Here is a 57,671-nt window from a genome sequence, read left to right on the forward strand (position 1 = left end):
CGGGGTGGGGTTCTTCGAGTTTAATAAGCAATCAAGCGGAGATGATATTAGGTCATTTTCCCCATAAGGTGAGAGGCTAAGTCATCATGCAGTTGACGGCTAAACCCGATCGCACTTTTGGCTTAATTGTGGGTATTGAAAAGTACCACGAAACTGCTTGGAACGTCACGGGTGGGGGGCCAGCCGATGACGCGCTGAAATTTGCTCATTGGCTGCATCGGCGCGGTGTGCCGAGGGAGAATATTCGGTTATGTTTATCAGCACTAGAAGAAAATCATCAGTTAATTGGGGAATGTGGGTTAACTGTAGAGTTTGCAACTGAGCAAAATATCTCCGACATTGTGACTAACTTTTTATCCCCAAAGTCGGGAGATTTACTCTACATTTTTTGGGCGGGACATGGTTTGATTACCTCAGAACGAGAGCGTCGGTTGCTTTGTGCTGATGCAAATAAACAGAATTGGCAGAATTTAGATTTAAATTCTTTATTAGTTTTGTTGGGTTCCGATAATTTTCAGATTCGTAATCATATTTGTATTATTGATGCCTGTGCCAATTATGTTTTAGAGTCGAAGGGAAGACCAACTAACTTAGGTGGCAAAGCTTTTTTGAGTGGACAGCCAAAGCAAGATAGTCAACAATTTGTGTTACTGGCTGCGCGGGAAGGAGAAAAAGCTCAGGTAAATTCTCAAAATAAAACAGGATACTTTTCTCAAGCTGTGCGGGAGGCTTTTGCAGCAGCTAATGGGACTTTTCCCCCGAATATGAGGGAAGTTACTGAGGCAGTTAAGCAGCGATTTAAGGGTTTAGATAACAAACAACTGCCGACTTATTTTTATTCTCGTAGTTGGGATGGAGATATTGAAAAATCTCATTTCAACCCGTTTGATATCCCGCATAATATCCCACAGAGTCAAGCTCGTAAGTTTGTTGGCAGGGATGAGCAAATAGAACAATTGCATCAGCTATTGCAAGCAAATGATGTTGTGTCAATTAGCGATGTGACTAGACAAGGTGGCGTGGGTAAAACAGAGTTAGCTATTCAATACTCATGGCAATATCTAGAAGATTATTCTGGCGGCTGTTGTTGGTTAAATCCCCAAGGTATTGATTTGGGAACCCAGTTAGTAGAGTTTGGAGTTGTGAATTTACCTAACTTTAATCCACCGGATGGATTAAGCCTAGCAGGTAAAGTTGCTTATTGCTGGAAGAAGTGGCAAGCTGGCAAAGTTTTATTGATATTTGATGATGTCAAAGACTGGAAGCAAATTCAACCCTATCTACCACCGAAAGGTTCTCGGTTTAAGGTGTTAATTACCACTCGTCAAAACACAGGATTAACATATCCATCACTACCGCTAGGTGAATTGTCACCAGATGGAGCCTTAGAATTATTAACAACTCTGCTGGGAAAAGATAGGGTTGAGAAGGAATTAGAATTTGCTAAAGGTCTTTGCCGATTTGTGAATTATGTACCAATTGGACTTTACCAAATAGCAGCACAGTGCCGAGAGCCAGGAAGAGTATTATGCTAGCAGACATTCTCGCACGGCTACAAAAGCAAGCATCAGCAGGTGAGTCTGGTGTTGCAGCAGCTTTTGAGTTGAATTGGCAAAGCTTGGAACCAGAGGCGCAAAAATTGGCTTGTCTGTTGAGTTTGTTTGCTTTGGCTCCTATCCCTTGGTCTTTGGTAGAATCAACAGCAAGTGCTAGCCATTTGGAATTTGACTTTAAAGCTAACTGCACTATTTTAGTTAAGCGTTATCTGCTGCAAGAATTGGCAGAGGACACTTACCAAATCCATGATCGCATTCGGGAATTCTTGCAGCAGAAGTTAGAAGATTTGGCTGAAGCAAACGAACTTAAGCGCGGCTATTGTCAAGCAATGGTAGCTGTAGCCGACGATATTCCTCAGATACCCACATTGAGAGACATTGCACAAGCAACCCCGGTTATCCCACACATTGAAGAAACTGCTACAGTTTACCAAGCTTGGTTAAGGGATAAGGATTTAATCTCGCCTTCTGTAGGCTTGGGTAGATTTTACCAAGGTCAAGGAGCCTACGAGCAAGCTTTACCTTGGTATAAACAAAGTTTATTAGCCGCTAAAGAGCGTTTTGGTGAAGAACACTGGGATGTGGCAATTAGCTTAACCTATTTGGCACTCCTTTACAAATCACAGGGAAGGTACAGCGAAGCCGAACCTTTGTTAATCGAAACTTTGGCGATGACAAAACGTCTCCTGGGGGATGAACACCCCGATGTGGCAACTAGCCTGAACAATTTGGCAGGACTCTATAATTCACAGGGAAGGTACAGCGATGCCGAACCTTTGTTAATCGAAGCTTTGGCGATGAGAAAACGTTTCCTGGGGGATAAACACCCCGATTTGGCAACTAGCCTGAACAATTTGGCATTGCTCTACAAATCACAGGGAAGGTACAGCGAAGCCGAACCTTTGTTAATCGAAGCTTTGGTGATGAAAAAACGTCTCCTGGGGGATAAACACCCCGATTTGGCAACTAGCCTGAACAATTTGGCATTGCTCTACAATTCACAGGGAAGGTACAGCGATGCCGAACCTTTGTTAATCGAAGCTTTGGCAATGAAAAAACGTCTCCTGGGGGATAAACACCCCGATTTAGCAACTAGCCTGAACAATTTGGCAGGACTATATGATTCACAGGGAAGGTACAGCAATGCCGAACCTTTGTATATCGAAGCTTTGGAGATCGCTGAACAACGGTTGGGGGCAAATCATCCCAATACAATAACCTATCGTGAAAATCTGGAAGACTTGCGGCGGAATCGTCAGCCTTTATTCAGGAGAATGGTTGCTTTTGTCTCCCGTTGGTTTCAGTCTTTTAGGTAATCTGCACCGGCTGCATTACCTGCCTGGAATTCAAATCCTAGCCTAATAAGTAGGCAATATAATTAATTACAGAATGTCATTGCAAATACAGTGAAGCAAAATAGTGCGATCGCAACCCCTAAAACTACTTCTCTACGATATGCTTTGCGAAGGGAGCGATCGTAATAACTGTAAATATTTTTATTTCTCTACTTAATGAGCCTCTGAACTCCGTCAACGAGTATTTTATCTCCGTCAACGAGGCTTTTATCTCCGTCAACGAGTATTTTATCTCCGTCAACGAGTATTTTATCTCCGTCAACGAGTATTTTAGCTCCGTTGACGAGTCTGTTTTCATTGATCAAATCCCCGACTTCTTCAAGAAATCGGGGATCTAAATCTAGCTTAAGTAAGTAACTCACCATTCAGGTTTTCGGTGCGTTAGCCTACGGCATAACACACCCTACGAAACTACAAGGCTACCAGTTACCTACAGGTTGAGCTTCATGAGAAAACATTGAAGGATCGATTGAAATGCCCAATCCTTCAGCTACACGACGACCATAAGAAATATCTGCGCGGAAGAAGTGGCAAAGTTGGCGCATTTGGATGTCTTCCCTTGCTTGAGAGAGACTACCGACAATATTTTTAGCCAGACGCTCCTGCTGTTCAGGAGTTAGTAACCGATACAGATTACCTGCTTGGGTATAATCGTCGTTTCCTTCACGATGACTGTAGCGATCGACTGTGACATCGCCCAAATGACTAGGTGGTTCTGCATAAGCTGGATTTTCTTTGGGCGTACCCTCAGCACTATTCGGTTCATAGTTAGGAACGCTACCGCCGTTGTTCCCCGATGCCATAAAGCCATCTCGCTGATAATGCATCACTGGACATTTGGGCTGATTGACAGGTAGTTGCTGATAGTTACCACCCAAGCGATACCGTTGAGCATCTGGGTAAGAAAAGATGCGAGCTTGCAGCATTTTGTCTGGAGAGAAACTAATGCCAGGAACCACTGCACTAGGGCTAAAAGCGGCTTGCTCAACTTCGGCGAAATAATTCTCAGGGTTACGATTTAACTCTAATATCCCGACTTCAATTAAAGGATATTCCCCTTGTTTCCAAACTTTGGTCAAGTCAAAAGGATTATCTGGATGTTTTTCCGCTTGCTCTTCAGTCATCACCTGAATACACATCCGCCACTTAGGATAATCTTTATTAGCGATCGCTTCAAACAAATCGTGAGTCGCATGATCGGGATCTTCGCCCTTAATCTTGGCTGATTCTTCCTCAGTCAAAGTTTGATGCCCTTGCAGAGTCTTAAAGTGAAATTTACACCAAACGCGATCGCCTTCAGCATTAATTAAACTAAAAGTATGGCTACCAAAACCGTCCATGTGGCGATGGGTTTTGGGAATTCCCCGATCTGAAAACAGGATCGTCACCTGGTGAAGCGATTCTGGACTGAGTGACCAAAAATCCCACTTTGCATTCTGATCTTTGCAATTAGTTTGGGGATTGCGCTTTTGGGTATGGATAAAATCAGGAAACTTGAGGGGGTCGCGGATAAAGAAAATAGGGGTATTGTTACCTACAAGATCCCAGTTACCTTCCTCAGTATAAAACTTGAGGGAAAAACCTCTAGGGTCACGCTCGGCATCTGCTGAACCTTTTTCTCCTCCGACTGTAGAGAAACGCAAGAGAAGTTCCGTTTTCTTGCCAACTTCAGAAAAAAGTTTGGCTTTACTGTAGCGGGTAATGTCATTGGTAATAGTCAAAGTACCGTGAGCAGCCGCACCTTTAGCATGAACAACTCTTTCAGGAATACGTTCTCTGTTGAAATGAGCCAGCTTTTCTATGAGGTGGAAATCCTGCATTAATACAGGGCCACGCGCTCCAGCCGTGAGTGAGTTCTGATTATCGCTAACTGGAATACCGTCAGCAGTTGTTAAGTTTTGGGGTTCAGTCATGGTTAAAGAAGCTCTCCATGTAAGTTACTCAGATTGCCCACAGTACATTTTAGTCAGTAGATCGATACCTACTGATAGAACAATCTAATTCATAGTCATAACGAGTTTATATATAAAGCATACTCGATATGATTATGAATTACAAGGAATTTTTTTTGTATTTTACTAAGATGTAAAGATGATATATCGCCTCTATACTGCCTTTCAGGTATTTAAATGTTTGAGAATCAACGAACAAACATCTGTCGCCTCAATTTGATTTTCATTAACTAGGTGAGTTTGATGGGTGATAAATAGAGGCCCTTCAGCAACAGAAGTGGTGATGTTACCGTGAGAGCCACGCACCAGGGAAGCATCCAGAGGAATCACATCCATTAAGTAGCGAAAACCTAGTTGTTTCTTAAGTAACTTGAGAGCAATTTTTCCTTGAGGAAACTTAATTTGTGGATCGAGGAAAAGTTCTACAGGATCGTAACCAGGTTTGCGGTGGATATCTACAGTTCTAGCAAAATCAGGCGCTTTGGCATCATCGAGCCAATAATAATAGGTAAACCAAGCGTCAGATTGTGCGATCGCTACCAACTCTCCCGATCTAGGATGAGCAAGGTGGTAGGCTTGTTTACCCTCTTCATCCAATACCTCCGCTACGCCTTCAGTCGCTTCTAAAAGCGATCGCACTTTCGGGATATACGCCGGATCGTTCACATATACATGAGCAATTTGATGATCGGCGACAGCAAAGGCAATGCTAGCCCCAAAATCGAGCAGTTCTCGCCCTAATTCTTCTCGTATAGTAATTAGACCATTTTCTCGTAGTACGCGGTTTAAATCCACAGCTTTAGAAACTGGCGTAATACCATACTCAGAAAGAATAATTACCTGAGTATTACGTGCTTCAAAATATTTAATTAGATCGCCACAAACAGCATCAATTTCTCGTAAATCTGCTTGAATCTGTGTTTGATTGTTACCAAATTTTTGCAGACAGTAATCTAAATGTGGTAGATAAACTAGTGATAATGTCGGGCTGTAGCGTTCCTCAATCCACTTTGCGGAATTGGCGATCCATTGGCTAGAACTAATGGAAGTTTTGGGGCCCCAGAAATCGAACAGAGGGAAATTTCCTAAATCAGATTGAATTTGCGATCGCACATCACTAGGATGGGTATAAATATCAGGTAATTTTCTCCCATCTGCCGGATACATTGGGCGCGGCGTAATCGCATAATCTGCTGTAGAGTACATATTGTACCACCAAAAAAGGTTGGCACAAGTGAAGCTTGGATCGATTGATTTAGCTATTTCCCAAACTTTGGGAGCCTGGACTAGTTTATTAGATTGTCGCCAAAACTTCACTTCACATTCATCGCGAAAGTACCAACCATTCGCGACAATTCCATGTTCGTTAGGCAATTTTCCTGTTAAATAAGTAGCTTGAACCGAACAAGTCACCGCAGGTAACACTTTTTTGATAGGAACCACTTGCCCCTTCGCAGCCCAAGAAGATAAAAACGGTGTATTTTCTCCTAGCAAACTAGGCGTTAATCCCACGACATTTAGAACAACCGTTTTCTGCATAAATTTAATCCTTTCTTATACCAATTAAAAAACTAAGTAGATCGGCGTGAATAATTGAAGGTTTGTAGTGAGGACTTTAGTCCTCTTTTGAGGGCTGAAGCCCTCACTACGAACTCATCTTAATGTGTTTTATATTACTTAATCTACTTTGATTTATTCTCGCCTACTTACTTGACTAAAAAAGCACAATAACGCATCTCTACAGATTTAAACCAGAAAACCCAGCTTAAATCTTAATTTATTAATTACGAATTACGAATTACGAATTACGAATTAATTTTAATACCCACTCATATTCTCGCTGAATAGAAGTCAACAAATCTATCTTCATTTCTGATGGCAATACATCCCAAGTGTAAGTTTCAATTTCTAAATGCGAACAAGCATTATTTGTTTGAAGTAGATGCAAAACGGTGGCGATGTCATCTTGCGTAGACTGCAAAATTTGATAGTCATGAATAAAAATCGGAACGTGAAAATGAGTCCGCCATTCTTCAGCTAGAGATTGCTCTAAATGTGGTAAGGCAGTTATTAAATCAGGATAGTGATGGAGTGTACCATCATTGCGACGTTCTATTACCTGGTGAAGATAAGTAGATTCAGCAAAAGGACGTAAGCGCTCAACTATCAAATTACGCTTTTCAACCTCAGCAGGTATTTTTAATTTAATTGCAGCGCTGATTTGAATTTTGCCAATCCTAATTCCTGCCGATTGCAAACGCACAAATACAGATTGCGGTTCCTCATATTCAACTGAAAAATGGCATGTATCATAACAAACCCGGACATGTTCTAGCAATTTCATCTCTGCTAGATGCTGTTCAATATTTAATTTTTCTGATAAGTAGTTACCACCAATTGGCAACAACCAATTTTGGTAGAAATCAATTACTTCTGATGTATTTTCAATTAATCCATCAGGTTCAGGTTCTAAATCAATATGTAATATCTTTCCTGTTTCCTCGTGGATGCGAATCATCTCTATAACAACTGATGCTATATTCAAACAACTCTGTTTCAGAACTATTTCAAAAGTTATATGGTCTTTTACCCACCAAGGTTTATAGGATAATGGTAGTGTAGAAATTCCGCCATCTAGTCCTTCTGGTAACAGAGTAGCTAAAATTTCTGCCAAGTTTAATGTATAATTTACCCGTTCTTGTGTAGACCAATCTGGTGCATAAACTTGGTCTTTTACCACCTGTCGATGAAATCCGCCATAAGGGAATCCATTTAAGGTGAAAACATATAAATCTTGTTGAGTTAGCCAAGCTTGGAATTGAGCTAAGTTATTACTTTCTAAAAGTTCTTTTGCAGCAATATCTGCTAACCTCAAGCCAATCCCAAAAGGTTCTGTAGGTGATAAACGTGATTTGAGTTTAGGAATATAGTTTTCTAAATTAGCGAAAACCTCTAGCCAACTTTCACCAGGATGAATATTGCTGCAATAAGTTAAGTGAAAATTATTATTTTTTGTAATTTTCATTTTCTCGCTCTATCCCTTGTATATGTAATCTGTTTTCTTTGGCTTAAACTATTTCACAAAATACTTGCTACATATTCATGGTTAGGGGCGCATAGATGTGCGCCCCTATAGCCAATTTATGGTATTACTGGATGTACACATTCAAATTTAAGTAACAGCAAATACTTTTGCTAACTTCATCGAAATGGGTAGCAAGATTAGAACTAATAAACCGTAATATAAACCAGCAAAACCAGATGCAATAGTTGCATCTAAGACTATTAGAGATAAAACGCCTATTCTCACAGCATTTCGGATATTTTCGGCTATCGGTTCTCGCGCCGCTTTGATAAAGTTAGGCAAGATTCTGATAGCTAAGAAAACAGCGAATGGTAGGGCTGCGATCGCTGTATACTCTCCTAATAATCCTAAAGCTAAAACTGCCGTCAAAACTATTGCAATCAGTAGTAGTGCAACTACTCCCGTAATCTTCTTACCTCCGTGAACTTCACCCTGACTAATTGCGGTGATAGCAGCAATATAAATAACAGGAATTAATGCTAAATACCAGCGTTCTCCGATAATTGCTGGTACAGCACTTACGCCTAATAATAAATTACTACCACGACATAAACCCATATTAAGCGGGCCGAAAAAAGGATGATGTTTGGCGAGTGAATCATACAGGAGGCATGAAAAAATGATGAATGTAGCGATCGCAGCACTCAACAACGATACTTGAAAAGCAGCTATAATGCCGATGGCAAAAAGTATACTCCCCAATAAAGTAGCATTTTGACGAGATACGCGACCGCTGGGAATTGCTCTATTTGGTCGCTCTTTTGCATCTAATTCAGCATCGAAAACATCGTTAAAAACTATACCGCCGCCGTATAAACCAGTTGTAGCTAATAACAACCAAGCTAATGGAATTAGTATGGTAAAACTTGCTTCTCCATTGATTAATTGAGCAAAAATCATCCCAGAGCCGGAAGCAGCAAAACCAACAAGAATATCCGCCCAAGCAGTAACAATATTAGCAGGACGCATCAATTCCAGATAACCCCGCCAGCTTTGAAAATTTAAGCTTGCAACATTCACTTATCTGCCTCCATGCCTACTAATTTCTTAAAATTAAGATATGAATATCTTTTACAATCCCCCATACCCCAATCCCAATTTCTTATTCAATCAACACATAATCTGAAACTGATTTGATTCCTGGTTCCTGTCCCCGCAGCACAGAATTACCACTAAATAATTGACGCTGATCGACAGATTGCGGATTGAGCCAGTCTGACGCTTTCATCTGCCCAGTTTGACTGTAAGCAGCTAGAGCATTTTCATAACAAACTGCTCGCACGTGTTCTTCAGGAATGCCTCTATCTAACATCAATTGAGCCGTTTTCGGGACAGCCAAAGGATCGCTGATACCCCAATCAGCGCTACTATCCACAATGATGCGATCGCGTCCATACTTACGGACAACTTCTACCATCCTGGCGTTACCCATCTTCGTCTGTGGATAAATTGTGAAAGCTGCCCAAAAACCCCGTCCTAATACTTCTTCAACAGTTTCTTCGTTGTTGTGATCGATAACTACTTGTGAGGGATCTAAACCATATTCAATACAACGATCCATACTCCGACTAGCACCCGCCTTTTTATTGCGATGAGGAGTATGAATTAGTACCAACATATCGAGTTCTTTGGCTAATTCTAACTGTTGACAAAAGTACTTATCTTCTGCTTCTGTCATGTCGTCATAGCCAATTTCACCAATGGCAACAACTCCTTCTTTACAAGCATAAAGTGGTAGCAGTTCCATAACTTCAGTGGCTAGCGCTTCATTGTTAGCTTCCTTCGGGTTTAGTCCGATTGTACAATAGTGTTGGATGCCAAACTGACTAGCACGAAAGCGTTCCCAGCCTACAAGACTACTAAAATAGTCTTTAAATGAGCCAGCATTGGTTCGGGGTTGTCCTAACCAAAAAGCTGGTTCAATAACGGCGACAATGCCATATTCCCGCATTACTAAGTAATCATAAGTAGTACGGGAACACATGTGAATGTGAGGATCGATATACATCATACTGTGGTTTAATAATTGGGCATTGGGAACTTGTACTGACCGCAGTCGTTGGCGCAGCCTCTCGTAGAGAAGTATTGGGAATTGCGGATGGGAAGGAGAATAATAACCCCTAACTATTTTACAGACGCGATTAATCGCGTCTCTCCTAACTCAGCACTCAGAAATCATTTGCAGCTAAAACTGCTCCAAGTCAGATTACCTTGTTGAATGGATGACTGTAAATCTGGATAACGGGAGAGTAATGCTTGGGCTTGGGGTAAAGGAGACTCAGCACAAGCTAACGCTGCTGCTTGTTGCTCGTCTGTATCTCCATTAGCTAGGACTTTTTCCAAATCTGTGATGATGGCGCTATCTGCAAACCGCCCTACAGGTCGCCAAAGTTCTGGCGTAACTGAGCGTTTAGCTGCCCAACGTTCATGAGCATAGTCTGCCAACATCCTCGCTAATTCTGGGTTAGCACGCCGATCTAGACCCCAAATTAGATGCAACGGACTGCCGACAAACACAGCCTTTAGCACCATCTGATTCCAAGCAGCATTATCTAAGTAATTTGCTGGATAAGGGTTACGTAGTGCTATAGCTTGAAATACATTACTCATATTGCTGCGAATTCCCTCAGCAGTACGATGGCGATGTAACTCTGGATGTGGTAATAAGGGCAAACTTTGATAAAGGGCAACTAACTCCCCCATATCGGCAGTAGAAAAGACTCGATCGAGCGATCGCACGTACCCCTCAGCATCATCGTGGGGCAAAGCTAGAAGCAAAAGTGTGCGACCTGCTCGATCTACACTCCAATTACCAGGATACCAACCTGGAATCGCGTCCTGTGCTGATTCCAAGTCCTGGAATGTTAGCTGCAAATCCTGTTTACCTAGATAACGCGGCACAGCACTAAATGCCGTGAAAAAAACTCTCTCAGCAGCGCCGCTAGCAATCTGTGTCTGCTTCTGTTCCAGCCAAGCAAAAGCTTTCTCTGAAACAGACTTTAACAGCCAGTGATGCAGTAACTTGTTTACTTTACTCATGATGAATTTCAGGAGAAGTTGCCCAACTTTTTTGTGACAACTAAGTATAAAATTTACCACTAAACTTGATAGTTTGTGATTAAAGCAGCTAGATAATATACTACTAATATCAGAACTTCACCGAATCTATAAAAATATCCTAACTTTAAACAAGATATTGTAAAGATATAATTTTGATTAGATAAATCTGAAATTTATCTTACGTAAAAACTTTAGAATTTTTATGTGATGATGATATTTATTGCCAACCTCAGATAAAAAATCTAGGGATCAATCAAATTAGGAATTAATGTTATTTTGAACTTTATCCTACTAGGTAAAAGCAGTTAAAAAACATATTTTTTTAGTGCTTATACTTGTCTAGGGAATTATTTATGTATTGAAGCTCTCAATTTAATTATTGTGCTAATTCTGCTGCCAAATTTAATTTTATTACCTCTATTTCCAGTTAGTTAAAAACTTCTAATATCCCAATGACTATTCAACAAAAAACTGCTCTGACTCTGCAACCAATTAACCAACGTGTCCGCGTCACGTTTAATTATGATGTTCACTTCACTAAAGGTCTGTTTGAGTTAGATAATCCTTTACTAGCACAAGTGATTGCTACAGAAGGAGAGACAACTCCAAAACAAGTGCTAGCAGTGGTAGATGGAGGATTTTTACAGTATCAGGATAGGTTGCTAGAAAAATTATCAGTTTACGCCCAGTGTTATGGAGATGCGATCGCTTTGGTTGGTAAACCGATGGTAGTTCTGGGTGGAGAAGCAGTCAAAAACGATTCTAGATTTATAGAGCAAATTCATCAGCAAATCAATGCATCTGGATTGTGTCGTCACTCCTACGTCTTAGCAATTGGAGGTGGAGCCGTGCTAGACATGGTAGGATATGCAGCAGCAACGGCTCACCGAGGAATTCGGCTGCTACGAGTACCAACAACAGTATTAGGGCAAAACGATTCGGGCGTAGGAGTAAAGAACGGAATCAATGCCTTTGGCAAGAAAAACTTTTTGGGTACATTCATGCCACCTTATGCTGTATTGAATGACTTTGATTTTCTTACTAGCCTTGACGATCGAGATTGGCGATCGGGTATTGCAGAAGCGGTAAAAGTAGCGCTGATTAAAGATGCAGACTTCTTCGATTTCATTATGACTAATGCCAAAAATTTGGCTAATCGAGACATGGACATAATGGAAAGGCTGATCTATCGCTGTTCGCAGTTACATTTAGAGCATATTGCTGGAAGCGGCGATCCCTTTGAAATGGGTTCATCGCGTCCTTTGGACTTTGGACACTGGGCTGCTCACAAACTAGAGCATTTAACTAATTACAGCTTACGTCACGGTGAAGCTGTAGCGATCGGCATTGCTTTAGATACAACCTATTCATATTTAACAGGGCAACTATTGCAATCTGAGTGGCAAAGGGTTATAACTACACTCAGTAAATTGGGCTTTACCTTATATATATCAGCACTGACAGAACAATTAGATCGACTTGACCATCCCCATTGTCTATTTAGGGGGCTTACGGAGTTCCGCGAACACTTGGGAGGAAAATTGACAATCACTCTTCTACAAGGAATCGGACAAGGAATAGAAGTTCACCAGGTGGATTTGTCTTTATATAGAGATGCTATTTTGATGCTGCAAGATTGGGAACTTTCGCATTAACTCTCCTTATCTCCTCAACCCCCCTTGGTGTTCGCAATGAAAACCTTTATGCTCCCAAGCTTGCATATCTACTTCGGTAAGTCTTGTCACATTTGAGCATTGTGGTTGAATAATTTGACTTAAAATAGCCCACAACAGGCTGCGGGTTAAATCTAATCCAGTTTTGCGCCAAGATTCATTATTACCAGGAACACCCAACTCCTCAACAATCTGTGGCTCTACCCAAATACCATGAGCGCCCAAGAGAATCTGTGCCATCCATAAGGCTCTGGGTAAGTGACTTGGCGAAGTAATCAACATGACTTTATGCACTCCCCAACGCCGGAGAATCGGGATACCATAATAAAAATTTTCAAAAGTAGAATTCGCGCACTTTTCTAACCAAACGTTTTGTAACTCTGCTGATTCCGGCTGAAAAATTAACCATATACAAGGATCTGGGGAACCATGAGAAATTAAAATTGGGGTTTGCGGGTATTGTTTGGCTAATTGGGCAACATAAGTTTCTCGACGAATACTGCCACCAAGCACAAAGAAGGCATCTACTGGCTGTGAAGAAGCAAAAACTAAGGTTATAGTAGTAAAAATCAGCCAACTGCCCAAAACAAAGTACAATACGCCAGTTAGTTTTCGTAACAATTGCCACAGATTAGCAATTTTTTTTTTAATAGAAATTAACGATTTGATGGTAAATTTACGTTTCATGACTTTGGTAAGAAAACCTGATTTAATAGCTGTCTAACAGTCCTGCAATTAAGCGATCAAAGTGCTATCTTATAAAAGTAATGAATCAGTACAAACATGACGCTAATCAAAGTGTCACATGTTAAGTATAGCCTTCCGGAGACGGCTAACAAACTGAGAAATGGTTGTTAATAATGCAGTATTTTCGGCATCATTACAACAATAAAAATGATGAAGAGAGCATAGCTTAGTTTGGGGTATAAAAACTTAAAAATTTCTGGAAAGCCTGATTGCTAAACTGTCAACAACACAATTATTCCAGCTAATATACATGAACCAATCTGCGAAAAGTTACTCACCGCTCCAAGTAGCCTTGATTGGTGGAGCGATCGCCACAACTGCTACGATGTCTGTGTTCGGCCCTGCTTGGACTCGTGATGTCCGTGCCGCTCTAGCCCTACAAGACAGCCCGAAAGTGATAGTTGACCAAGTGTGGCAACTGGTGAATCATGAGTATGTTGATGGCAAATTTAATCAACAAGATTGGCAAGCAACCAGGCAAAGCCTGTTGAGCAAAGACTATTCTTCGCGGGAAGAAGCATACACTGCCATCCGCGAAGCTTTACAAAAGTTGGGAGATCCTTACACTCGATTCATGGATCCCAAACAGTTTGAAGCCTTAACTAGCCAAACATCTGGTGAAGTCTCTGGTATTGGCGTTCGGATGGAAGTCAACGAAAAAACTCAGCGCCTCACTGTCGTTGAAGCCATAGAAAATTCTCCAGCACTGAAAGCTGGGATCAAAGCAGGCGATGAAATTTTGGCAATTGACGGCAAATCCACTCTCAAGATGAAAGTGGATGACGCTTCCAAGTTAATTCGCGGAAAAGCGGGTAGTCCCATCAAGCTAAAGCTGGGACGAGCCGGACAAAATGCCTTTGAATTGAAGCTAACGAGAGCAAGTATTGAAGTACCAACGGTACGTTATACCCTTAGACAAGAAGGAAATCGCCGCGTTGGTTATATCCGTTTGCGAGAATTTAGCGCCCACGCCGCAGATCAAATGCAACGAGCTATCCGCGATTTGAACAGTAAGAAAGTTGATTCTTATGTCTTAGATTTGCGGGGAAATCCTGGCGGGTTGTTACAAGCGAGCATTGAAATTGCTCGCATGTGGTACGATAACGGCGGAATTGTCAAGACAGTAGACCGTGTAGGCGGCACTGAAGAAACTAAAGCCAATCGCACTGCTTTAACAAATCGTCCCTTAGCAGTCTTAGTAGATGGGAATTCAGCTAGTGCTAGCGAAATCCTCACAGGGGCACTCAAGGATAATAAGCGGGCAGTAGTCGTAGGTGGTCAAACTTTTGGTAAAGCACTAGTGCAGTCAGTTCACGAACTTGCAGATGGTTCCGGCTTGGCTGTCACCATTGCCCATTACTACACCCCGGCGGGAACAGATATTAACCATAAAGGGATTGCCCCAGATATCAAGCTAGACTTGACAGAGGCACAAGAGCGGCAATTAGCTTCTAATCCAGATTTAATCGGAACTAAGAGCGATCCGCAATATGCTCGAGCGATCGCAATTTTATCAAATAATAACTTTGCCCAGCCGCCAGCAAATCAGCCCACTCGCCCTATGAGCCGCGCCGATAGCTTGAAATTTTAGATTGACGCAAATGATTTCTTACCAGGTGTTTATATAGTAGTATTCCCAAATCCAAATTTATGGAGTTACGAAAACTGCTCAATATACCGTTCTAAGATTTTGGTTTGGGAATACTAGCTAGTAATCCCATCTCCCAAATCTCAGATTTATGAATCATCAGCCAGTTGATGCAACCACCGCCACCAGTTTTTTACCAATGGTGTCGGTGGTTGTTCCTATTTATAACGGTGAGGCAGATTTACCAGAATTAATCAATTGTCTGTTGTCTCAAACTTACCCAAAAGAGCGGGTAGAGTACTTGTTGGTGGACAATAACAGTAGCGATCGCACTCTCAGTATCCTCGAAACATCTGCCGAAAACTGCCCAATTAAAATTCGCCCCTTGAGCGAAAACCAAATTCAAAGCTCTTATGCTGCTCGAAATACTGGAATTCGCGCCGCTACGGGTGAAATTATCGTTTTTACCGATGCAGATTGTCGCCCACAACCGCAATGGCTAGATGCATTAATTCAGCCTTTTGTCAACAAAGAAGTGGTAATTGTCGCTGGGGAAATTTTGGCATTACCAGGCAAAACTCTGCTAGAACAACACGCAGACCGTGAAGAAACTTTGTCGCAAAAGCATACCCTTAACCATGCCTTTCGTCCCTATGGACAAACGGCTAATTTGGCGATTCGACGCACTGCTTTAGAAAAAGCGGGTTTATTTCGTCCTTATCTTACCACTGGTGGCGATGCCGATATTTGCTGGCGGATTTTGGGGGAAAACATCGGGCGTTTAGAATTTGCCCCAAATGCGATCGTTCAGCACCGCCATCGCGCCACACTCAAAGAAATGCAAAGTCAATGGCGGCGTTATGGACGCTCAAATCGCTATCTGCACGAATTACACGGTGTAGATTTGATGCGAGATATGACACCCAAAGAATACGGCTATCGTTTGGTACGTTGGTTATTGAAGGAAGTACCAAGGGATATTAAAAAGGCGTTGGCACAGCCCACCGCAGGCATCGCAGGTCAAGCCACCCTTGTAGATTTATTAAATACCCCCATTGGTTTGTTCACAGCGAGGGCGCGGACAGCTGGGCAAAGAGATGCCAAGCTGCCAGAGAATGCCAAGATAATCGATCGGCTGTAACAATACTAAGTAGAACAGGGTAAATAATTAAAGGTTTGTAGTGAGAACTTTAGTTCTCAAATCAGGACTAAAGTCCTTACTACGAACTGATTTTCGCTAAAGTTACATTACTTTACATAGTTTGTTTTTTTCAAGTCGTTCTACTTAGTGGTTTATCAAGCTAACTTTGCCGATTGAGGGTGGGGAATAATAAGTGGGAAATCAAAGTTATGGTTCATTAGCTACAATCACTAATGAATAAAGAGGCAGGCGGCTATCCCAGACACCCCTCTTATTGGGATCGGATTTCTGCCGATTTTCTTTGAAATCATGCAAAATCATTTTCATCCTTGAATTCAACAACCCCTAAGAAAAAACAAACGCTCTTGTCAAGCCCAAAGGCATTGGCTAAAACGATTTTAATTACTTATCAGCAACCTTGTCTTTAATTGTTTCTACGGCTTTCTTAGCCACGCTATCTGTTACAAGAATAGGGGTTTGTGAAATTCCAATCATGTACACCTCATTGAGGTTATGATGCTTCTCTAAAGCAGCCTCATGAATGGTAAAGTAAGTGGGCGTACCAGTATGCACATAATCCGGCATCCTTCTTTTATTGCGATCGTACATTGCTTTAAAGAAGCCAAAAACTGGATTTGGATTTTTGTCTACTCCAGCTACTCCACCAATTCCAAGTTCAGCTTCTGGCGCTTCATTAGATGGTGCTGGTTTTATAACATTTCCCGTTGGAAATGGCAGCATAGTTACAAAATCTTCCGTGTTTGCAATTCGCCAGTGCTGAACCTTTAAAGCTTCAAAACTAGCTGCAAATTGTCTATCCCCGCATCGAGGACTAGCAAAGGTGTACAGTACAACGTTTTCAGGATTTGTAAATTGGGTGTTTTTCAGAATATCTGGAATTGCTAATGTTGCTAATGCTCCACCTAAACTGTGTCCTGTGACAAATACTTTAGCATTCTGCGACTTCTTCCACTTTTCATTAAGTGCATCAATAAGTTTCTTCCGTAAACTTACATAAATGCCTCTAAAACCTGCTGTTACAAACCCAAAATTATTATCAATATTGGGGATAATAACTGAACCTTGATTTTCCTGTAAAATCCCTTCTGCAATTGTATCTTTTATCTCCACTATTTCATGATTTCTATTAGTACTATCTTTGAAAGAAACAAGCTGAACATTTACATCTTTAAACCATTCAAGAAAGCCTCTAGTTCCACGAAATATTACATATATATTGTCAGTACCATCTTCAGAGGCAACATATCCAAAGGGAACACCATTTTCTGCAAATTCAGTGTGTAGTATAAATGGCTCCTTAAGGTTAAATATTTGTGAGTTATTTTTTAGTTCAAATAAATCGAACTGATTATATGCATACTGCGTTAGCTCTGCCAATTTTCGAGCCATTTGAGCATCAAAACCTTTAGGGTAGGTATTGATATCCAGTTGAGAAATAATTATTCTGTCTGTTGACTGGTTTGTATCAGTTAAAGATGGCATTAGTTTTACCTCAAGCTCAGAAAGATAGTTAAAGAATTACGAGAATGCGTGCAACAAGTCCTGTAACGTTTTTGATTGTGGTTAAAATATCCACAGTATTTTGTACTAATTTCCCAAGTACTTCTAGACGCTCCTCGTCAACTTGGGCAAGTTTTTGATAATCCTCTATTGTTTGATTTAAAATTCGGTCATTGCGTAATAGTTGCTCGGAAGTAGTATCAATGCGGATATTGCTTGCAGTATCAAGTAATTTATCAACTGCATTGGTATACTGACTTCCTGCATTAGCAAATTTTTTGTATTCATCAGTTGAACGACACCCCGTTGTTATCGATGCAATCAATACAAAAATAATGACAACTTGATGAAGGTTTTTTTGGATAATCATTGTAGAATCCACAAAAATTTATACCTTGTTATGCAAGGTAGATTTAACATCCTAATTAAGTCAACTTAAATGACTCTAGTTCCTAGTCTCCCAAGCATAGGAGACTGGGTTCGAGAATGAGAGCTATCAAAGTGTTTGCACAATTCTCATATTCCCCTCACAACGGGATTTTTAACTTCCTTCGTTATTAGTTAGATTTTCGATCGGTGCGATCTTCCAAATACTCTAACTGGGTGGTATAAAGTTTGTCGGTCGGAAAAGGTCGGGAAAAGGTCGGGTCTTTTTGGTAGATTTACGTAAACTTTTGCAAAAAAATCAAGTTTATCGTGGGAATATTGTAGTTAGCCTGTATTACTACGGAAATAAATGACGGTTGAAGAAGCGATCGCAATCGTTGAGCGATTATTGAAACGGGGACGCTTAACGAGAGCGCAAGAGATTGTATTTCGCTACTCCTGGGAAGGGAAAACTTACCTAGAAATGGCGGGAGAAGTCACTTATGACCCAGGTCACATCAAAGATGTTGGTTCGCAACTATGGCGATCGCTATCTCAAGCTTTAAATGAAAAAGTTACCAAGAATAATCTGCACGGAGTCCTAAGCCGAACCGCACAGAAGCACAATGGTGTAAACACCTCCCCAACTTTCACACCTCGCATCGATTGGGGAGAGGCGATCGATGTTTCCCAATTCTATGGACGTACTGCTGAATTAGAAACCCTCAGCCAATGGATTGTCAGCGATTGCACTCGTCTAGTGGTACTGCTAGGTATGGGTGGTATGGGTAAAACCGCGCTCTCGGTAAAGTTGGTAGAACAATTACAGGGAGAATTTGAATATGTGATTTGGCGATCGCTCCGACACGCACCTTTTTTTCATGACAAACTGACGGACTGCATCAAAATTCTTTCCAATCAACAGGCGATCGCATTACCTGCTGACCCTCACGAGCAAATCACCTGTTTAATTGAGTCCTTTCGTAAATCTCGCTGTTTGCTGATTTTAGATAACTTTGATACTCTGTTGCAGCATGGTAAACAGACAGGCTGTTACCGAGAAGGCTATGAATCCTACGGTGAACTTTTGTGGCGATTAGGAGAAACTCGGCATCAAAGCTGTGTTCTACTCACGAGTCGGGAAAAACCTGCTCAAGTTGCGGCTTTGGAAGGTGATGGTTTACCAGTTCGTACCCTTGCTCTCTCAGGATTAGAAATCGCAGCCGGAGAAACAATCCTCTCCCTCAAAGGGCTATTAAGTACAGACCACGAAACCCGCCAACTAATTGACTGTTACCGTGGTAATCCCCTAGCGTTGAAAATTGCTGCAACTTCAATTCGAGACTTGTATGAAGGTAGCATTATCCGCTTTTTTACTGAAGGGACAACGGTATTTAATGGAATTGGCAATCTCATCGATCGGCAATTCCAACGACTCTCTGTCTTGGAACAACAAGTCATGTATTGGCTGGCGATTCACCGGGAAAGCGTTTCTGTGGCAGAATTGCAAACCAATCTTGCAGCACCAGTGTCTAAACCTAAGTTAATAGAAGTGTTGGAGTCTTTATGCTGGCGTAGCTTGATTGAAAGCAACACTGGGGGATTTACACAGCAACCTGTCGTGATGGAATATGTGACAGACTGTTTGATTGAGCAAGTCTGTCAGGAAATTGTCACGGAATCGCCGCGATATCTGCTGAGTCATGCCTTGATGAAAGCTCAAGCAAAGGACTATATCCGCGATACTCAAATTCACTTGATTGTGCGGCCTATCCTGGATCGACTGCAAGTAACCCTTGGCTCTACTCGTCAGCTTGAGCATAAACTTGGCAGACTAATTAATAAATTGCAAGATGAAGCTATAGATACAGTTGGGTATGGTGGTGGCAACCTGCTGAATTTGTTGGCTCAATTAGAAACCAATTTGACTGGGTATGATTTTTCCCGTCTCAACATTCGTCAAGCAGATTTGCGGAGGCGCAGCCCAACCCAGGCAGCGCTCAACTTACATCAAGTTAACTTTACCCAAACAACATTTCGAGAGTGTGCATTTGCTGCAACCTTTGGCGGTATTACTAGCGTTGTCTTTAGTCCAGATGGATGTTGTCTTGCTACCAGTGATACCAACGGTGAAATTTATATTTGGGATGCCAACAACGGCAAACAACTCTTTAGCTGTAAAGAACACAACAGTTGGGTATGGAGTCTTGCCTTTAGCCCTGTGTATCCCGTCTTAGCGAGTTGCGGTCAAGATTACACTATCAAACTTTGGGACACTACCACAGGAAAATATCTGAAAACGCTGCATGGACACACCAGCATCGTCATAGCCCTGGCTTTTAGTCCTGATGGACAAATTCTGGCCAGTGCTAGCGACGATCGCACGGTTAAACTCTGGGATCTGACAACAGCAGAATGCGTGCAAACTCTAGAAGGACATGACAAGTGTGTGTGGAGTGTCGCCTTTCATCCCACAGGAAAAACCCTAGCAACATCTGGTGAAGATAACACAATTAAGTTGTGGAATCTAGAAACTGGGTGCTGCGTACAAACTCTTCAGGGACATCAGCATTGGGTAAAAGCGATCGCTTTTAGTCCAGGAGGGGAAAGGTTAGTTAGTGGCAGTTTCGATCGAACGGTGAAACTTTGGGATCTGCGGACTGGGGTGTGGATGTGTGTGATGACGTTGCTAGGACATACAGGATTTGTCACATCAGTAGCATTTAACCCCAAAGGGGATCGAGTAGCAAGTAGCAGCTATGACCAAACTGTGAAGATTTGGGATATACATACCGAAAAATGTCTAGATACCCTAAAAGGGCATACAAACCGGATTTGGTCAATTGCTTTTCATCCCCAAGGACGCTTAATCGCTAGCGGTGGAGATGACCATGCAGCTAGAGTCTGGGAAGTTTCGACTGGACAGTGTACCAAAACCATACAAGGATATAGAAATGCGATTTATGCGTTAGCATTGTCCGCCACAGGCATCGCCCACAGTTGGCAGCAAAACCTTCTTGCTAGCGGACATGAAGACCAGACAATCAAACTCTGGGATGTCAACCTCAATGCCCTGCAACAGTTAAAGCTTGGCCTCCAGCCTTTTCGTGTACTCCACGGACACAGCAATCGGGTCTTCTGTGTTGCATTTAGTCCCAACGGACAATTTCTCGCCAGTGGCAGCGCCGACCGGACTATTAAACTTTGGAGTCCCCATACAGGAAAATGTCTGAATACTTTGCACGGTCACGGGAGTTGGATCTGGGCAGTTGCTTTCAGTCCAGACAATAACTTACTTGCTAGTGCCAGCCACGACCATACAATCAAGATTTGGGATGTGCATTCTGGCGAATGTTGGCAAACATTGCAGGGGCATCCTGGATCTGTGCTAGCGATCGCTTTTAGCCCTGACGGCAAAACTCTATTCAGTAGCGGTCATGAAAAGATAGTTAAACGGTGGGATGTTGAAACAGGAAAATGTCTAAATACTTGGGAGGCAGACTCAAACCGCGTTTGGGCAATTGCCGTCAGTCCAGATGGTCAATACATCGCCACTGCTGGGGATGAACAGATAGTAAAATTGTGGGATATTCACACTGGAAGTTGTCAGCGAGTATTCCAGGGACATACTGGCCAAATTGTTTGTATCCTCTTCACCGCCGATGGCAGCCGAATGATTAGCAGTAGTAGCGATCGCACCATCAAAATTTGGCATCTAGCTACTGGAGACTGCCTTGCGACACTAGACAATCATCAAAATTGGGTATGGTCGCTCAGTTTGAGCCACAACGATCGAATTCTCCTCAGTGGTAGCCAGGATGAAACAATCAATTGCTGGGATCTTACTACAGGGGAATGCTGGACAACTTTACGGCCAGCCCGTCCTTATGAAGGCACAATTATTACAGAAGTTAAAGGGTTGACTGAGGCAGAGATGTCAACTTTAAAAGCTTTGGGGGCGATAGAGGTGAATTCAGATTGTTCAATGACTGTCAACTTTCGCTAAATTGGAAAAAGGAAAACTCAAGGGAATTTTAAATGTCAGCACAATTGTTACTGGTAGATGATGAACCAGGGATACGGGAAGCCGTGAAAGACTATTTGCAAGAGAGCGGTTTCAGCGTTCAAGTCGCCAGTAACGCCCTTGAAGGTTGGGAATGGATGCAGATGAATACACCTGACTTAGTAATTTCCGATGTGATGATGCCCCAGGTGGATGGCTATCAGTTCCTCAAACAACTGCGAGAAGACCCCCGCTTCCAGGCACTCCCAGTAGTATTTTTAACTGCTAAAGGGATGACAGGCGATCGCATCCAAGGCTATCACGCTGGTGTTGATGCCTATCTACCCAAACCCTTCGATCCAGACGAGTTAGTGGCTATAGTCGAAAATTTGCTAGCCCGCCGCGCCGCTAAGGCCGCAAGTACGGGAGATGATGCTGAAACCCCCGATCTTGCTGAACTAGCTAATCAGATTGCCCAAATTAAGGCATTATTAACTCAAAGAAATGCTATTTCCCAATCGCCAGCCCCTTTTAAAATTGATTTGACACCGAGAGAACAAAGTGTTTTAAATTTGGTCGCTGAAGGGTTGATGAACAAAGAAATCGCCCGTCGTTTAGAAACCAGCGTCCGCAATGTCGAAAAATACGTCAGTCGTTTGTTTAGCAAAACTGGCACTAATAGCCGTACAGAGTTAGTTCGTTTTGCTCTAGAACACGGTTTGGCTAAATAGGGATTGGGGATTGGGAATTGGTTATTTTCCTATCCCTGTTCTCGCCATTCCCCATTCCCCATGTCCTCTTATCTTTTGACTTGTGAGTAATTGGTAATAGGTAACTGGCTGCTAAACCATAACCTACTACCAGTAATACATAAAACATAAGTATTTCAGCAAATCAGGCACTTAACTAAAGCAAAAAGCTAAAAGGAAGGTTATTTATATTTACTTTGGTCTTTTAGGTTTTCATTGGATTTGCGCCTGTTGTCCAATTCCCCATCTGTAAAGACACAGAATTTTGTTATTCCTACAATGTTTTGATAAAAACTCGGTAAAATGCACCCGGCTGAGTTTATTCTCAGATTCTACCAGTACCCTTTGCTACAAAGTTTTTAATAGAGGAGACTGTTCCTGGGACTTTGCGCTGCTAAATAAGACTTTCGTAAAGTAGAAATCACAATATTTTATGAATTCTACTTGCTGATTAGTTTTTATGGCAACGGGGCTATCGGATCAACATTTGATTTGATACTCAATTCATGCTTTTCACCAGTTAAATTACACATTCAAATTGGGGGATTTTCAGCAGCATTACGCAAGCGCATAAGCTGACGACGCATTTGAGGTGAAGCTTTAAACTCAGACACTTCTTGGGCTTTAACGGACGCTTGTAGCGTCTCTAGAAAGTCATCAGAACCTTCAGTTAAAGCATCAAGTAGCACCTGTAAGAGTTGCTCGCGATCGCTCAATAGACTCTTTTCCTCAATCAACCGGAATTTAAGATGGATTTCGCACTCATAAACACCTACTTCGAGATTATTTATCTGGCGTGGTAATGCTTTGGAGTTCATAACTATTGAGATTCCTTTACTTGGTTGTCATGAGGGTAAGGAGGTAGATGCCCAGCAAAAATTCTTTATATCCCTTTTGAATCCAAAGTGCTTGAATTAAGAATTTTTCTTCATCAATCACTTTTGTATTCCATTTTCCTCTCCTGTGTTTTTTTTACAAGCTCAATTTTCACTGTCTAGATTTTGATGTTCCTGTACCAGATGTAGCTTATGGTAAGCCATAACTATTATTCAGTTTTTAAGATTCTACACAATAAAGTTTCTGTAAGATGTTGTTCAACCTTTTTAAAGGTTTTTACATCAACTTTATGTTAACGTCAATAAAAGTTTGACTTGCTACTCTAAATTTGGTGTTTATACGTAAGTAAAATCGCTTAATTTTTTGGAACTTATTACAGCCAGAGGTCGATGTAGCGCTATTCAGTAAAATTACTTGATGTACGTTTTTTGCAATAGAAAATCCCGAAGAAATTGATGAGCGCAATTATTAAGGTAAAGACTTTTGTTCTCTAAGAAAAAAAATTACACAGATCGAGTTATTCTTGGCGAGTCCCTTACCCTACTGGCTTTTAGACTTGAGGAATAGGAAAATTTTAGCAGTAGGTAAGATTAGCACATCGCTTTAAGTTGTTTGTATACTCCAAATGAAAAGATTTTATCAAGTAATTTTTACAGAAAATAATTGGACTACTGTCAGTACTAGCAACTAATTGCGTCTTCAACTCCTAACAAAAGGAGTAAGTTAATCAGTACAGGTGATATTTTTACTTATGCTCATTCAATATACCCTTTTGAAACTGCCTTCAAAGCTTGTAAATTGAGAGCATTCATAGCTTGAATATAGCGTTTACAATAATTTCAGTGTAATCCACCCAAATCTTACACCTTCTTATGGATAACCCGATGCTGCTCAAGTCCACAACCCGGCATGTCCGCATTTTTGCAGGCGAAATTGACCGGGATGGCGATCTAGTTCCCAGTCAACAGGTCTTAACGTTAGATATTGACCCAGATAACGAATTTAACTGGAATGAAGATGCGCTGCAAAAAGTTTATCGAAAATTTGATGAACTAGTAGAAGCATCTAGTGGCGAAGACCTCACGGACTATAACTTGCGCCGTGTGGGGTCAGATTTAGAGCATTATTTGCGATCGCTCCTGCAACTCGGCGAAATCAGCTACAATCTCTCTGCCCGCGTTACCAACTACAGTATGGGAGTTCCTCAAGTTGCAATTGACAACAAGCAAACTGCCTGAACCCTGCTGACAATTCAGGCGATCTGGAAAAACCTACGAAAACCTAACCCCTTTCCCGACTAGGGCAAGGGGTAAATTCCAAGTATCTCTCCTGTTAGGAGAGATATTTCGAGGCAGGTTTTCTTGATTCGTCAGGTACTTTTGCCAAAATTGTATTTGCTATTCTTAATTCTTAATTAAAGTTAATTCTTGCTATCTTACTTATAAACTAAATAAATGCCAACATTATCTGTCTCTTGATGATGCGATAATTCAGCAAAAGCTTGGGGCGCAGTTATGCTTGGGTTATGCTTTGGTAACAGGGTTGGAGCTACTTGCTTTGGCGATGAAGAGTCACAGAGCAATAGAAGCTATGATGAGGCTGTAGAGTTGACTGAGGAGCGGATTTTTTGGATAAGTTAAGTATTAGCACCTGCTGATATCCGCCAGCTAAAATCATCATCTAAAGTCTGGATATGTCAAGTTTAAGAAAGATGAGCGGTCTAGATTGTCCCTACTAATGCTGTTAAAGAAATTGCCAATCGCTGATCGGTGCGAAAACTATGGAAAATGACGCGGCAACGCTCTACTGTCCAAACGAAAATTGTCGGGCTGCCAACCCCCTGACTCACAAGTTTTGCCAGCGATGTTCCACGCCCTTACCCAAAAATTATCTCTGGGCTGTGGTAGATGGCCCAAGTGTGGGTAGCCCTGGAGAAATATTAGCCGATCGCTATTTAGTCATTGATAAATTTGTTCTTTTAGATACGAAACCTGGTTTTATATCTCTAACGCCTGAGTTAGAGAATTTACAGCCTCTAAGAGCTTATTTGAGACTCATTCCCTACCGCTTACACGTACCGCAGGTATATGGAGTCCTATTTATCGCTGACGGTTCTTCCCATGAAAGAGAAATATTGCTCTTAGAAAAACCGCCACTATTAATAGATGACACAAGCCAAAAAGTGCATTTGGGTAGTGAGTTAACCACCGCTTGGCGTGATGCTACATCGATGCGCCAACTCAATTGGTTATGGCAAATAGCTCATCTGTGGCAACCTCTTGCAAGTGAAGGTGTCGCCTCTAGCTTGCTTGACTCATCTGTATTACGGGTAGAAGGATCGTTAGTCAGGTTGTTGGATTTGCGTTTCGACTCCGAAACATCACCAGAATTGCCCCAATTAGGCGAATTTTGGCAGCAGTTGGTTAGTAGTGCGAAACCAGCCATAGTTGAATTTGTTAATCGCGTTAGCCTTGCCTTAATTCAGGGAGAGATTAACTCAACCGACCAATTAATCGGAGTTTTAGATGGAGGACTGGCCGGGTTAGGGCGATCGCAAACACCCACGATCAAAATTATCACCAAAACCGACACAGGCCCAAGTCGCCAACGCAACGAAGATGCCTGTAGTCCTCCCAGTGGAACAATGGTGAGCAAACCACCCCAGCCAACAGCTTTAGCAATTGTCTGTGATGGCATTGGCGGACACGAAGGTGGTAATGTCGCCTCAAATTTAGCCATTGAAACCATTCAGCAGCAAGTACAGCAACTAACAAAAGTTCCCTACGACCACATAGACCCCTCACTACTGCTGAATGACCTAGAAAAAGCAGTGGCAATTGCCAATGACAAAATTAGTCAGCGTAATGACGGAGAAAATCGCCAAGGGCGGCAGCGCATGGGCACGACTTTAGTCATGGCATTACCTGTTGCCCACGAAATGTACATTACCCACGTAGGTGATAGTCGTGCTTACTGGATTACCCGCCAAGGCTGTTATCAAGTCACCCTTGATGATGATGTCGCTTCCCGCGAGGTGCGGCTAGGCTATGCCATTTACCGCGATGCTGTCCAACAAAGTTCTGCTGGCTCTCTTGTGCAGGCTTTGGGCATGGGTTCTAGCACTTCATTACATCCCACATCGACACGGTTTATGCTCGATGAAGATGCAGTTTTTCTCCTCACATCCGATGGTTTGAGTGATTTCGATCGGGTGGAGGAATATTGGGAAACAGAAATATTGCCGATTCTAGCTGGAGAAGCAAATATAGCAAGTGTTGCGGATAGATTAATCGAAATCGCTAATACTAAAAATGGACATGATAATGTCACGATCGCTTTAGTTCACTATCAAGTCCAATACTGGGAACCAGAAATTACCATCAAAGCCTTCATTCCAGAGAGTTATTCTGCCAAAACTGTTGATTTGGCATCCAAGGCGACAGATGTTCCCCTTTTAAGTAGCCCGAACCAGAAAACTCAGGTGATTCCAGACACCGAACCTGCTAAAACTCGCAGTTTACCGCTACAGTGGATTGTTCCTTTGATATTTGTGGTACTAGCAGGCTGTCTAGGATTGTTCGTGAGGCAACTGCGTGAGCCTGATGGCTCATGGCCCATTTTTGCCAATCCATTACAAACTCAAAATCCTAGCATCGAAGCGACACCCGAACCGCGATCGCTTGATAACCTTTCTCCAGGTTGGGTAATTAAAACCAACAATCAAATCCCCTTGAAAAATAACCAATCGCTTCCCCCTGGATCTTTTTTAGAAGCGATCGACACAAATCCAAATCCTAAACCTACTTCGGGAAATTTTGCAGTGTCTATGCGAGTCTGTGCCAATAAAAGCACCCAAACTCCAGCTAATACGAATAAACCAACAGTAACTACCTCAGTTCCACCCAATTTGAAACCTTTGCCGGAAACAGTATTGCTAGACTTATCCCAACTAAAACGTTTTGGTGTATCTGTTTTACAATCAAATGTACAAAATCCGTGTACAACCGTCACGCCAGCAACTCCATCATCCGACACCAGTCCAACTTAATCAAATACTCGATAAACTGGTAAAAACCTGGAATAATAACAGATATAACGAGAGTAAAAAACTTACAAGGTAAAAAAATAGAAACCTTTTACCTTGAAGAATTGTTATTTGAAATTATTTGTTTTAGCTTTTAGTTTTATGAATCCATGCCATCCCTGAATTTGGCGATCGCCCGTCTCCTAAACACTGGCACTGACAACTTCGCCATTTGGGTGGTCAAGGCTCCCTATCCGAGTGGCTACGTTTTGCGTGACTCTGTATGGCCTGTTGAACTCAATCAAGTTTGGCAAGAATGGCAGCAGATGTTTGCTGGCCATAGTCGTCTAGATATTTCCTCAAACCCAACATCTCAAAAGTCCAACCCATTCCCCATAGATTGGATTTCACCCCCTTCATCTCAGACTACTGGCCCCTACAGCAGTCGTCTGATGCAATACTTGGGAATGAATTTATGGCGCTGGATATTCGACGGGCAAATTCTTGGTAGTCTAGAACGCAGTCGCGGGATTGCTATGGGTCAGCATACACGTTTGCGCTTTCAGCTAGAAATTCGTGACCCGGATCTGATTGCTCTGCCTTGGGAAATTATGCAGCGCGAACCTGGTCAATCGGCGATGTCTCTTTCCCAAGATTTGCTATTTAGTCGTACCAGTAGCGAAGTTGACCCCTTACCTTATTTGCGAACCGATCAGGCTTTAAGTATCTTGCTAGTTTTAGGCCATGATGAAAAGCTGCAACTAGAACAAGAAGCGGCTATTTTACAGCAAAGTCTTCTAGATACACCTGTGGGTGGTAATTCCCAAAGATATGCACCTTGTATAGTAAATAAACTTATACAACCAACTCCACAGGAGTTGATTCAAGAATTAGAAACCAAAGCATACAACGTTTTCTTTTACGCTGGACATGGTTTGCCAGGGCCAGATGGAGGGTTACTATTTTTGCGACCAGACATGCCCTTGAATGGGATAGAATTGGCACAAGTTTTGACCCGTACAGGTGTGAAACTGGCGCTTTTCAACGCCTGTTGGGGCGCACAACCCGCTGCAATCAATCATCAAGCTATACCTGCCAGCAGTTTAGCAGAAGTATTGATTCGTCATGGTGTGCCTGCGGTTTTGGGGATGCGCGATGAAATCGCCGATCGCGAAAGCCATAGTTTTATTCAAGCTTTTACCGAAGCTTTGCGATCGCACAAACCAATTGATGAAGCCGTAGCACTAGCTAGGCAAGAGTTATTGACACTGTATAAATTTAATCAACCTGCTTGGACTTTGCCTGTTCTCTACCTGCATCCAGATTTTAATGGCGAACTCATTAAGAATCTAGATGAAGGTATTACCGAACTACCAGATACAGCGATTCCTGATATGGGTTCCCTGCTTCCCACTGCTTCATTGCGATCGCTCGCTCCAAAAGGGAAAACCTGGTTACTGCGTTATGGAGTCACCCGCATCGGCCGCACGAAAGACAATGATATTGTCATCGCCGAACCATCTGTATCCAAACGCCACGCCGAAATTTTCTGCCGTAATACTCTTACTGATGCTACATTGGTACGAACTTATTATTTACAAGATTTTTCTACCTACGGGACAACCTGGTTTTTAGGGCCTAATGGCTGGCAACAAATCCTCCGAGAGGAAGTCCCTTTGAAATCGGGAATGCAGTTAAAGTTTGGAAGTGCTAGGGGTGAAACCTGGGAGTTTATTATTGAAGACTCCTAGTGTAGCCACTGCGTGGGTGAATTTTGATGTTGAATATCAGCTTTTAAAATCTATTTTTCCCGAAGAAAAAATCAACTGTTTTTGCGGAAATCTATTTTGAAGGATTGTAGCTGTAAATACCACCAAATAATCGGGAGACAATAAAAAATGGCTAAAAAAATTAACGGCTCAGACACTTTCTCTTCTTTGCCATCTCAAGTAGATTTAGATTTATTAGAAGCGCTACTAGAACCAGACGATGCTACCTATCCCTGGAACCCAGCTGATGAGGAATCAGAAGCTTATTTTCAGGAATTAGAACAACAATTCGGAATGCAAGATTTACTAGAGGAAGAACTGACGACGCGATCGCAAGATTTTTATAGCAATCTAGATCCACTTTGGTCTAATGTCTCCCTCGCCTCAAGCCATCCTCATCACCCTCAACAGGCATTAGTGCTGAATCTTCAAGAAACACTCCGTACTACTTTTGCCGCCTGTGTCCCCCAAACATTGCTCAATACCATCGCCCAGAAAGCTGCTGAGATTTTTGCTGCCCAGCAATCAATGGGCGAACAACTAGTTGAGTGCGTTCAAACAGTACTACCAACTTGGGGAACAGAGGATCTTTTAGTCTTAGCTCGTCCTTTTGCCTACGCTATGCGGAGTAGCGAATCGAAAAACGCGGCATCTGCTATCAGTAGTCTTAATAATAGCGAATGGACAGCTTTATCAGAAGTAGAGAAAGCAAAGGTTAGTTTAGCGATCGCTTTTTATGCTTTTACTCAACTCAACCAGTCTCAGTCTGAACTATAAACTAGGGGACAGGTGACAGTTAATAGCTAACGGGCAATAGAAAAAGTAGAGAAAGCTATAAATTTTCATCATGCGCTGTTTTGGCGTAGCCCGCGCTTTGTACACACTCTGTTTAGAGCCATCTCTTGCAAAGATGTTGATTTAGATTACGCAGAGGCGGAAAAAAGAGTCGAAAATCAAGACTTTTGCAATAAGTTTGATGATTTTTACTTTTTAGGCATAGTTAGCCCAGTGTTAAATTACGGTACGCTTCTTTTCTAACTAGGCCATCTATCCAAAGATATAAATATTGAATAGTCATTGGGCATTGTTCTTAGCCCCCTGCACCCTGCACCCCTGCTCCCTTATCTCTTATTTTGGTCCCAAAAATCGGGTAGCAAAATTTTGCGATCGCGTTGGTGACAGTGCCCGTGCCTTGAGAATTGCCGCCATCAAAAAGGCGTAAGATAATACCCCAACAACTACCAACAGCAAGGCATTGATAGATCCTGTCGCATTCCACAGAGCGTGGAGCGCAGCAGCACTAAGATAACCAATAGAGAGAATTTGCCAACTTCTACTGGGCTTGAGAACAGCCAACCCGATAAAATAGCCCAGGTAGCCACTATAAGCCATGTGTCCAGCTACAGAGCCTAAAATTCGCGGAATTAGCAGTTGTAAACCCGCTAGTTGACCAGCAGCGCCTGTACCCACCTGTTGCGCCACATTTTGAGTGATATCCGGCACATACTGTCCGAGAGTTTCCAAGAGAGTGAAGCCTACAGCAGAAGCCGTTCCCAGAAGAATACCATCTAGAGGTTCCCAGACACCGATCTTTTCCCGCCAAGGTGAAGATAACATTCTACCGATGGCAAACGCGCCTAACACAGGTAATGCCTTCAGTAATTCCTCCATCAACCCAGCACCAAAAAACATCCGTACCAGCAATTCTGTGAAGGTGATAGATTCTTGGGGTGAAGGCAAGCTTCCAGGAAGGATGCCGCGAAACACAAAGATAAATACATCCAACACTGGACTGAGTAAAATCGCCGTTGTACCCAATGCCGCAGCCATTAGCACCCACCAAGGCTTCTGTTTTCCGCAAAGTTGGTAAACAAAATAGTAGGCGGCAAAGGCGATGTAAGTTGCGACGATAACTTGATTAGCTTGGGGCTGACCGACTGTAGCAAACATTAACACTACAAAAATTACGGTCAGTATTCCCGGTACAAGGTAAGCTTTACGAGTTAAATCTTTACCAGTGGAAATAATCGGGAAAAGCTGGGTGAAGCTAACAGAATCTGGCTGCTTTAATTGCGTGTGGCTGTGGTAGTTTGTCGCCGAAGGTAATGGTGTAACTTGGTTAACTGTTGTGGCCGGGGTTTGGTAAGTAAACTCGTACTCAAAAACGTATTGTGGGCCATCAGCACCTAGAGAAATGCTATCGCCTGGGTGCAATTCCTGACATTCATATAAGCGTTGTCCATTCAAATAAGTGCCATTAGCACTATTTAAATCACAAAGCACCCAGCTGAATTTGCTATCTGGGGATAAAGAGAGGGGACGAACCACTGCATGACGACGAGATACCATCCGGTACATCATGGCATCCAAGACAACTTGGCAGCTGGGGTCGCGTCCAATTACCATCTCTTTACTGGGGGGCAGCGAGTAGCGAGACTCCGATCCAGAAGCTGCCCCATTACCAGACACTAGCCGCAGAAATGCATTATGTCTTGCGTTTTTGCCTGTCATCGAGTTAGTGTGCTTTTCTAAATTAATTCTTCTTCATATATTTGGCAACAGGACTAACCTTAGCCACATTAACAGCAGCATTGCTAAATCCACTATAGCTTCACTTACTGCTAAGAAATTTAAAATTCTAGATGGGAAATTTCAAATTGTTTCACCTAATGTTAATAAGTATTCCATGTACTGAGAGTTTGTCCTAAACGGGCTTGTCATCCGGATAAATCAGACTGGATGGTTTGTCTGCTTTTGACATCCTAGCTGCAAATTTAACCCAAGGCAATTTATTAAAAAACAGTAGTTTTCACTGCATTTAGTTTCATTTAGAAAATATATAATTTCTGGTGGTCTGTTGTCAGTTGTTTTTGCCACAATCTATTAAAAGTAGAGAGTGGGAAATAAACTGCCCTGAATATTGCACCAAAATATTTTTGGTGTGTTGCTTCAAACCACTTTAGCCAGTTCTGGGTGTTCAATCTTAGTTCCAAGTACTATGAGGAATTCTGCCAGCCAACGGGGGTGAGCAGGCCAAGCTGGGGCTGTTACCAAATTACCATCAACTATTGCCTCATCAACAGGAATATCGACATAAAACCCTCCAGCACTTTTAACATCTGGACTACAAGAGGGGTATCCAGTACATCTCTTCCCTTGCAATACATCCGCAGTTGCTAATAACTGTAAGCCGTGGCAGATGGCAGCAATAGGTTTATTCGTTTGGGCAAAGTGACGGGTGATTTCTAGCACTTGCTGATTCAAGCGGATATATTCTGGTGCCCTTCCTCCGGGAATAACTAAGGCATCGTATGTTGTGGCTTCTACTTCTGCAAAGGTAGCATTTAAAGTAAAATTATGACCCGGTTTTTCGCTATAAGTCTGATCTCCTTCAAAGTCGTGAATTGCTGTCCGTACCTTGTCACCAGCTTTTTTGTCTGGGCAAACTGCATGAACAGTGTGTCCCACCATTTGTAATGCCTGGAAAGGAACCATCACTTCATAGTCTTCTACATAGTCCCCAACAAGCATCAAAAGTTTCTTTGCAGCCATATTTTTGACCTCCACTTATTAGTTAATACCAGTAGTCTAGAGTCAATATTTCTCAGTTGTTTATAAAATAAATATTAATATTAGAGTTTGGGACATTAGGCGTGAGCATCTGCACGAATTTTTGACACATCACAGCACTAACTCTGCGGTAATATATCATTTTTGGGCTGCAACTTTATAAAATGTAATGCATTCTACACATTTATAGAACTTACGCAAAACTATAGGCTGTAGGGGCAATTCATGAATTGCCCTCAGAAGAAAATTAGGGTTTCGGCTATTGCTTGCGTAAGTCTTGATTTATTATGTAATTAAAGCAGATCAAATTCTGCGATCGCTCTTTTAAAGTTTTTGTTTTCATGTCCTGGGCGACTGAGTTTAATTAAGGCAAAACGCTGTAAGGGTCTTAAAGCTGCCCAATGTTGCTGTGTCAGGGTTACACCTATTTCTTGAGCTTTTTCCTGGATGCTAGGTGGTACAGCGCTATCTAGCCATGCAGGATGTGGCTCAATGGGTAATTTTGTCGCTGGTATACCCGTGCGTTGTAGAATTAATTGTTGGATATGTTCGCGGTAAGACTGAATTTCGGTTTCTGTAGTGCAAGGTAATTCGACTAAAGCTTGACGCTCATCTGTAGTCATTTGATTCCAATCAGACAATTTTAGCTTGATGCCACAAGTATCTAAATTGCAACGCACTTGCATAGGGATACAACGCAGGGAATCAACAAAGTCTGCTTCAAATTCAAAGAAATCTGTCATAATCAAGTATTAAAAATTAAGGATTTTTAACTAGCGATAATTTTTATATTTAAGTTACAAAGATTAGTAATTAAAAACAAGATTTAATTAGCGATCGCATATTAATAATTTGTCCAGAATGCAGTTTTGGCTGCTCTTAATTATCAAGTATACTCTATTACTAGTAAGTAGATGAAGACTAAACGATATAGGAATCAGGTTTGATTTCTGAAAATATACGTAGGATGTGTTAGCGATAGCGTAACGCATCAAACCCGTGATAATTGTGCGTTACGAACTTCGTTCTAACACACGCTACAATACCTAATTTTGTTTAAAATCAAATAGGAGTCCTATATATTCCTAAGTATTATACCGAAAAATATGTGAATCAAGCTCTATTTTTAACGGCTGTTTCTGTCATTTTCTGTCATTACTGAGACGAATTATCAAGTAACTAATTGAGAGAGCGAGAATAGCAATTCCTAAACCAATTATATCAATACCTGAGACTTTTTCTAAGTCAAGAATGATAATTTTTCTGGCGACAGCAATCAAAGAAGTGACGATAACCAATTCAACCTGAAAAACGTGCTTCCGCAAATAAGCTGTGATATTTTCTAAAATTTCTAAAGCGATTAAAATATTTAAAAATAAGCCAAAAATCTTATACAAAGTGGTGTTAAACTTGGCATAAGGGGCTGTAAGTAACTCTTTAAAAATAAAAGCCGCTAAGTCTCCGATCGCAACTAAAATTACAACTACCATAAAAATAGATAGAACTTTAGAAACTAGCACTTCTACGTTTTCGATGATGTGCATGAAGTTCTCATCTTTAGTAGCTCCGAGAATTTGCCTCATTAACTTTTTCATTTGCTGCACCCTATTTCTAAATAAAATAAAATCCCATAGATAAATCTAGAGGATTAAGGTAATTCGTAATTGAGTTTTGTAACTCCTAAGCCTGACAAAAAACTTACCGATTAAGAGAGCTTATTTGCTTAAACCCCAGATTTGTTAAACAACATGACTTGTTGATACTTGGTAAGTTTTTTAGATGTTTTTTATTTTTTATCCATAGATAAAATCAATACTAGTAAAATCTATTATTACTAGATATTTTGCCTCTTTGAATATGGTAATTGGTAACAGTCAAAATTAGAGAGTCATAAAAAATGATAATAACTATTGACTATTGATTATTGACTAAATTACCTATTAATGATTGTTAATTACCTGTTTAGGAATAAGAATTAAATAACATACAATTTATGTCCGGGCCTTACCTCACGCTCAATCCCTCTCCTTATAAAGGAGAGGGAAGCTAGATAGAGGATGAAGTTTTGCATTTTATTTAATTCACGTTCCTTAGAGGTACAATTTACGGCTTACCATTGTGAGGACTGAAGTTGATAATCTTTGACTGTAACTTCTACAGAAATTGGGATTAGCTGCACTGCACAGGCTTTTAATTCTGGTTGCAAAGAATCGGGGCAAGATTCTGGATGGGTGAGGGCATTAACTTCGGCATTATCTGCCCACAGTGAACCCCAGTGCATGGGGACAAAAACTGTACCAGGTGCGATCGCTTTTGTCACTTTAGCAGGAAACTGAGCTTTACCTCGACGCGATCGCACTTCCACTTTTTGGTTATCTACAATACCTAACTTCGCAGCGTCACGGGGATGAATTTCGATAAACGGTTCGGGGTGCATCTTGCGAATTTTGTCAATGCGACCGGTGCGGGTTTGTGTGTGCCAATGTCCGTAAAGTCGCCCATTAGTTAGCACAAAAGGATAATCGGGGTCTGGTGGTTCTGCCAATCCCTTTGAGTAATATGCCCCAAATCGAGCGCGTCCGTCAGGGGTGTGGAAGCGTAAATCTGTATATAAACGCTTTCCAGAGGTTTCTCCCCCTGCTTCCCCTGCTCCTCTACTTCCCCTGCTCTCTTCTGGATGAGGCCATTGAGTCGGGCCTTGTGTCTGTAATTGCGCGTGACTGATACCTGTCATATCGCAGGGGCGATTTTGAGTTAGTTTGACGAATTCAGCATAAACTTCAGCAGAGTTAGCAAAGACAAACTCTTTTTCAAAACCTAATCTCCGTCCAACTTCGGCGAAAATTTCCCAATCGACTTTAGCTTCTCTTGGCGGTTGGCGAAATGCTTGACACAAAGTTACCACCCGTTCGGAGTTTGTCATCACACCAGTTTTTTCACCCCACTGGGCTGCTGGTAACAGAACATGAGCGTAGGCGGAGGTTTCTGTGGGATAATATGCGTCTTGGTAAATAGTGAAAGGCGATCGCAACAATGCCTTTTTAGTTCGCTCCAAATCTGGCATACTTACAGCTGGATTAGTAGCCGCAATCCACATTAACCCGACAGCATCATTTTCCAAGCTAGTAATCATTTCCCAAACACTCAAACCGGGATTGGGTGAAATCTGCCCTGGCTTGAGTCCCCAAAACTGCTCAACTTCGGCGCGGTGCTGGGGATTTTTCACTGTCCGATAACCCGGTAATAAATTCGCCAAACCTCCGGCTTCCCGTCCCCCCATTGCGTTTGGTTGGCCAGTGAGGGAAAAAGGGCCTGTGCCAGGTTTACCAATTTGTCCGGTCATCAGATGCAGGTTAATGATAGTTCTTACCTTAGCTGTCCCTTCTGATGATTGATTTACACCCATTGACCACAAAGACAGTACTCGTTGTGATTTTCCCCAATAGTGGGCTGCTGTTTCTAAATCTTCAATGCTAATTCCGCATTGATTCGCCACTACTTCCGGGGGATAGTGGCGAATTACTTCAGCATAAGCCGGAAAGTTGCTGGTGCAATCGTCCATGAACAGGGTATCGATGTAGTTCCAGCGCATCAACAAGTGGGCGATGCCGTTCAACAAATCGATATCTGTACCGGGACGAATGGCTAAATGTAAGTCGGCGGCTTCTGCGGTTGGCGTGCGTCGGGGGTCTACCACAATCATTTTCACCTTGCGGTTCTTTTTGTGATATTTCTCCAGCCGGTTAAAAACGATTGGATGACATTCGGCTGTATTAGTGCCAATTAAAAATGCACAGTCAGTTAACTCTAGGTCTTCATAACAACATGGTGGTCCATCTGCGCCAAAGCTTTGAATGTAGCCAGCCACAGCGCTAGACATACATAAACGGGAGTTGGCATCAAAATTATTAGTACCCAGACAGCCTTTCATCAGTTTCTGGGCTATGTAGTAGTCCTCAGTTTGAAACTGACCGGAACCATACATACATAAGGCTTCTGGCCCTTGGGTGAAACGGACTGTTTGAATGCGTTGCGTAATGAGATTAAAAGCTTCATCCCAACTAACGCGCCGAAACTCTCGATCTAAAGAGTCTCGCACCATTGGGTAATGTAATCTATTTTTATCTAAAGATTCTGCGATCGTTGCGCCTTTGATACAAACCATTCCCTGACTCGATGGATGGGCTTTATCGCCGCGCACCCGCCAAGTCGGATTTCCTTCACTATCTCGATTAGTTGCTTTGCCAAGTTGGGCTGGGGGTGAAACTTCTAGTCCACAGCCAACACCGCAGTAAGGACAAAGAGTTTTAGTAAATTCACTCATGGCTACCATTTTGTTATTTTGATTGTGCAACCCCAGATGTAGCGACAATTTAAAAACTTTATATGTTATGCAAAGACTCTTTGAAACTTTTATTACTTGGCGTTCTTGGCGTTCTTGGCGGTTCGATAAATAACGAACCGCCAAGACGCAGAGGGCGCAGAGAGAAGAAAAAGAGATTTTCCTGAATTAAGTAAGTCGGCGAGAAGAAACCAAAGTACGTTAAGTAATGTAAAAAATCTTGAGATTAGTTTGTAGTGAGGACTTTAGTCCTCATTTGAGGGCTGAAGCCCTCACTACAAACCTTGAATTATTCACACCGTTCTACTTACATTATTCTTCAGTTAAGAAGATAGTCGTTGCGGTTTCTGATGCTTCACCTTCATAGGCTGCGGCAAAGGAATCTTTTGGTTCTTTAAGGAAGAAGGCACACATAAAAGCACAGATTAGTGCAGCTATACCCATTGTGGTAAATAGTGTGGGAGCGTCGGTTAAGCTAAAAATTGTCAGGTAAACTACGCCACCAAAATTACCGTAAGCTCCCACATTGCCGGCAATTTGTCCAGTGGCTTCTTTTTTAATCATGGGTACGATGCTGTAGGTTGCACCGCAGCCGGCTTGGGCAAAGTAGGCGGCGAACATTGTAACTGCGATCGCAACTGGAATCGGCCAGCTACTATTAATAAAATGTGCCATCAAATAACTAACACCGATACCAACGCTGATAATTGTCATTGTCCACTTCCGCGAACCAAATTTATCAGAAATTAAGCCACCACTGGGACGAGAAACTAAATTTAAAAAGGGATAGGTGGCGGCAATCATCCCAGCGATAACATGCTCTAAAGCAAAGGTTTTTTCAAAAAATGCTGGGAGCATAGAAACGGCTGCCAGTTCGCTACCAAAGCTAGTGATATAAGTGAATTCGAGTAAAGCTACTTGACCAAATTGAAAGCGTTCAGATGCAGGGTAAGTTTTATTGCCGGTGAGAAGTTCTCGGTTTACTTCCCAAGCTTTATAACTTTGGTAAGCAAACAATCCTGCTAATAGTAACCAAGTCAAATACATTTGACTCAGGGTTAGGAAGTGAATGTTCTTTTGTTCCAAGCGCCAAGCTAATAAACCCAAGGCGAAAATCAAACCGAAATTCGAGACAATCATCGCCCAGAAGCTTTTGATGCTAGTTACTTCTAGGGAACCATTCTTTTTCGGTTTATTGTAGACTTTTCCTGTGGGCGTATCTTGGACGGTGTTGTAATAAATTACGCCGTAGATAGCTGCAATGATACCTGTAAGTGCGATCGCAAATCGCCAGTTAGAAGCGCCACCAGCGAAAAAGCTTGTAGAAACTGCAATCATCGGTAAGGCAAATTCTGCGCCAAAGGCCCCAAAGTTACCCCAGCCGCCATAAATGCCTTGAGCAACGCCCATCTCCTTCGGCTGGAACCATTCTGCCACCATACGGATACCGACAACAAACCCAGATCCGACAATTCCCATCAGCAAACGACTGATGACTAATTGATTAAAGTCTTGCGCTAGGGCTGTTGCTAAACAAGGAACTACTGCAAACATCAGCAAGATTGAGTAGGTGATTCTGGGGCCAAAACGATCCAGAAGCATCCCAATGATTAATCGGGCGGGAATTGTGAGGGCGAGGTTACAGATGCCCAAAGTTTTGATTTGCTCAGGCGCTAAATGTAGCTCTTTGCCAATGGTTGTAGCGAAGGGAGCAAAGTTAAACCAACAGACAAAGGTGAGAAAGAAAGCAAACCAAGTCTGATGTAAAATGCGGTAGCGATCGCTAAATGAAAATAATTTTTTAAGCATTCTAATCTTTCTAATTGAATAAAAGATGCAGAAGAGATAGGGGAAGATGCAATACGGTTCGGTTAACGTGTTTATTCGTCGGAGATCCCCCCAACCCCCCTTAAAAAGGGGGGCTTTTTTTCTAATTACCCCCTTTTTAAGGGGGTCGCCACAGGCGGGGGGATCTTATCCGAACCATATTGAGGGGAAGTTGAACCTTTTTACTCGGAGGTTGAGCCTTTGAACTCGGAGGTTGAGCCTTTGAACTCGGAGGTTGAGCCTTTGAACTCGGAGGTTGAGCCTTTTTGCTCGGAAGTTGAGCCTTTTTGCTCGGAGGTTGAACCTTTTTACTCGGAAGTTGCACCTTTTTACTCGGAGGTTGCACCTTTTTGCTCGGAAGTTGCACCTTTGAGCCTGAACATTGAGCCTTTAAGGTTGAAGTATGAATTTTGCTCAACCCCCAATCCCCAATAAGTACTAGCTGTTACTAACTAATAGGGCTTCCTGCTTGAGTTTCGCTCCGAAGTTTTTAATCAGTAAATCTTGCAAGACTGGCTGCAAGTCTTCACAGGGTATACCTTTGATAACGCAAGTTCCTAAATGAGCGTCCTTGCCGACTTTGCCGCCCATATATATGTCAACGCCTTCTAGGGTTTTGCCATTTTTGCGAGTTTTCGTTCCCATCAAGCCGATGTCTGCAACTTGAGGCTGTCCGCAAGAGTTGGGGCAACCTGTCCAGTGGATTCGGACTGGATTAATGAAGATTAAGTCTTCTTCTAAGGCTTTAATCATTGCCAGGGCGCGGTTTTTAGTTTCGATGAGGGCGAAGTTGCAAAATTGTGCGCCTGTGCAAGATACTAGCGATCGCGCCAATAAACCTGGATTAATCGAAAATCTTTCTAGCAATGGTTGTGTTAAAAATATTGCTAACCGTGAGTCAGAAATGTTGGGGATAACAATGTTTTGCTCAACAGTAAAGCGAATCTCACCACTGCCGAAAACTTCTGCTAGACGAGCAATTTCAAACATATCTTCGGCATACAACCGCCCGACGGGAATATTTAACCCTACGTAATTTAATCCCGCTTGCTTTTGTTTATATACTCCGATATGGTCGCGTTTTTCCCAGTCGATCTCGTCTTTTGCGGCTGCGGGTAATAATGATTTACCCAAACGGTTTTCTACTTCTGCTCGAAACTTTTCTAAACCCCATTCATCAATTAGCCACATCAAGCGGGATTTTTGCCGATTAGCACGCGGCCCGTTGTCACGAAATACTTCCAAAACCGCTCTACATACAACTACCACATCTTCTGGAGCCACCCAAGCATTGAGAGGAATCGCCGCCTCACAACGTTTAGCTGAGAAAAAGCCACCCACAAGGATGTTAAAACCAAATTCTTGCCTATCCCCAGTCCCTTCCTTAAATGCTGGCACAAAAGCTAAATCGTTAATTTCAGCGTGAACTGAATTGTCTCTTCCACCTGCGATCGCAATATTAAACTTCCGTGGTAAGTTGCTAAACTCTGGATTCCCTTCGCCTTTGTTGGTGAGCATATCTTGAATTTGCTGTACCAACTCTCGCGTATCGTACAACTCATCAGCATCCAACCCCGCCACCGGATCGCCTGTGATATTGCGGACGTTATCCATCCCTGATTGGATAGTGGTTAAACCAACTGCGTGAAATCTATTAAAGATATCTGGTAAATCTTCAATTCTGATTCCCCGTAATTGGATATTCTGTCTCGTAGTAATATCAGCGCAACCATCATCACCGTAACGCTGCACCACTTGAGCTAAAACACCCATCTGACTGCTGGTGAGAATACCGTTAGGCATCCGTAACCGCATCATAAACTTCCCTGGGGTAACAGGGCGAAAAAACACGCCTACCCACTTGAGCCGATGATCGCGATCTGTTTCGTCCATTGCTTCCCAGCCCAAGGCGGCAAATCTCTCTATCTCATCCCTGATGGCAAGTCCATCTTTTTGCGCCTTGAATTTCTCGAATTTATTGAGGCTGGTAGTCTTAGTTGTTGTGTCTGTCATGAGGCTGACTCTCGTGAGAATTTTTGCTGCTAATTGCCCAATATCAATAAATAATTCGTAATTCGTAATTCGTAATTCGTAATTAAAAAACGATGAATTAGTAATTATTAATCAACCCGTAGTTCCATTAGGTGGTGTATTTACGAGGGTTAGGGAATAAAAACTTAATATTTGATTACGGCTGATTATTGCTACTCAAAAGCATTCCAGGCTAGTTAAGGAAAACTTGTTGCCATTTACATCTTGGAAATTTGTCAAGCAGGTTGAGATAATGTTTATGTAACAATTTCGATACTCATAACTTAAGACGAGATTTCTGTTAAAATCGTATAAATTGTTACGATTTTTTGGTAAAATTGCTGAAAATGGATACATAATATGCATTTTTTGCATCAAGGTCGGCTAATGAGCTACTTAAAGCGCTTGATGAAAAGTGTTTAAAATGATCCAAGGGGTTTTGGATTGCCATAGATTAATCCAAAATCCAAAATCTAAAATCCAAAATTGAGTGGCACTTATGAAACGTCGTGATTTTGTTAATTGGGTAGGTTTGGGTTTGATAGCGAGTTCTCTACCTGTAGCGATCGCAGCTTGTTCTTCTCAAACAACTTCTGCGACTGGCGATTGGCAAACAGTAGGCACTTCGGCAGATTTAGATAAAACTGGTCAATTGCTGGCTAAAAACTCACCTGCTGGGCCTGTGTTGGTAGTCGGCACATCTAAAGGCGCAAGTCTGACAGCTGTTAACCCTACCTGTACTCACGCAGGTTGCACCGTCGCATGGAAAGCCGAGTCCAAAAAATTCGCTTGTCCCTGTCATGGTTCGGAATTTGGAGTTGATGGTAAAGTGCTAAAAGGCCCGGCGACAGAAGCGCTTAAAACTTACGCCGCCAAAATTGAGAGTAATTCAGTTCAAGTCAAGCCAACTTAAACAATACAATTCAGGGTATCGTGAGTAATATCAACCAGCTTTTGGTGCAAGCCCACACAGCATACAATGCAGCTGATTGGTCATCATTGATTCAATATTTACAACAATTAATTTTAGGTACAGACTCGAAACATCCAGAGATAGTTAAAAATCGAGAATATCTGCTGACATTAGCACTTTCAATCTTAGAGGTGGGAGATTTTCAGCAACGCTGGGAAATTACTAAAGTGTTGACTAACTTGGGAAATATTGCCATCCCACCACTCATTGAAATCTTAGAAGATGAAGATGCAGAAGAAGAATTACGCTGGTATGCAGCGCGAACTTTGGGCGAATTTCAACAGCCAGAAGCGATCGCACCCTTGGTTGAATTGTTGAAAACCGGTGAGGATGAAGAACTCAAAGCGATCGCAGCCACAGCACTAGGGCAAATGGGTACTGTTGCGATCGCTGCCTTCTCTGAACTTCTATTAAATGAAGATACACGACTTTTAGCAGTGCGATCGCTTTCCTGCATTCCCCAAACAGAAACCATCACGCCTCTGTTGAGTGTAGTGCAAGATTCACAAGCAACAATCCGCACTGCTGCAATTGAAGCCCTCAGCAGTTTTCATGACGAACGTATACCACCAATCTTGTTAAACGCTTTGGATGATATCGCCGCTACAGTTAGGCGTGCAGCAGTGCTTGGTTTAGGTTTTCGCCCCGACTTGCGCGAAACCTTAGATTTGGTGACGAGACTGCAACCCAAGCTTTACGACTTTAATCTTGATGTTTGTTGTGCAGCCGCAGTTTCCCTTTCTCGGATGGGTAGTGATGAGGCTGCAAAACATTTATTTAATTTACTGATTTCACCCCAGACACCGATAAAGTTGCAATTAGAAACTATCCGCGCTTTAAGTTGGCTGGAGACACCATCTAGTTTGGAATATTTGCAAACAGCATTTAATCAAATCACTTCAGAGACACTTTGGCAAGAAATTGTTACCGTTTTGGGGCGAGTACAAAAGCCGCAAACTACACAAGCGGTAGAAATATTATTGCAAATACTGCGATGCCTTTGGCGAGCTTCGCTAACGCAGCATCCAGCCATAGAGATTGCTAATGTAAAAAGTGCGATCGCTTTATCTTTAGGACAGTTAGGCGAAATCCAAGCTATTGAACCATTGATTTCGCTGCTAGCTGATTCTAATGCATCAGTGAGACTACACGCGATCGCTGCACTCAAAAATTTAGATGGGGAAGCCGCACATCAAAAATTGCTGCAATTAGCCAATAATGCTGCACTCACACCAGATTTGCAACAAGGAATAGCGATCGCTTTGGCTGAGTGGTAAATTCTCTCAAAGATGATGGAGAGTTAGAGGGAGTTAACCCACATTTCTGTTAAATTTACCAGGCTGGTGAGAACACAAGGATCGCAATTGCTGAAATTTCCAAGATTAAATGCAGCAGAAGTTAGGGAGTTACTTGACGATATTTTATGAAGACTATAGTATTCGATAATGACACACAAGATTATTGATTTATTTGCTGGTGCAGGTGGTTTGACTACAGGATTTCACATGGTAGGCTTTGAATCTCTATGTGCAATAGATGTAAATGCAAAAGCCTTGGCAACCTACAAGCACAATTACCAAGACACTAAAATCATTCATCAGGATATATGTAAAATTAACCCTTGTGACTTACGATTAGCCTTGGGCTTGCAGCGAGAAAAACTAACAGCCTTGATTGGCGGCCCACCATGTCAGGGATTTTCAAGAAATATTCCTGCTGGCGATCGCTACCTCAACGATTCCCGTAACAAGCTATACCAAACCTTTTTAGAATTCGTAGAGGAGTTTAGACCCCTTTACGCCGTAATGGAGAACGTCCCCGAAATTTTGAAAGCTTACAATGGCGTAATTAGGGAAGAAATAACAGAAAAGCTTGAATCATTAGGCTATAAAGTTGTCTCTTCATCATTAAACCAGGAAAACCTAGCTGGATAGACTTCTTGATAATGTCTGCTCTCTGAATTACAAACAAAAATGAACTTCCGAAGTTGAAGCTATTCAGTTGGAGGGATTTGAGTGACCAACCTGTTTTAGTCATCAAGTCAACAGCATCATAGAGAAGCTTGCTTCGTCCCAAAGCGGGGTCTGATAGAGGAATATCTTTAACATAATGAAAAATTGCTTCCCATGTGTAATCTTCTATTGACCCTATGACTGGAGATGCAATAGTCGCAATAATGGCTTGCCTTAATCTTTCAATCTCGCTGTCCGTCAACACTCAGGGATTCCTCTACAGGTTGTAAAAATTCACTCATTGTCATACCCAAAGCCTTGGTGATATGGCTAAGAACCCTAACAGATGGGCTTTTTAGCCCTCGCTCAAGCTGGCTGATATAAGTCCTATGCAGACCTGTCACTTCTGCAAGATACTCCTGTGACCAACCTTTTTCTGTACGACGACGCTGTAGTTCTAGTCCTAAAATTTGGTCTAGTTTACTGGGCTGCATGAAGAAAAAGATTAGTATTTTGAATACAAAAGTTCTACAGACTAAAGTATTCAAAATCTTTGCTCAAACCTCATAATGTGAATGAATTTAAAATTTCATATATTGCATAAGTCTTTTTTGGCGGAATTCACCAAAAAATTCTATGTAAAGCGGATAATTTATGATGGGACAAATAAAAACTGATTTATACAAATGTAAATCACAGGAAAATTACTGTAACTAACTATACTAAATTGCGGAGAATAAACCGTTAACTTAATGAAACTGATAAATGTAATTCAGGCTACATAAAAATGCGCCTAGAGCAGTTGCAAGCCTTTCTAGCGATCGCACAAACCGGCAGCTTTCAACAAGCAGCGCGAACATCTGGTGTTACCCAATCAACGATTAGCCGCCAAATCCAGGCATTGGAAGCTGATTTGGGTATAGAACTTTTTCACAGAACAAGTCACGCCAAATTGACATTGGGAGGTGAATGTTTACTACCCCGTGTCCGCAAAATTTGCCAAGAATGGGAGACAGCTACACGAGAATTAGCTGATTTAATCGCTGGAAAACAACCAGAACTTTGCATTGCCGTGATTCACTCCTTATGTGGATCTTACTTACCCCCAGTGTTGCAAAAATTTTGTCATGCTTATCCAGATGTGCAATTGCGGGTGACTTCATTGGGAAGCGATCGCGCCTTGAAAGTTCTTAAAGATGGATTGGTGGATTTAGCAATTGTGATGAATAATCGCTTTTTAACCACTGCGAGAGAAATGGTAGTAGAAGTACTTTATGATGAACCGATAGAAGTTTTAACCGCAGCCAATCATCCCTTAGCTCAATATGAATTCGTTCCTTGGTCGGAGCTAATTCGTTATCCCCAAGTGGTTTTTAAAGATGGTTATGGAATGCAGCGTTTAATACAAGATAGATTTGACCGAATGGAAGCTAAACTCCAGGCGGCTTTAGAGGTAAATACTCTAGATGCCTTCCGGGGAGTAGTGCGCCAAGGAGAACTGATAGCTTTGCTTCCTCAATCAGCATTAATGGAAGCTCGTCTTGACCCTACCCTAGCGATTCGCTCCTTGGAGAACAATAGTATTAGTGGTTTAGCAGATGGTTCGAGTTTGACTCGGCGAGTAGTTATGGTAACAACTCAAGACCGACTGCAAATTCCCCCCATCAAGCACTTTTGGCAACTCGTGCGCGAAAATATCCCATTACAAATCGATCGGAAGCGATCGGTTTCTTAAACGTCATTGGTCATTGGTCATTAGTCATTAGTCATTGGTCATTAGTCATTGGTCATTAGTCATTAGTCATTAGTCATTGGTCATTATCGGTTATTCACAAAGGACAATGGACAAATGACAAAGGACAAAAAACAAATGAGCAATGTATTTAGGGAATTACTAAAAAAAGTAGGTAGCGGAAACCACACGGGCGAAAATTTAACTCGTGCCGAAGCAGCCAGCGCTACTAAAATGATGCTGCTGGGTGAAGCGACACCAGCCCAAATCGGAGCGTTTTTGATTGCTCATCGAATCAAGCGTCCTACGGGGGAAGAGTTAGCGGGAATGTTGGATGCTTATGATGAATTGGGGCCAAAACTGCAACCATTCGACTCTGGACGAATTGCGATCGCTCTTGGTGTCCCTTATGATGGCAGAACCCGCACAGCACCAATTAGTCCGGTGACAGCTTTAATACTCGCCGCAGTTGGACAACCAGTGGTAATGCACGGTGGCGATCGCCTCCCAACAAAGTACGGCTTACCCCTGATCGATATTTGGCAAGGTTTAGGAGTTGATTGGACTACTCTACCACTAGCAAAAACCCAGCAAGTGTTTGAGCAAACAGGAATTGGGTTTATTTATCTACCTCAGCATTTTCCCTTAACTAAAAGTATTTGGGAGTACCGCGACCAGCTTGGTAAACGTCCACCCTTAGCGACAATGGAGCTAATTTGGTGTCCTTATGCTGGTGATGCTCACGTAATTGCTGGATTTGTTCATCCGCCAACAGAAGGGATGTTTCAGATAGCTTTGGGGCTGCGGGAAGTAACAAAATTTACATTAGTCAAAGGATTGGAAGGTAGTTGTGACTTACCGCGCGATCGCACTGCAATTATCAGCTTATCTCCATGCGTAGCATCTCAAGAGGTAGAACGATTGCACCTCGTACCGCGTGATTACGGCTTTACTACCAAGAACGTACCCCTTGGAACTACTGAAGAACTGGTGGCAGATATTCAAGAGATTTTGGCAGGTAAACCAGGCGAACTAATGCAAACAGCCTTGTGGAATGGCGGATTTTATCTATGGCGGAGTGGTATTTGTTCAGATATGCCAGAGGGTTTAGCTAAAGCAGAAGAATTATTAACCAATGGTACAGTAGCAGCTAAACTCCAAGAACTTAGCCAGATAGTAAATTCACTTTAAATTTAACTCTAATTGCTTTGCTCAAATTTTCGTTATACACTTATAAATTTTCCCGCCGACTTACTTACTTACTTGTAATTGGAATTGCTATCGTGAACTACCTACACTGTACCGTTAGGTCAGTATAGGCTTCCCAATTCATAGGCTTTTTGTAACATAAGGTCACTATGAATTTGCCAAGTTAGGTTTTTATTGAGCCAGAATCGGTAAGGTAATCATAAATTCTTAGATTTAATGCGATCGCTATTGTCTGTTTGGAGAGGGTTTTGCAATGTATCTTTCTACACTGTAGTATCCTAATAACTAACCAAGGAGCATTGTTAACCAAGGTTAAATATTTTGTGACTCCAAACAGGGGAATTTATTGAGATGCTTGATCCGAATTATTTCGTTAGCGACTTCTCCAAAATAGATTTTTGTTGCAACCAATCCTGACCGACTTGGATACTGACATCCGAGCCAAGATTGCCAGTACTTTCCACGCGCACTTCGCCAAATCCCAAAGTGTTGCGAATTGATTCGGCACTGTCACCATCTCCTTGTTGGGCGACAATATGAGTCACATCTAAAGGTTCACCCCATGCCTTAGCTATATAAATGTTACGATATCCAGATTTTTCCAAGGCTCTAATTAATGGTTGAAGATTAGAGCGATCGCCACCTGTACTATCTTGAATTGCTACACGCAAAGAACGTGGATTGGTCGTCGTCTGCTGACTCTGTTCTGACTCTAAACCAAAGTGTTGAGCCATGAGTTTAGCAATACCATCTTTGTTAGGCAACCAATAGCTAGCATCAAACTCGCCTTTCTCGCTAAAGCGACCTGGCAGCATTAACATTTGCATATTAGAGCGATTAGTTCGCACCCCAAAACCCATTAGCGCCACTAACTCCTCAACCGTCAAATTTGTGTCGATGTGGTCTTTAACTACATCCAGAACTTTAGGTAATTGAGCAACAGTAGTTGGGTTTAGTGTTTGATCCATCAAAGCCCGAATGACCATTTGCTGCCGTTGAATCCGACCAATATCACCAAGTTCGTCATGGCGAAACCGCAGTAATTGCAATGCCTGCTCGCCGGATAGATGCTGCTTACCCGCCTTCAAATTGATGTACAAATGCTGAGAATCATCTTGATACTTCATATTTTTGGGGACATAAACTGTTACGCCACCCAAAGCATCAATTAGCTTGGCAACTCCCAAAACATTAATTCGGATATAGCGATCGATTCCCGCGCCACCTAAGAGATTACTGACGGTTCTGGCAGTCAAAGCTGGCCCGCCGTCAACATTGGCAGCATTAATTTTTTTCACTCCATACCCCTCTATTTGTGTGCGGGTATCTCTGGGGATGGAGAGCATAATTATTTTTTTCGTCTCTGGATCGAATTTAAGCAAGAGCATTACATCCGAAAGACCATCAAAGGAGTTTACCTGGGGCAGGTATCTGAGGTTTTTCGTGTCTTCAGGAGGGTTTTGGATATCCGGGGGAAGTACACTCATCCCCATAACTAAGAGATTCACCGGGCGAGTTAATTCTGAAAATCGCAGCACACCTCCAGAAATGCGATCGCCATCAAAGGCCGCCTCTTCCTGTGGACTTAGCTGGGCTTGCTGCAAAGGCGTACTGGTTAAAGACACCGCCAGAAGTGCCCCTGCTGTTGCTGACACCATTGCAATCCCACTCATCCCTACCCAAAACCACAGCCAACGTCCAGATTTTGAACTCTGAGCAATTTTTTTATTGGACTTTGAGACTTTTCCCGACTGGTTTTCTTCCGCCGAACTTCTTTGAATGGTCACAGACTTCCTCACACTTACTCAATAATTAAATTCGGTAAATTTGCAGACCAAAAACATCCAGACAAATCAACCCATAATAGCTAACTCTTAATTATCAGTGCTAACTTTTTTAATGTAGTGTCAACCACAACACTTATAGCAGCATTTTTCCTTCTTTTGGGAGAATCTAGATATGTTTTACTGAAGTATGGCAATAATAAACTGGATTTGACTAGATATATAAATGAATCAACCGTAATTTTTTATTAAATAAGTAAAAACACTGATAAATTATCACTCTAAAAAATTAAGATAAATACTTGCCAAACACTCGTTCTGCTAAAGTACTAAACCCTGGTAAACGCCCAGATTTGCCCTGTGTCAGGCGCAAAATCAACCAGATACTCACTAAAAAGTAACCCGATGTGAGAAAGCTATTCAGGATAAATAGACGTAGCGGAAAAAAATCTGAAGTTGCTGCTCCGGTACTTAATAATAAATATCCCAACAGCCAAGTAAATGCCAAAGTAATAGACAGGCGACTAATAGCAAGTTGTTCCCGACTACCTTGGCCGCGATAAAGAGTCCACAAAGATGGAAAAAAGCCGATAATCGGAATCAAATATAAAAGCAACTGGGTTTTGGGGATTGGGGATTGGAGATTGGGAGGAGACAAAGGAGAGACTTCTCCAAGAATTCTTCCTTGTCCCTGCTCCCCAGTCCCCAGTCCCAAGTCCCCAGTCGCCTTTGGTTCAAAATTCTCCATGCGTTTTAGTCTAACTCCTAAACTAGAAGGATGAATAAGACTCATATAGTTAGAGATAATAAACTGTAAAGAAAGATTTAACTTAGTTCTATCCCGCAATTAGCTGAAAATGCAGACACGCAAGCTACTCGACTGGTGGCAAACATTCACACCAATAGCGCGAATCGTGGCGATCGCGTTATTCGTTCCACTGCTAGTTCTAAATGGTTGGGCACTTTCGGTCTTTTTTAATTATTTCCATTCTCTCATAGTCATTTTAGTCGGAGCCTCAGTCCTAGCATTTCTGCTCAACTACCCCGTGAGTTGGCTGGAACATCATGGTGCTAAACGAGATCAAGTTGCCATCCTAGTATTTCTCCTGGCTTTATCGATTTTATTGGCGTTGGGTGTGACACTTTTTCCGTTGGCCCTTACCCAAGCTCAACAACTGGTAGCTCGTTTGCCAGAATTGATCGACTCTGGACGCTCTCAGCTAATGATATTAAACCAAAAAGCTGAGACTTTTGGCTTACCGATTAACCTCGATGCTCTGGTTGTGCAAATCAACGATCGCGTCAAGGGGCAATTACAAGCGATCGCTGGTCAAGTTTTAAATCTGGCGGTAGTTACAGTCACAAGTCTTCTAGATATCCTCTTGACGATGGTTTTGACTTTCTACCTTTTACAGCATGGCAGCGAACTCTGGGAAAGTTTAGTGGAATGGCTACCCTCTAAATTCCGCGATCCTTTCTCGAAAACAGTCCGCCTCAGCTTTCAAAATTTCTTCATCACCCAGTTGATTTTATCTACTTGCATGGCCTCAGCCCTCATTCCTACCTTTTTGTGGCTAAAAGTGCCATTTGGACTGCTATTCGGCTTAACTATTGGTCTGATGGCTCTCATCCCCTTTGGTGGTTCTGTGGGCATCGCTATGACTACATTGTTGGTAGCACTGCAAGATTTCTCAATGGGTGTGAGAGTTTTGATAGCAGCAGTAATCGTACAGCAAATTCTCGAAAACTTAATTGCTCCCCGAATTTTAGGCAGTTTTACGGGTTTAAATCCAGTTTGGATTTTAATTTCAGTTTTAACAGGAGCAAGAATTGGCGGATTATTGGGTGTAATTGTGGCAGTACCCACAGCTGTTGTGATTAAAACCGCTTTAAGTGCCTTGCGTCCTGGTGGCGAGACAAACGATAGCGGCACAGGAGAAATAACTGCACCCGTTGCAGCCAACGAATCTCCGAAAACTGACCCTAAAAATACTCTGAGTATTTCGGAAGCAACATTACCGTAAGGAGGCTGGAGGTTTCCTGCCTCCTCATTGTGGCTCAATGATGGAACCCATAAACAAAATGTTTCCCGTCTGATTATTTCTAATAGCACAGAAGAAGGGACGATCGACAATCATTCGGAATGGTTCTGGTTCCTCTCTTAAAGATGTTGCGACTATTCCCACTGAAGTAGCCGCAGCCGCTTCAGTCCCTTCTTCGTTTACTTCGACGAAAGTTTTATGCTTAACTTGGCTAATGGCAAAATTTTTACCCATGCCAGAAAAATTGGCTTTGTTGCTGAAAGCCTCTTCCATGCCTAAACTTTTCAAAGCATCATTGAGTGTAACTTCGTAATCTGTTTTGAAGCGGGGTAGCCTAATAAACCCTTTTTGTTTGTTGAACTGAGTCATCCATTTTTCCCAGTTTTCAAAACTCAGGTTTTGATATAAGGCTTTCAGATTAGAGTTCTGTTTGGGAAGGAATATATAAAAACTGGTTTTACCATCTTTACCATAAGGTAAACTAACTGCCTGAAATTGTTCATTTTCGTAATATCTATAGTCACCTTCTTGTGACATCATCAGGTGTTGTTTTCGTCTACTAGGTGTGATGTAAAAAGGGTATTGGGCAGTTTTACTTTTGTCAAATTCGTTACTCCAATTACCTTTAAAATATATGGCATTAATTAGAAACAATACTTGACTTGGTTCAATTTTTTCAACTATTTTAGTAATTTTACCCTTAGTATTTTCTTTTACCCAATTATTTATAATACTTGACGCGGCGGCATCTTTAAAGTTTAAATTGCTAACCTTAGCTTGATAGAAATCCTGGGTTCTCTTGAGGAAATCTGGTGCAAAGCTAACATCTTGATTTGCCCAAAGCGAGTTAGCAATACTCAGTTGTACTTTTGCATCCTGATTGTCTAAAAGCTGCTTTAATGCCGCCGCGTAAGCAGAGTTGATTTCTGGTAGATTCATTCCCTGTAATTCTAGGGTTTTTGCCATTGCTTGTTGAGTTGAGCCGCTAGCACCGTTGTAGGTCATGGCGAGAGCGATCGCTATACTCGAAGGTGAGATAAAAATATTATTCTCACCTTTATCATCTTTCAGAACTTCTGAAAATAGTTTGAAGCCAAACTTATTACTAGACTCAACTATTCTTGTATCAGGGTTGACTGTTTTTTTTTGCAATGGAGTTTCTGGTTGAGGTAAACTAGATTGGGCAAGGGCGCTTTTGTTACTCTCAACTTGAGAACACCCTAATACACTGAATAGAACAACACTTGCAGCTGCCAGAGCATAACGTCTGCCTAGACTCACACCATAACGTCTTTGCAGAAAGTTTTCTTTTGCATCACTAAATTTTTGTCGATTCATTCTGCTACCTCAATTGCCAAAGATTCCCGATCTGTGCTTAGAGTTGACGCAGATACTGTGTCAATGATTAACTATTGCATTTGCTCCAATATAAAAATGGGACTGTTACAGAAACGGTAACAGCCAGTTAGTAGCTCAGAGCAAGTAAACAGAACTTGTGAGAGTTGCTAATTCCTAATTTAGGCAGCGATGCAGACGATTTATGAAAAATTCTTATTTCTAGGAGTTTTCCTATTTATCTATAAACGTATTATAAGCTACGTAGTCACATTAAAGTTATTGGAGATGAGACAAATTAATGGACAGACTTGATTTGTGGGCTGAAATTATCCCTGGAGTTTCCGCAGCAGGATTTAGTATTGGACAACATCTTTCATCAATACCCGATCTTAGTGAACCTAATCTGGTTGTCAATCTCCAAGAAGAAAGAGAGAAGAGAGAAAAAGGATTGAAATCAATTAATATCAACGAAGCTTTATCGGATTCGGATGGCTAGATTTGTCAAAAAATCTCCTCAGATTCTGAGAAGTTAGATGGACATAAAGTTTTTTATTATAAAGATAGGGTTGTATTACTACATTTTAATGCGAATGATATTCTCTTCAAGATTTTTGTTTTTGAGGGCTACCAAGGAAAGTTTTTTGATAAATTTGAAATCGGCTCTAAGGTTTCGGATATAAACAAGTATTTTGAGCTTGAATATGATAGCGGAGATGAAATGCATTATCCTTCTGAATCATCTCATGTTAAAGGTATTGCCTTCTATGGTGCAGAAGAATCTTTAGAAGATAATCCCGAACAAAAAATCATGGGTTTTTGCGTACATAACTGGAGTTTGCAGGTATAGATATGAGCGTTAGGCAAACGGATACTTGCGTGCATGGGTTCCCCTGGTCTTTGTAAAGTATCTGTTTGAAGAACGAAACCCAACATATTAGCGTATTGAACTCAAAATGTTGGGTAAAAAAAACAGATGCGATGTTTAAAAATTAATTTTATTTTATTACAGTTATCGCTTCAATTAACAGGTACAGTCCACCAAGCTAAACTGTAGGGCTGAGTCGCTTCATTGACCTTTTGACGAAACTGAACGCGGATTTTGTAATTGCCTGTAGCAGCAACGGGGCAGAAAATATGTTCTACACTATCAATTTGGCTGATTGACGAGCAAACAGCACCAGCATCGGAATTTTGAGCATCAGCTTTTACTAAGTATAGGTCGAGATTATTTAAGCCGCGATCGCGAAAACTTTCACCCACCTCATATTGCTGGTTTTTATTTTTATCGTTGAGTTCCACCAATCGATCCCAACTCAAGGTAACAGCAACAAAACTCCCCTGCTTTAATGGTTTTGCTAACACATAGTCAACAGATGCTCCAACAGCGACTGCGCCATAATCCCAACCAATAGCTGGTACAGTTGCTGATGGCTGCCATTGTCCAGCACTAAATTGCTCATAAGCGCGAAATGCGTTCAAATGACCCGCTCCCATTTGAGCATCTAAAGGAATCTTTGGATCTTTATAAGCATCAGAATCTAGCCAGTTTTGATTTTGTTTATCAATTAGCGTCCGGCTCATTCCTAACCGCAAGCCATCACCGCTATCTTGAATTTTGTCTGCTGAATTCAGCAATACAGCTTTCATTACTTGATGATGCCGAGAATCGATGCTCCAGTGGGGTTGTTTTGTCCGTATCTGTCGGTCAGCAAATTCCTGCAATAGAGCAACAGTAGCCGTAACTTGAGGCGCTGCAAAACTCGTACCTGTAACCTTATTCAATTTGCCATCTGGATTCAGCAAAGGAATATTATTCCCAGGAGCAACTAAACTGATAGCACGACGGCCACCAAGATCGAATTCCCTTCCAGCAAGCCTTCCACTCACTCCTTGGTTAGCACCTGCCAGATTAGCCACATCTACTTTGTTAAAAACTCCCCCTCTGCTAGATGAAAAAGCCACGTTCATTGCGTTAAAATTATCTGTAGGAATGGGAATACCGCCCTTACCTTGGTTGCCTGCGATCGCATACAAAACATCATGAACGCGGCTAGACCAGTCAACACATAAAGTTAGCAAAGCATTGCCATCTAAAACAGCCTCTGGTCTAGGATCGCGGCTCAGAGGTTCACCAAAGCTAAAGTTAATGGCACGGACATCGCCACCATTTTGTAGCGCTATGTGCTGGGCTGATAAACACTCTTCTGGCTGACCCATATTTTTAGTGGAACCCACCGCAGACGAATACAATCGCGCTCCTGGAGCAACTCCCGGCAAAGCTTTGTCTTGGCTTACCATCATACCAGCAACGTTGTAGGCGTGGGGATCGACACCAGTATTTGATTTAGCTGGCCCATTACGTAAGAATACTGCCGCTAAAGATATGGCGCGATTTTTAGACACTGCCTTATCCCACCCAAACATTCCCGGTCGGCCAATTTCCACTTGACCAATAGCAATCTTACGACCGATTAAATTATAAGGAGCTTGGTGTAGCTTCAGAGCATCAATGCCGTTAGTTCCCAGAGCAGATTCTAAAGCTGAAGCAATTACCGGCGCACTCAAACAAGAAGCACTTAATCCCCAAATTATCCAGGTTAGTTTTTTAGTCATTAGTTATTAGTCATTGGTCATTAGTCATTAGTCATTGGTCATTAGTCATTAGTCATTGGGCATTGGGTATTGGGTATTGGGTATTGGGTATTGGTTATTTTCCCCCTACTCCCCACTCCCAAAAAAGCCGGGATCAAAGTTATGAGTCTTGCTCAATGTTTTGTTACAATGTGTACAGACGAGGACGCTTAAAAATCCACTAGCCATGACCCAAAACCTATCTCAAAAGCCCATTGTAATTTCTCCATCCATCCTATCAGCCGATTTTAGTCGTCTGGGTGACGAAATTCGTGCCGTAGATGCGGCCGGAGCAGATTGGATTCATGTTGATGTAATGGACGGTCGTTTTGTACCTAATATTACGATAGGCCCTCTGATTGTGGAGGCGATTCGTCCGGTTACAGCCAAGCCACTGGATGTCCACTTGATGATTGTGGAACCAGAAAAGTATGTAGAAGGATTTGCTAAGGCGGGTGCTGATATTATCTCCGTACACTGCGAACATAATGCTTCTCCACACCTGCACCGTACTTTGGGGCAAATTAAAGAGCTTGGTAAGAAAGCTGGAGTTGTACTTAATCCTGGTAGCCCTCTAGAGCTAATTGAATACGTTCTAGATTTGTGCGATTTAGTACTGATTATGAGCGTCAACCCTGGTTTTGGTGGTCAAAGCTTTATCCCTGGTGTGTTACCAAAAATCCGCAAGTTGCGTCAAATGTGTGATGAACGCGGTCTTGATCCTTGGATTGAAGTGGATGGGGGACTGAAAGCAAATAATACCTGGCAAGTTTTGGAAGCCGGAGCTAATGCAGTTGTTGCCGGCTCAGCTGTATTTAACGCTAAGGATTATGCTGAGGCGATTACATCAATTCGCAACAGCAAGCGTCCTACCCCTGAATTAGCCAAGGTTTAATTCATTTTTAGATTAACCATTCTCTACAAAAAGTAGGGTGGGCAAATTGCTCACCCTATTTTTATTCACACATAAAAAACTGGAAGCTATTCAAATTTTGAACTTCCAGTAGTTGTTATATAAATTGAAAATTTAGAAAGCAGAGATAATCCAGGTTGGGAGGACTAGGATTAGAATAGTTGAAAGAGAAGCGTATGACCTACTAGTTCCAGCAGCCACGACAACGATTTCACCGTAACTTTTCTGTTTCTGTTCTTGTTATTGGTGTTAAGCGTTTGCTTTATTAACTAAAGCAACACCAACCACAGGATAGAAAGTTTTATAAGCATTACTCCCATTGTCTGCAGTCAATGGAAGCTGTGTAAAATTTGGATTGGGGGAATCCACCTGCCCAAATTCTCTTTGCTCAAACTTCCTCAGAAAAAGAACCACCAGTCGCAACGGTTGAATCGTTTGTCTTGGTATAGGAGTTATTTACTCCATGAAATACTTACTACTTTCGTAATCAGTTTGATTTATTTCATAGTCAGAACTAATCATTGATTTTATTTTTTAAACTTAACTTGTTTACCGCCAATCACCTCTATTTGTATTGAAGTTGTAGTTGTTATTAGTTTACCAATGTTGTAAGTATATATATTGCCATTTTGGCAGATTTTTGTAAAAAAATATCCAATTAATCACTGCGATCGAAAACCTACCATGCTATAAAGTTTAAACTCGCATGGTAGGCTCTCAGACACTTAATCAAGTCTAGAGTAGAATCTCTTGATTCCAAATTGTTTTTAATTGACCCCACAACGTTTCAAGGAAATATCTTGATTAACTTCTGGTTTTAATGACGATTTCCTTGATTGATTTTCGTTAATTGGCTGTCCCAATCTTTGGTCTAAACCACCACGGATTTCTGTTTTTTGTTTTCCAACTACTTCAAGATAAGCAGGTCTTGAATCATTAGCGTGTTTCAGCATTTTTAGATTTTCACTTTGCTGTTGTTTTATTCTGTTGGCTTGAGAGTTTTCTTTCAGTAATCGATTGTAGGTACGGTACGGAATGTAATGGAGAGGATTATAACCAGCAAAACGTAGCATTAAAACACATGCCCAAGAGTACTTTCCAGCAATAATTGCTTCAACTACTTTATCAAATTGTTGAGCCTTTACTGTTGTATCTAAGTTACTACTAATACCAGCAATGTCTTGATTCATCATAGTGTTTAGTTATCCTGGATGAAGTAAACTAGTTATCTTTCTACGATTATTGGCGTTTCAATTAAGGCTTACAAACTGCATTAACCTTTTTGCAGTTGTTAAATCGCTTTCGGGAAATTATCAGCAATTTGGCGGTGTTGGATGTTGACGTGAGATAAAAACCTATCAATCAACAGATGCGTATATAACTTTCCCAAACTCTGATTAGCTCCCACAGCTTTGAGTGGTAAAGATACAGGCTAAAACTTCTCTGCTGTTTGAGCTTTACCTTGGCGCAGTTAAGCAGAGTTTTAGCGATTTTGGCTGATAACTCCCCTAGTAAACTAGTTTTGGCAAGAGCTAGCTTGTAGTAGGGATACAAATTATATAGATTCATTGCTGAACTGTCCCCTTGGCTTGAGGTTTCGACTGCATTTGACCTGATGATTTTTTTCATGAACTAACCTTTAATTAAAAACAATCAAGTTTTTAATTAAGTTTGTTGGCTGCTCAGTCCTAATTATCCAGATTCCCTCCGATGAATTGAGGAAATTTTGCTTAGAGCTTGTTAGTAAGTGAAAGGTAAGAATTTATCTTTTGTCTTCTCCTTTGACTGGTAAGACAAAAGTCTCAGTGTAGCTCTTGGTAGATGTAGTTTTGTCCTCTGAAACTTTATTGACTCCTAATTCAATAAATTTCCTCTGTTAAAACGCCTGTATTTCTTACTAC

The 57,671-nt window shown here is 41.8% G+C and carries 45 protein-coding genes; 21 read left to right on the top strand and 24 right to left on the bottom strand.

Going from position 1 to position 57,671, the window contains the following annotated elements:
- Positions 1-86: 86 nt before the first annotated feature.
- Together CDG77_RS06755 and CDG77_RS06760 are read left to right on the top strand one after the other, a co-directional pair.
- The gene (locus CDG77_RS06755) at positions 87-1,535 is read left to right on the top strand and encodes a caspase family protein (protein WP_094328636.1); all 1,449 of its coding nucleotides are present in this window, start codon (positions 87-89) and stop codon (positions 1,533-1,535) included.
- Complete coding sequence (locus CDG77_RS06760; protein WP_094328637.1) at positions 1,529-2,872, top strand: tetratricopeptide repeat protein; 1,344 nt, start codon at positions 1,529-1,531, stop codon at positions 2,870-2,872. The genes CDG77_RS06755 and CDG77_RS06760 overlap by 7 nt, the downstream gene beginning before the upstream one ends.
- Positions 2,873-3,060: 188 nt before the next feature.
- Here the strand turns inward: CDG77_RS06760 and CDG77_RS06765 are convergent, their stop codons facing one another.
- The 7 genes from CDG77_RS06765 to CDG77_RS06795 all read right to left on the bottom strand — a co-directional run bounded on the left by CDG77_RS06765 (position 3,061) and on the right by CDG77_RS06795 (position 10,987).
- Positions 3,061-3,276, bottom strand: a complete 216-nt coding sequence (locus CDG77_RS06765) for a hypothetical protein (RefSeq protein WP_094328638.1) — start codon at positions 3,274-3,276, stop codon at positions 3,061-3,063.
- A gap of 54 nt (positions 3,277-3,330) precedes the next feature.
- Complete coding sequence (locus CDG77_RS06770; protein WP_094328639.1) at positions 3,331-4,824, bottom strand: catalase; 1,494 nt, start codon at positions 4,822-4,824, stop codon at positions 3,331-3,333.
- Between the two features lie 204 nt (positions 4,825-5,028).
- Entirely contained in the window at positions 5,029-6,402 is a 1,374-nt protein-coding gene (locus tag CDG77_RS06775) for an alkaline phosphatase family protein (RefSeq protein ID WP_094328640.1), read from the bottom strand.
- 259 nt (positions 6,403-6,661) lie between these two features.
- Entirely contained in the window at positions 6,662-7,888 is a 1,227-nt protein-coding gene (gene eboE, locus CDG77_RS06780) for a metabolite traffic protein EboE (protein WP_094328641.1), read from the bottom strand.
- A gap of 147 nt (positions 7,889-8,035) precedes the next feature.
- The gene (gene eboC, locus CDG77_RS06785; protein ID WP_317615910.1) at positions 8,036-8,968 is read right to left on the bottom strand and encodes a UbiA-like protein EboC; all 933 of its coding nucleotides are present in this window, start codon (positions 8,966-8,968) and stop codon (positions 8,036-8,038) included.
- Between the two features lie 82 nt (positions 8,969-9,050).
- The gene (locus tag CDG77_RS06790) at positions 9,051-9,932 is read right to left on the bottom strand and encodes a TatD family hydrolase (RefSeq protein ID WP_223269724.1); all 882 of its coding nucleotides are present in this window, start codon (positions 9,930-9,932) and stop codon (positions 9,051-9,053) included.
- 191 nt (positions 9,933-10,123) lie between these two features.
- Positions 10,124-10,987: an EboA family metabolite traffic protein gene (locus CDG77_RS06795; protein WP_094328643.1), complete on the bottom strand. Its 864-nt coding sequence runs from the start codon at positions 10,985-10,987 to the stop codon at positions 10,124-10,126.
- Positions 10,988-11,460: 473 nt separating this feature from the next.
- Here CDG77_RS06795 and CDG77_RS06800 point away from each other — a divergent pair, with 473 nt between their 5' ends.
- A complete protein-coding gene (locus CDG77_RS06800; protein ID WP_094328644.1) occupies positions 11,461-12,663 on the top strand; it encodes a 3-dehydroquinate synthase in 1,203 nt (400 codons plus the stop codon).
- Between the two features lie 6 nt (positions 12,664-12,669).
- Here the strand turns inward: CDG77_RS06800 and CDG77_RS06805 are convergent, their stop codons facing one another.
- A complete protein-coding gene (locus CDG77_RS06805; protein WP_190233917.1) occupies positions 12,670-13,368 on the bottom strand; it encodes a YdcF family protein in 699 nt (232 codons plus the stop codon).
- A 310-nt stretch (positions 13,369-13,678) separates the two neighbouring features.
- Here CDG77_RS06805 and ctpB point away from each other — a divergent pair, with 310 nt between their 5' ends.
- Together ctpB and CDG77_RS06815 are read left to right on the top strand one after the other, a co-directional pair.
- Positions 13,679-15,019, top strand: coding sequence for a carboxyl-terminal processing protease CtpB (gene ctpB, locus CDG77_RS06810; RefSeq protein WP_094328645.1), 1,341 nt, complete (start codon positions 13,679-13,681; stop codon positions 15,017-15,019).
- A 148-nt stretch (positions 15,020-15,167) separates the two neighbouring features.
- A complete protein-coding gene (locus CDG77_RS06815) occupies positions 15,168-16,157 on the top strand; it encodes a glycosyltransferase (protein WP_094328646.1) in 990 nt (329 codons plus the stop codon).
- A gap of 402 nt (positions 16,158-16,559) precedes the next feature.
- Here the strand turns inward: CDG77_RS06815 and CDG77_RS06820 are convergent, their stop codons facing one another.
- Both CDG77_RS06820 and CDG77_RS06825 read right to left on the bottom strand, forming a co-directional pair.
- Positions 16,560-17,660: a lipase family protein gene (locus CDG77_RS06820; RefSeq protein WP_094328647.1), complete on the bottom strand. Its 1,101-nt coding sequence runs from the start codon at positions 17,658-17,660 to the stop codon at positions 16,560-16,562.
- Positions 17,661-17,688: 28 nt separating this feature from the next.
- A complete protein-coding gene (locus CDG77_RS06825) occupies positions 17,689-18,060 on the bottom strand; it encodes a hypothetical protein (RefSeq protein ID WP_223269725.1) in 372 nt (123 codons plus the stop codon).
- A 354-nt stretch (positions 18,061-18,414) separates the two neighbouring features.
- Here CDG77_RS06825 and CDG77_RS06830 point away from each other — a divergent pair, with 354 nt between their 5' ends.
- On the top strand, positions 18,415-22,050 hold the full coding sequence (locus tag CDG77_RS06830; protein WP_094328648.1) for an NB-ARC domain-containing protein: 3,636 nt from the start codon (positions 18,415-18,417) through the stop codon (positions 22,048-22,050).
- A gap of 32 nt (positions 22,051-22,082) precedes the next feature.
- A complete protein-coding gene (locus tag CDG77_RS06835) occupies positions 22,083-22,778 on the top strand; it encodes a response regulator transcription factor (protein ID WP_094328649.1) in 696 nt (231 codons plus the stop codon).
- Positions 22,779-23,329: 551 nt separating this feature from the next.
- Here CDG77_RS06835 and CDG77_RS06840 read toward each other — a convergent pair.
- Positions 23,330-23,614 (bottom strand): Npun_R1517 family heterocyst differentiation transcriptional regulator, encoded by a 285-nt coding sequence (locus CDG77_RS06840; protein ID WP_094328650.1) that lies wholly within the window; start codon positions 23,612-23,614, stop codon positions 23,330-23,332.
- Between the two features lie 891 nt (positions 23,615-24,505).
- Between CDG77_RS06840 and CDG77_RS06845 the strand changes: the two genes are divergently transcribed.
- The 4 genes from CDG77_RS06845 (at position 24,506) to CDG77_RS06860 (ending at position 30,203) form a co-directional block, all read left to right on the top strand.
- Positions 24,506-24,871 (top strand): NAD(P)H-quinone oxidoreductase subunit M, encoded by a 366-nt coding sequence (locus tag CDG77_RS06845; protein ID WP_094328651.1) that lies wholly within the window; start codon positions 24,506-24,508, stop codon positions 24,869-24,871.
- A gap of 542 nt (positions 24,872-25,413) precedes the next feature.
- Entirely contained in the window at positions 25,414-27,681 is a 2,268-nt protein-coding gene (locus tag CDG77_RS06850) for a PP2C family protein-serine/threonine phosphatase (protein WP_094328652.1), read from the top strand.
- 146 nt (positions 27,682-27,827) lie between these two features.
- The gene (locus CDG77_RS06855) at positions 27,828-29,408 is read left to right on the top strand and encodes a CHAT domain-containing protein (protein WP_094328653.1); all 1,581 of its coding nucleotides are present in this window, start codon (positions 27,828-27,830) and stop codon (positions 29,406-29,408) included.
- 147 nt (positions 29,409-29,555) lie between these two features.
- Positions 29,556-30,203, top strand: coding sequence for a hypothetical protein (locus CDG77_RS06860; protein ID WP_094328654.1), 648 nt, complete (start codon positions 29,556-29,558; stop codon positions 30,201-30,203).
- Between the two features lie 351 nt (positions 30,204-30,554).
- Here the strand turns inward: CDG77_RS06860 and CDG77_RS06865 are convergent, their stop codons facing one another.
- The 6 genes from CDG77_RS06865 to CDG77_RS06890 all read right to left on the bottom strand — a co-directional run bounded on the left by CDG77_RS06865 (position 30,555) and on the right by CDG77_RS06890 (position 39,147).
- A complete protein-coding gene (locus tag CDG77_RS06865) occupies positions 30,555-31,937 on the bottom strand; it encodes a PrsW family glutamic-type intramembrane protease (RefSeq protein WP_094328655.1) in 1,383 nt (460 codons plus the stop codon).
- A 438-nt stretch (positions 31,938-32,375) separates the two neighbouring features.
- A complete protein-coding gene (locus tag CDG77_RS06870; RefSeq protein WP_094328656.1) occupies positions 32,376-32,978 on the bottom strand; it encodes a DJ-1/PfpI family protein in 603 nt (200 codons plus the stop codon).
- Between the two features lie 311 nt (positions 32,979-33,289).
- Positions 33,290-33,739, bottom strand: coding sequence for a nitrate reductase associated protein (locus CDG77_RS06875; RefSeq protein ID WP_094328657.1), 450 nt, complete (start codon positions 33,737-33,739; stop codon positions 33,290-33,292).
- A gap of 399 nt (positions 33,740-34,138) precedes the next feature.
- Positions 34,139-34,591: a phosphate-starvation-inducible PsiE family protein gene (locus CDG77_RS06880; protein ID WP_094328658.1), complete on the bottom strand. Its 453-nt coding sequence runs from the start codon at positions 34,589-34,591 to the stop codon at positions 34,139-34,141.
- Between the two features lie 515 nt (positions 34,592-35,106).
- Entirely contained in the window at positions 35,107-37,320 is a 2,214-nt protein-coding gene (locus CDG77_RS06885) for a molybdopterin oxidoreductase family protein (RefSeq protein WP_094328689.1), read from the bottom strand.
- 330 nt (positions 37,321-37,650) lie between these two features.
- Positions 37,651-39,147 (bottom strand): NarK family nitrate/nitrite MFS transporter, encoded by a 1,497-nt coding sequence (locus tag CDG77_RS06890; RefSeq protein WP_094328659.1) that lies wholly within the window; start codon positions 39,145-39,147, stop codon positions 37,651-37,653.
- 219 nt (positions 39,148-39,366) lie between these two features.
- Between CDG77_RS06890 and CDG77_RS35220 the strand changes: the two genes are divergently transcribed.
- Positions 39,367-39,600 (top strand): hypothetical protein, encoded by a 234-nt coding sequence (locus tag CDG77_RS35220; protein ID WP_143856966.1) that lies wholly within the window; start codon positions 39,367-39,369, stop codon positions 39,598-39,600.
- A 3-nt stretch (positions 39,601-39,603) separates the two neighbouring features.
- Here the strand turns inward: CDG77_RS35220 and CDG77_RS06900 are convergent, their stop codons facing one another.
- Positions 39,604-41,178 carry a ferredoxin--nitrite reductase gene (locus tag CDG77_RS06900; RefSeq protein WP_094328661.1) on the bottom strand — a complete coding sequence of 525 codons (1,575 nt, stop codon included), beginning with the start codon at positions 41,176-41,178 and terminating at the stop codon, positions 39,604-39,606.
- 517 nt (positions 41,179-41,695) lie between these two features.
- Between CDG77_RS06900 and CDG77_RS06905 the strand changes: the two genes are divergently transcribed.
- The 3 genes from CDG77_RS06905 to CDG77_RS06915 all read left to right on the top strand — a co-directional run bounded on the left by CDG77_RS06905 (position 41,696) and on the right by CDG77_RS06915 (position 44,103).
- Positions 41,696-42,109 carry a QcrA and Rieske domain-containing protein gene (locus CDG77_RS06905; protein WP_094328662.1) on the top strand — a complete coding sequence of 138 codons (414 nt, stop codon included), beginning with the start codon at positions 41,696-41,698 and terminating at the stop codon, positions 42,107-42,109.
- A gap of 17 nt (positions 42,110-42,126) precedes the next feature.
- Positions 42,127-43,446, top strand: coding sequence for a HEAT repeat domain-containing protein (locus tag CDG77_RS06910; RefSeq protein ID WP_094328663.1), 1,320 nt, complete (start codon positions 42,127-42,129; stop codon positions 43,444-43,446).
- Between the two features lie 168 nt (positions 43,447-43,614).
- The gene (locus tag CDG77_RS06915; RefSeq protein WP_223269726.1) at positions 43,615-44,103 is read left to right on the top strand and encodes a DNA cytosine methyltransferase; all 489 of its coding nucleotides are present in this window, start codon (positions 43,615-43,617) and stop codon (positions 44,101-44,103) included.
- A gap of 260 nt (positions 44,104-44,363) precedes the next feature.
- On the opposite strand, the gene CDG77_RS06925 is transcribed toward CDG77_RS06915, so the two are convergent.
- Positions 44,364-44,615 carry a helix-turn-helix domain-containing protein gene (locus CDG77_RS06925; RefSeq protein WP_012408240.1) on the bottom strand — a complete coding sequence of 84 codons (252 nt, stop codon included), beginning with the start codon at positions 44,613-44,615 and terminating at the stop codon, positions 44,364-44,366.
- A gap of 293 nt (positions 44,616-44,908) precedes the next feature.
- Here CDG77_RS06925 and CDG77_RS06930 point away from each other — a divergent pair, with 293 nt between their 5' ends.
- On the top strand, positions 44,909-45,856 hold the full coding sequence (locus tag CDG77_RS06930) for a LysR family transcriptional regulator (RefSeq protein WP_094328664.1): 948 nt from the start codon (positions 44,909-44,911) through the stop codon (positions 45,854-45,856).
- Between the two features lie 135 nt (positions 45,857-45,991).
- Positions 45,992-47,044 carry an anthranilate phosphoribosyltransferase family protein gene (locus tag CDG77_RS06935; protein WP_094328690.1) on the top strand — a complete coding sequence of 351 codons (1,053 nt, stop codon included), beginning with the start codon at positions 45,992-45,994 and terminating at the stop codon, positions 47,042-47,044.
- A gap of 383 nt (positions 47,045-47,427) precedes the next feature.
- Here the strand turns inward: CDG77_RS06935 and CDG77_RS06940 are convergent, their stop codons facing one another.
- Entirely contained in the window at positions 47,428-48,849 is a 1,422-nt protein-coding gene (locus tag CDG77_RS06940; protein ID WP_094328665.1) for an LCP family protein, read from the bottom strand.
- A 286-nt stretch (positions 48,850-49,135) separates the two neighbouring features.
- Positions 49,136-49,525, bottom strand: a complete 390-nt coding sequence (locus CDG77_RS06945) for a hypothetical protein (RefSeq protein ID WP_094328691.1) — start codon at positions 49,523-49,525, stop codon at positions 49,136-49,138.
- A 178-nt stretch (positions 49,526-49,703) separates the two neighbouring features.
- Here CDG77_RS06945 and CDG77_RS06950 point away from each other — a divergent pair, with 178 nt between their 5' ends.
- Complete coding sequence (locus CDG77_RS06950) at positions 49,704-50,870, top strand: AI-2E family transporter (RefSeq protein WP_094328666.1); 1,167 nt, start codon at positions 49,704-49,706, stop codon at positions 50,868-50,870.
- 24 nt (positions 50,871-50,894) lie between these two features.
- Here CDG77_RS06950 and CDG77_RS06955 read toward each other — a convergent pair whose 3' ends face one another.
- The gene (locus CDG77_RS06955; protein ID WP_094328667.1) at positions 50,895-52,226 is read right to left on the bottom strand and encodes a serpin family protein; all 1,332 of its coding nucleotides are present in this window, start codon (positions 52,224-52,226) and stop codon (positions 50,895-50,897) included.
- Between the two features lie 298 nt (positions 52,227-52,524).
- On the opposite strand from CDG77_RS06955, the gene CDG77_RS06960 reads away from it, so the two are divergent.
- On the top strand, positions 52,525-52,722 hold the full coding sequence (locus tag CDG77_RS06960) for a hypothetical protein (RefSeq protein ID WP_094328668.1): 198 nt from the start codon (positions 52,525-52,527) through the stop codon (positions 52,720-52,722).
- A 222-nt stretch (positions 52,723-52,944) separates the two neighbouring features.
- Positions 52,945-53,073: a hypothetical protein gene (locus CDG77_RS38440; RefSeq protein ID WP_262985136.1), complete on the top strand. Its 129-nt coding sequence runs from the start codon at positions 52,945-52,947 to the stop codon at positions 53,071-53,073.
- A gap of 170 nt (positions 53,074-53,243) precedes the next feature.
- On the opposite strand, the gene CDG77_RS06965 is transcribed toward CDG77_RS38440, so the two are convergent.
- Complete coding sequence (locus CDG77_RS06965) at positions 53,244-54,839, bottom strand: S8 family serine peptidase (protein ID WP_094328669.1); 1,596 nt, start codon at positions 54,837-54,839, stop codon at positions 53,244-53,246.
- 205 nt (positions 54,840-55,044) lie between these two features.
- Between CDG77_RS06965 and rpe the strand changes: the two genes are divergently transcribed.
- Positions 55,045-55,752: a ribulose-phosphate 3-epimerase gene (rpe, locus tag CDG77_RS06970; RefSeq protein ID WP_094328670.1), complete on the top strand. Its 708-nt coding sequence runs from the start codon at positions 55,045-55,047 to the stop codon at positions 55,750-55,752.
- Positions 55,753-56,537: 785 nt separating this feature from the next.
- Here rpe and CDG77_RS06975 read toward each other — a convergent pair.
- Complete coding sequence (locus CDG77_RS06975; protein ID WP_094328671.1) at positions 56,538-56,960, bottom strand: HetP family heterocyst commitment protein; 423 nt, start codon at positions 56,958-56,960, stop codon at positions 56,538-56,540.
- Positions 56,961-57,671: the final 711 nt, after the last annotated feature.

The sequence above is a fragment of the Nostoc sp. 'Peltigera membranacea cyanobiont' 213 genome (assembly GCF_002245975.1).
Taxonomy (GTDB): Bacteria; Cyanobacteriota; Cyanobacteriia; order Cyanobacteriales; family Nostocaceae; genus Nostoc.

Excerpts from the sequence above, each read along its gene's own strand:
- rpe (WP_094328670.1), top strand. The coding sequence starts at position 55,045 with ATGACCCAAAACCTATCTCAAAAGCCCATTGTAATTTCTCCATCCATC.
- CDG77_RS06835 (WP_094328649.1), top strand. The coding sequence starts at position 22,083 with ATGTCAGCACAATTGTTACTGGTAGATGATGAACCAGGGATACGGGAA.
- CDG77_RS06840 (WP_094328650.1), bottom strand. The coding sequence starts at position 23,614 with ATGAACTCCAAAGCATTACCACGCCAGATAAATAATCTCGAAGTAGGT.
- CDG77_RS06935 (WP_094328690.1), top strand. The coding sequence starts at position 45,992 with ATGAGCAATGTATTTAGGGAATTACTAAAAAAAGTAGGTAGCGGAAAC.
- CDG77_RS06900 (WP_094328661.1), bottom strand. The coding sequence starts at position 41,178 with ATGACAGACACAACAACTAAGACTACCAGCCTCAATAAATTCGAGAAA.
- CDG77_RS06950 (WP_094328666.1), top strand. The coding sequence starts at position 49,704 with ATGCAGACACGCAAGCTACTCGACTGGTGGCAAACATTCACACCAATA.
- ctpB (WP_094328645.1), top strand. The coding sequence starts at position 13,679 with ATGAACCAATCTGCGAAAAGTTACTCACCGCTCCAAGTAGCCTTGATT.
- CDG77_RS06875 (WP_094328657.1), bottom strand. The coding sequence starts at position 33,739 with ATGACAGATTTCTTTGAATTTGAAGCAGACTTTGTTGATTCCCTGCGT.
- CDG77_RS06800 (WP_094328644.1), top strand. The coding sequence starts at position 11,461 with ATGACTATTCAACAAAAAACTGCTCTGACTCTGCAACCAATTAACCAA.
- CDG77_RS06925 (WP_012408240.1), bottom strand. The coding sequence starts at position 44,615 with ATGCAGCCCAGTAAACTAGACCAAATTTTAGGACTAGAACTACAGCGT.
- CDG77_RS06880 (WP_094328658.1), bottom strand. The coding sequence starts at position 34,591 with ATGAAAAAGTTAATGAGGCAAATTCTCGGAGCTACTAAAGATGAGAAC.
- CDG77_RS06890 (WP_094328659.1), bottom strand. The coding sequence starts at position 39,147 with ATGCTTAAAAAATTATTTTCATTTAGCGATCGCTACCGCATTTTACAT.
- CDG77_RS06975 (WP_094328671.1), bottom strand. The coding sequence starts at position 56,960 with ATGAATCAAGACATTGCTGGTATTAGTAGTAACTTAGATACAACAGTA.
- CDG77_RS06965 (WP_094328669.1), bottom strand. The coding sequence starts at position 54,839 with ATGACTAAAAAACTAACCTGGATAATTTGGGGATTAAGTGCTTCTTGT.
- CDG77_RS06820 (WP_094328647.1), bottom strand. The coding sequence starts at position 17,660 with ATGCCATCTTTAACTGATACAAACCAGTCAACAGACAGAATAATTATT.
- CDG77_RS06795 (WP_094328643.1), bottom strand. The coding sequence starts at position 10,987 with ATGAGTAAAGTAAACAAGTTACTGCATCACTGGCTGTTAAAGTCTGTT.
- CDG77_RS06775 (WP_094328640.1), bottom strand. The coding sequence starts at position 6,402 with ATGCAGAAAACGGTTGTTCTAAATGTCGTGGGATTAACGCCTAGTTTG.
- CDG77_RS06930 (WP_094328664.1), top strand. The coding sequence starts at position 44,909 with ATGCGCCTAGAGCAGTTGCAAGCCTTTCTAGCGATCGCACAAACCGGC.
- CDG77_RS06770 (WP_094328639.1), bottom strand. The coding sequence starts at position 4,824 with ATGACTGAACCCCAAAACTTAACAACTGCTGACGGTATTCCAGTTAGC.
- CDG77_RS06915 (WP_223269726.1), top strand. The coding sequence starts at position 43,615 with ATGACACACAAGATTATTGATTTATTTGCTGGTGCAGGTGGTTTGACT.
- CDG77_RS06865 (WP_094328655.1), bottom strand. The coding sequence starts at position 31,937 with ATGACAGGCAAAAACGCAAGACATAATGCATTTCTGCGGCTAGTGTCT.
- CDG77_RS06960 (WP_094328668.1), top strand. The coding sequence starts at position 52,525 with ATGGACAGACTTGATTTGTGGGCTGAAATTATCCCTGGAGTTTCCGCA.
- CDG77_RS06850 (WP_094328652.1), top strand. The coding sequence starts at position 25,414 with ATGGAAAATGACGCGGCAACGCTCTACTGTCCAAACGAAAATTGTCGG.
- CDG77_RS06805 (WP_190233917.1), bottom strand. The coding sequence starts at position 13,368 with ATGAAACGTAAATTTACCATCAAATCGTTAATTTCTATTAAAAAAAAA.
- CDG77_RS06905 (WP_094328662.1), top strand. The coding sequence starts at position 41,696 with ATGAAACGTCGTGATTTTGTTAATTGGGTAGGTTTGGGTTTGATAGCG.
- CDG77_RS06815 (WP_094328646.1), top strand. The coding sequence starts at position 15,168 with ATGAATCATCAGCCAGTTGATGCAACCACCGCCACCAGTTTTTTACCA.
- CDG77_RS06845 (WP_094328651.1), top strand. The coding sequence starts at position 24,506 with ATGGATAACCCGATGCTGCTCAAGTCCACAACCCGGCATGTCCGCATT.
- eboE (WP_094328641.1), bottom strand. The coding sequence starts at position 7,888 with ATGAAAATTACAAAAAATAATAATTTTCACTTAACTTATTGCAGCAAT.
- CDG77_RS06755 (WP_094328636.1), top strand. The coding sequence starts at position 87 with ATGCAGTTGACGGCTAAACCCGATCGCACTTTTGGCTTAATTGTGGGT.
- CDG77_RS06860 (WP_094328654.1), top strand. The coding sequence starts at position 29,556 with ATGGCTAAAAAAATTAACGGCTCAGACACTTTCTCTTCTTTGCCATCT.
- CDG77_RS06790 (WP_223269724.1), bottom strand. The coding sequence starts at position 9,932 with ATGTGTTCCCGTACTACTTATGATTACTTAGTAATGCGGGAATATGGC.
- CDG77_RS06830 (WP_094328648.1), top strand. The coding sequence starts at position 18,415 with ATGACGGTTGAAGAAGCGATCGCAATCGTTGAGCGATTATTGAAACGG.
- CDG77_RS06855 (WP_094328653.1), top strand. The coding sequence starts at position 27,828 with ATGCCATCCCTGAATTTGGCGATCGCCCGTCTCCTAAACACTGGCACT.
- CDG77_RS06765 (WP_094328638.1), bottom strand. The coding sequence starts at position 3,276 with ATGGTGAGTTACTTACTTAAGCTAGATTTAGATCCCCGATTTCTTGAA.
- CDG77_RS06885 (WP_094328689.1), bottom strand. The coding sequence starts at position 37,320 with ATGAGTGAATTTACTAAAACTCTTTGTCCTTACTGCGGTGTTGGCTGT.
- CDG77_RS06870 (WP_094328656.1), bottom strand. The coding sequence starts at position 32,978 with ATGGCTGCAAAGAAACTTTTGATGCTTGTTGGGGACTATGTAGAAGAC.
- CDG77_RS38440 (WP_262985136.1), top strand. The coding sequence starts at position 52,945 with ATGCATTATCCTTCTGAATCATCTCATGTTAAAGGTATTGCCTTCTAT.
- CDG77_RS06955 (WP_094328667.1), bottom strand. The coding sequence starts at position 52,226 with ATGAATCGACAAAAATTTAGTGATGCAAAAGAAAACTTTCTGCAAAGA.
- CDG77_RS06760 (WP_094328637.1), top strand. The coding sequence starts at position 1,529 with ATGCTAGCAGACATTCTCGCACGGCTACAAAAGCAAGCATCAGCAGGT.